General features: G+C 73.8%; 47 protein-coding genes (1 of these 47 running past the window's edge). 32 read left to right on the top strand and 15 right to left on the bottom strand.

Annotated elements, in window-relative coordinates:
* The 7 genes from tsaB to ACIBW6_RS05240 form a co-directional block, all read left to right on the top strand.
* Positions 1-154 carry the 3' portion of a tRNA (adenosine(37)-N6)-threonylcarbamoyltransferase complex dimerization subunit type 1 TsaB gene (tsaB, locus tag ACIBW6_RS05270; protein WP_399056861.1) on the top strand. The gene continues 512 nt to the left of window position 1, outside the view, so only the last 154 of its 666 coding nucleotides appear in the window; its start codon lies off the left edge, out of view; it ends in the stop codon at positions 152-154.
* Between the two features lie 23 nt (positions 155-177).
* The gene (gene rimI, locus ACIBW6_RS05265; protein ID WP_399057681.1) at positions 178-696 is read left to right on the top strand and encodes a ribosomal protein S18-alanine N-acetyltransferase; all 519 of its coding nucleotides are present in this window, start codon (positions 178-180) and stop codon (positions 694-696) included.
* A complete protein-coding gene (gene tsaD, locus ACIBW6_RS05260; RefSeq protein ID WP_399056859.1) occupies positions 689-1,786 on the top strand; it encodes a tRNA (adenosine(37)-N6)-threonylcarbamoyltransferase complex transferase subunit TsaD in 1,098 nt (365 codons plus the stop codon). The genes rimI and tsaD overlap by 8 nt, the downstream gene beginning before the upstream one ends.
* A complete protein-coding gene (locus ACIBW6_RS05255) occupies positions 1,783-2,040 on the top strand; it encodes a hypothetical protein (RefSeq protein ID WP_399056857.1) in 258 nt (85 codons plus the stop codon). Before tsaD ends, ACIBW6_RS05255 begins: the two co-directional genes overlap by 4 nt.
* Positions 2,041-2,140: 100 nt before the next feature.
* A complete protein-coding gene (locus tag ACIBW6_RS05250) occupies positions 2,141-3,133 on the top strand; it encodes an LCP family protein (RefSeq protein WP_399057679.1) in 993 nt (330 codons plus the stop codon).
* A gap of 136 nt (positions 3,134-3,269) precedes the next feature.
* Complete coding sequence (locus ACIBW6_RS05245) at positions 3,270-3,626, top strand: YciI family protein (RefSeq protein ID WP_399057677.1); 357 nt, start codon at positions 3,270-3,272, stop codon at positions 3,624-3,626.
* An 87-nt stretch (positions 3,627-3,713) separates the two neighbouring features.
* Complete coding sequence (locus tag ACIBW6_RS05240) at positions 3,714-5,036, top strand: RNA polymerase sigma factor (protein WP_399056855.1); 1,323 nt, start codon at positions 3,714-3,716, stop codon at positions 5,034-5,036.
* A gap of 21 nt (positions 5,037-5,057) precedes the next feature.
* On the opposite strand, the gene ACIBW6_RS05235 is transcribed toward ACIBW6_RS05240, so the two are convergent.
* A complete protein-coding gene (locus ACIBW6_RS05235; protein WP_399057675.1) occupies positions 5,058-6,257 on the bottom strand; it encodes a methyltransferase domain-containing protein in 1,200 nt (399 codons plus the stop codon).
* A gap of 766 nt (positions 6,258-7,023) precedes the next feature.
* Between ACIBW6_RS05235 and ACIBW6_RS05230 the strand changes: the two genes are divergently transcribed.
* The 3 genes from ACIBW6_RS05230 (at position 7,024) to groL (ending at position 10,075) form a co-directional block, all read left to right on the top strand.
* The gene (locus ACIBW6_RS05230) at positions 7,024-7,794 is read left to right on the top strand and encodes a polysaccharide deacetylase family protein (protein ID WP_399056853.1); all 771 of its coding nucleotides are present in this window, start codon (positions 7,024-7,026) and stop codon (positions 7,792-7,794) included.
* 213 nt (positions 7,795-8,007) lie between these two features.
* Positions 8,008-8,316: a co-chaperone GroES gene (gene groES, locus ACIBW6_RS05225; protein ID WP_016434667.1), complete on the top strand. Its 309-nt coding sequence runs from the start codon at positions 8,008-8,010 to the stop codon at positions 8,314-8,316.
* A 130-nt stretch (positions 8,317-8,446) separates the two neighbouring features.
* Positions 8,447-10,075 carry a chaperonin GroEL gene (gene groL / locus ACIBW6_RS05220; RefSeq protein WP_399056851.1) on the top strand — a complete coding sequence of 543 codons (1,629 nt, stop codon included), beginning with the start codon at positions 8,447-8,449 and terminating at the stop codon, positions 10,073-10,075.
* Between the two features lie 317 nt (positions 10,076-10,392).
* On the opposite strand, the gene ACIBW6_RS05215 is transcribed toward groL, so the two are convergent.
* A complete protein-coding gene (locus ACIBW6_RS05215) occupies positions 10,393-11,166 on the bottom strand; it encodes an SDR family NAD(P)-dependent oxidoreductase (RefSeq protein ID WP_399056848.1) in 774 nt (257 codons plus the stop codon).
* 63 nt (positions 11,167-11,229) lie between these two features.
* Positions 11,230-11,910: an MOSC domain-containing protein gene (locus tag ACIBW6_RS05210; protein ID WP_399056846.1), complete on the bottom strand. Its 681-nt coding sequence runs from the start codon at positions 11,908-11,910 to the stop codon at positions 11,230-11,232.
* Between the two features lie 82 nt (positions 11,911-11,992).
* Between ACIBW6_RS05210 and ACIBW6_RS05205 the strand changes: the two genes are divergently transcribed.
* The gene (locus ACIBW6_RS05205; RefSeq protein WP_399056844.1) at positions 11,993-12,889 is read left to right on the top strand and encodes a LysR family transcriptional regulator; all 897 of its coding nucleotides are present in this window, start codon (positions 11,993-11,995) and stop codon (positions 12,887-12,889) included.
* Between the two features lie 92 nt (positions 12,890-12,981).
* On the opposite strand, the gene ACIBW6_RS05200 is transcribed toward ACIBW6_RS05205, so the two are convergent.
* On the bottom strand, positions 12,982-13,320 hold the full coding sequence (locus tag ACIBW6_RS05200) for a WhiB family transcriptional regulator (protein WP_399056842.1): 339 nt from the start codon (positions 13,318-13,320) through the stop codon (positions 12,982-12,984).
* A gap of 390 nt (positions 13,321-13,710) precedes the next feature.
* On the opposite strand from ACIBW6_RS05200, the gene ACIBW6_RS05195 reads away from it, so the two are divergent.
* From ACIBW6_RS05195 to ACIBW6_RS05180, 4 genes are all read left to right on the top strand, one after another.
* Positions 13,711-14,322: a response regulator transcription factor gene (locus tag ACIBW6_RS05195; protein ID WP_003948568.1), complete on the top strand. Its 612-nt coding sequence runs from the start codon at positions 13,711-13,713 to the stop codon at positions 14,320-14,322.
* A 316-nt stretch (positions 14,323-14,638) separates the two neighbouring features.
* On the top strand, positions 14,639-15,226 hold the full coding sequence (locus tag ACIBW6_RS05190; protein WP_356495157.1) for a sigma-70 family RNA polymerase sigma factor: 588 nt from the start codon (positions 14,639-14,641) through the stop codon (positions 15,224-15,226).
* 128 nt (positions 15,227-15,354) lie between these two features.
* Positions 15,355-16,866 (top strand): IMP dehydrogenase, encoded by a 1,512-nt coding sequence (gene guaB / locus ACIBW6_RS05185; RefSeq protein ID WP_399056839.1) that lies wholly within the window; start codon positions 15,355-15,357, stop codon positions 16,864-16,866.
* Positions 16,867-16,969: 103 nt separating this feature from the next.
* The gene (locus tag ACIBW6_RS05180; RefSeq protein ID WP_399056836.1) at positions 16,970-18,103 is read left to right on the top strand and encodes a GuaB3 family IMP dehydrogenase-related protein; all 1,134 of its coding nucleotides are present in this window, start codon (positions 16,970-16,972) and stop codon (positions 18,101-18,103) included.
* 100 nt (positions 18,104-18,203) lie between these two features.
* Here ACIBW6_RS05180 and ACIBW6_RS05175 read toward each other — a convergent pair whose 3' ends face one another.
* Positions 18,204-18,776 (bottom strand): hypothetical protein, encoded by a 573-nt coding sequence (locus tag ACIBW6_RS05175; protein ID WP_399056834.1) that lies wholly within the window; start codon positions 18,774-18,776, stop codon positions 18,204-18,206.
* A 62-nt stretch (positions 18,777-18,838) separates the two neighbouring features.
* Positions 18,839-20,092 carry a nucleotide sugar dehydrogenase gene (locus tag ACIBW6_RS05170; protein ID WP_399056832.1) on the bottom strand — a complete coding sequence of 418 codons (1,254 nt, stop codon included), beginning with the start codon at positions 20,090-20,092 and terminating at the stop codon, positions 18,839-18,841.
* Between the two features lie 287 nt (positions 20,093-20,379).
* On the opposite strand from ACIBW6_RS05170, the gene ACIBW6_RS05165 reads away from it, so the two are divergent.
* From ACIBW6_RS05165 to ACIBW6_RS05130, 8 genes are all read left to right on the top strand, one after another.
* On the top strand, positions 20,380-22,095 hold the full coding sequence (locus ACIBW6_RS05165) for a glycerol-3-phosphate dehydrogenase/oxidase (protein WP_399056830.1): 1,716 nt from the start codon (positions 20,380-20,382) through the stop codon (positions 22,093-22,095).
* A 354-nt stretch (positions 22,096-22,449) separates the two neighbouring features.
* Entirely contained in the window at positions 22,450-24,477 is a 2,028-nt protein-coding gene (locus ACIBW6_RS05160; RefSeq protein ID WP_399056828.1) for a protein kinase, read from the top strand.
* A gap of 227 nt (positions 24,478-24,704) precedes the next feature.
* Positions 24,705-27,218 (top strand): protein kinase, encoded by a 2,514-nt coding sequence (locus ACIBW6_RS05155; protein ID WP_399056826.1) that lies wholly within the window; start codon positions 24,705-24,707, stop codon positions 27,216-27,218.
* A gap of 123 nt (positions 27,219-27,341) precedes the next feature.
* Positions 27,342-28,967, top strand: a complete 1,626-nt coding sequence (locus tag ACIBW6_RS05150; RefSeq protein WP_399057673.1) for a serine/threonine-protein kinase — start codon at positions 27,342-27,344, stop codon at positions 28,965-28,967.
* A 61-nt stretch (positions 28,968-29,028) separates the two neighbouring features.
* Positions 29,029-30,606 (top strand): serine/threonine-protein kinase, encoded by a 1,578-nt coding sequence (locus ACIBW6_RS05145; protein WP_399056824.1) that lies wholly within the window; start codon positions 29,029-29,031, stop codon positions 30,604-30,606.
* Positions 30,607-30,739: 133 nt separating this feature from the next.
* Positions 30,740-32,407, top strand: a complete 1,668-nt coding sequence (locus ACIBW6_RS05140; RefSeq protein ID WP_399056822.1) for a protein kinase — start codon at positions 30,740-30,742, stop codon at positions 32,405-32,407.
* 129 nt (positions 32,408-32,536) lie between these two features.
* Positions 32,537-34,198: a succinic semialdehyde dehydrogenase gene (locus ACIBW6_RS05135; protein ID WP_399056820.1), complete on the top strand. Its 1,662-nt coding sequence runs from the start codon at positions 32,537-32,539 to the stop codon at positions 34,196-34,198.
* 88 nt (positions 34,199-34,286) lie between these two features.
* Positions 34,287-36,089, top strand: a complete 1,803-nt coding sequence (locus ACIBW6_RS05130; RefSeq protein ID WP_399056818.1) for a GMC family oxidoreductase N-terminal domain-containing protein — start codon at positions 34,287-34,289, stop codon at positions 36,087-36,089.
* Positions 36,090-36,219: 130 nt separating this feature from the next.
* On the opposite strand, the gene ACIBW6_RS05125 is transcribed toward ACIBW6_RS05130, so the two are convergent.
* Complete coding sequence (locus ACIBW6_RS05125) at positions 36,220-37,332, bottom strand: hypothetical protein (protein WP_399056816.1); 1,113 nt, start codon at positions 37,330-37,332, stop codon at positions 36,220-36,222.
* Positions 37,333-38,223: 891 nt separating this feature from the next.
* Positions 38,224-38,529 (bottom strand): chorismate mutase, encoded by a 306-nt coding sequence (locus ACIBW6_RS05120; protein WP_399056814.1) that lies wholly within the window; start codon positions 38,527-38,529, stop codon positions 38,224-38,226.
* Between the two features lie 357 nt (positions 38,530-38,886).
* On the opposite strand from ACIBW6_RS05120, the gene guaA reads away from it, so the two are divergent.
* Positions 38,887-40,467: a glutamine-hydrolyzing GMP synthase gene (guaA, locus tag ACIBW6_RS05115; protein ID WP_399056812.1), complete on the top strand. Its 1,581-nt coding sequence runs from the start codon at positions 38,887-38,889 to the stop codon at positions 40,465-40,467.
* Positions 40,468-40,544: 77 nt separating this feature from the next.
* On the opposite strand, the gene ACIBW6_RS05110 is transcribed toward guaA, so the two are convergent.
* The gene (locus tag ACIBW6_RS05110; protein ID WP_399056810.1) at positions 40,545-41,024 is read right to left on the bottom strand and encodes a pyridoxamine 5'-phosphate oxidase family protein; all 480 of its coding nucleotides are present in this window, start codon (positions 41,022-41,024) and stop codon (positions 40,545-40,547) included.
* Between the two features lie 117 nt (positions 41,025-41,141).
* Between ACIBW6_RS05110 and ACIBW6_RS05105 the strand changes: the two genes are divergently transcribed.
* Positions 41,142-41,933 carry a class II aldolase/adducin family protein gene (locus ACIBW6_RS05105; protein WP_399056808.1) on the top strand — a complete coding sequence of 264 codons (792 nt, stop codon included), beginning with the start codon at positions 41,142-41,144 and terminating at the stop codon, positions 41,931-41,933.
* Between the two features lie 29 nt (positions 41,934-41,962).
* Here ACIBW6_RS05105 and ACIBW6_RS05100 read toward each other — a convergent pair whose 3' ends face one another.
* The gene (locus ACIBW6_RS05100) at positions 41,963-42,826 is read right to left on the bottom strand and encodes a DUF4429 domain-containing protein (protein WP_399056806.1); all 864 of its coding nucleotides are present in this window, start codon (positions 42,824-42,826) and stop codon (positions 41,963-41,965) included.
* 171 nt (positions 42,827-42,997) lie between these two features.
* Between ACIBW6_RS05100 and ACIBW6_RS05095 the strand changes: the two genes are divergently transcribed.
* Positions 42,998-44,269, top strand: a complete 1,272-nt coding sequence (locus tag ACIBW6_RS05095) for a hypothetical protein (RefSeq protein WP_399056804.1) — start codon at positions 42,998-43,000, stop codon at positions 44,267-44,269.
* Positions 44,270-44,371: 102 nt separating this feature from the next.
* Positions 44,372-44,938, top strand: coding sequence for a DoxX family protein (locus ACIBW6_RS05090; protein WP_399056802.1), 567 nt, complete (start codon positions 44,372-44,374; stop codon positions 44,936-44,938).
* A gap of 499 nt (positions 44,939-45,437) precedes the next feature.
* On the opposite strand, the gene ACIBW6_RS05085 is transcribed toward ACIBW6_RS05090, so the two are convergent.
* Positions 45,438-46,748: a PspC domain-containing protein gene (locus tag ACIBW6_RS05085; protein WP_399056800.1), complete on the bottom strand. Its 1,311-nt coding sequence runs from the start codon at positions 46,746-46,748 to the stop codon at positions 45,438-45,440.
* A 197-nt stretch (positions 46,749-46,945) separates the two neighbouring features.
* Between ACIBW6_RS05085 and ACIBW6_RS05080 the strand changes: the two genes are divergently transcribed.
* From ACIBW6_RS05080 to ACIBW6_RS05070, 3 genes are all read left to right on the top strand, one after another.
* A complete protein-coding gene (locus ACIBW6_RS05080; RefSeq protein ID WP_399056798.1) occupies positions 46,946-48,265 on the top strand; it encodes a PspC domain-containing protein in 1,320 nt (439 codons plus the stop codon).
* Positions 48,262-48,954, top strand: coding sequence for a LuxR C-terminal-related transcriptional regulator (locus ACIBW6_RS05075; protein WP_399056796.1), 693 nt, complete (start codon positions 48,262-48,264; stop codon positions 48,952-48,954). The genes ACIBW6_RS05080 and ACIBW6_RS05075 overlap by 4 nt, the downstream gene beginning before the upstream one ends.
* Positions 48,955-49,052: 98 nt before the next feature.
* Positions 49,053-50,453, top strand: coding sequence for a threonine/serine exporter ThrE family protein (locus ACIBW6_RS05070; protein ID WP_399056794.1), 1,401 nt, complete (start codon positions 49,053-49,055; stop codon positions 50,451-50,453).
* 180 nt (positions 50,454-50,633) lie between these two features.
* Here the strand turns inward: ACIBW6_RS05070 and galE are convergent, their stop codons facing one another.
* From galE to ACIBW6_RS05050, 4 genes are all read right to left on the bottom strand, one after another.
* Positions 50,634-51,629, bottom strand: a complete 996-nt coding sequence (gene galE, locus ACIBW6_RS05065; protein ID WP_399056792.1) for a UDP-glucose 4-epimerase GalE — start codon at positions 51,627-51,629, stop codon at positions 50,634-50,636.
* A 36-nt stretch (positions 51,630-51,665) separates the two neighbouring features.
* Positions 51,666-53,246 carry a glycosyltransferase family 2 protein gene (locus tag ACIBW6_RS05060; RefSeq protein ID WP_399057671.1) on the bottom strand — a complete coding sequence of 527 codons (1,581 nt, stop codon included), beginning with the start codon at positions 53,244-53,246 and terminating at the stop codon, positions 51,666-51,668.
* A 129-nt stretch (positions 53,247-53,375) separates the two neighbouring features.
* Positions 53,376-54,680 (bottom strand): glycosyltransferase 87 family protein, encoded by a 1,305-nt coding sequence (locus ACIBW6_RS05055; RefSeq protein WP_399057669.1) that lies wholly within the window; start codon positions 54,678-54,680, stop codon positions 53,376-53,378.
* 119 nt (positions 54,681-54,799) lie between these two features.
* Complete coding sequence (locus ACIBW6_RS05050; RefSeq protein ID WP_399056790.1) at positions 54,800-55,267, bottom strand: MarR family winged helix-turn-helix transcriptional regulator; 468 nt, start codon at positions 55,265-55,267, stop codon at positions 54,800-54,802.
* 132 nt (positions 55,268-55,399) lie between these two features.
* On the opposite strand from ACIBW6_RS05050, the gene ACIBW6_RS05045 reads away from it, so the two are divergent.
* Both ACIBW6_RS05045 and ACIBW6_RS05040 read left to right on the top strand, forming a co-directional pair.
* Entirely contained in the window at positions 55,400-55,813 is a 414-nt protein-coding gene (locus ACIBW6_RS05045; RefSeq protein WP_399056787.1) for an organic hydroperoxide resistance protein, read from the top strand.
* A gap of 101 nt (positions 55,814-55,914) precedes the next feature.
* Positions 55,915-57,671: hypothetical protein (locus ACIBW6_RS05040; RefSeq protein WP_399056785.1), on the top strand; the 1,757-nt coding region annotated here is incomplete at its 3' end.

The raw sequence follows: 57,671 nt of genomic DNA, 5'->3' as shown, positions 1-57,671 counted from the left end.
GCGCGGCCCGCAGCACGTCTCGGCCGCGGCGCTGGCCGCGCTCGCCGCCGAGAAGCTCGCGGCCGGCGAGGAGCTCCTTGAGCCGCGCCCCCTGTACCTGCGCCGCCCGGACGCCCAGGTGCCCAAGAACTACAAGGTGGTCACCCCCCAGTGACGACGAGCGCCGAACTGCGCGAGATGCGCTGGTGGGACATTGACGCCGTGCTCGCCCTGGAGAAGGACCTCTTCCCGGACGACGCCTGGTCGCGCGGGATGTTCTGGTCCGAGCTGGCCCACGCGCGCGGCGCCGGTTCGACGCGGCGCTACGTCGTGGCGTACGAGGGCGAGCGGCTCGTCGGCTACGGCGGGCTCGCCGCCTCCGGGACCTCCGCCGACGGCGGCCGCGCGGACGGCGCCGACGTGCAGACCATCGCCGTCGCCCGCGATCACTGGGGGACCGGTCTCGGCGCCCGGCTCCTCACCGAGCTGCTGCGGCACGCCACGGCCTTCGAGGCCGCCGAGGTGATGCTCGAAGTGCGCGTCGACAACACCCGGGCGCAGAAGCTGTACGAGCGCTTCGGCTTCGAACCGATCGGCTTCCGCCGCGGCTACTACCAGCCGGGGAACGTGGACGCCCTCGTGATGCGCCTGACCACCACCCGCGAACCCGTGACCGACACCCCCGGCACCGGAACTGAAGAGAAGAACCATGGCTGACGAACCCCTCGTCCTCGGCATCGAGACCTCCTGCGACGAGACCGGCGTCGGGATCGTCCGCGGCACCACCCTGCTCGCCGACGCCGTCGCCTCCAGCGTCGACGAGCACGCGCGCTTCGGCGGCGTCGTGCCCGAGGTCGCCTCCCGCGCCCACCTGGAGGCGATGGTCCCGACGATCCGGCGCGCCCTGAAGGACGCGGGGATCACCGCGAAGGACCTCGACGGGATCGCCGTCACCGCGGGCCCCGGCCTCGCGGGCGCCCTGCTCGTCGGGGTGAGCGCCGCGAAGGCCTACGCGTACGCGCTCGGCAAGCCGCTCTACGGCGTCAACCACCTGGCCTCGCACATCTGCGTCGACCAGCTGGAGCACGGCGCGCTGCCCGAGCCGACGATGGCGCTGCTGGTCTCCGGCGGCCACTCCTCGCTGCTGCTCTCCAGCGACATCACCTCCGACGTGCGCCCGCTCGGCGCGACCATCGACGACGCGGCGGGCGAGGCGTTCGACAAGATCGCCCGCGTGCTGAACCTCGGCTTCCCCGGCGGCCCCGTCATCGACCGGTACGCGAAGGAGGGCGACCCGGACGCGATCGCGTTCCCGCGCGGGCTGACCGGGCCGCGCGACGCGGCGTACGACTTCTCCTTCTCCGGGCTCAAGACCTCGGTGGCCCGCTGGATCGAGGCGAAGCGGGCGGCGGGGGAGGAGGTGCCGGTGCGCGACGTGTCGGCCTCCTTCCAGGAGGCGGTCGTCGACGTGCTGACCCGCAAGGCGGTGCGCGCCTGCAAGGACGAGGGCGTCGACCACCTCATGATCGGCGGCGGGGTGGCCGCCAACTCGCGGCTGCGGGCGCTGGCGCAGGAGCGCTGCGAGCGGGCCGGCATCCGGCTGCGCGTGCCGCGCCCCAAGCTGTGCACGGACAACGGTGCGATGGTCGCCGCGCTCGGCGCCGAGATGGTGGCGCGCAACCGGCGGCCCTCGTCCTGGGACCTGTCGGCGGACTCCTCGCTGCCGGTGACCGAGCCGCACGTGCCGGGCCACCACCACGACCACGATCACGTGCACGAGGTGAGCAAGGAGAACCTGTACTCGTGAGCGTCGCGCTGATGTGGGAGGCCCGGGCGGTCGACGGCCGCGGCGAGGAGCTGCTGGCCTGGGTGCGGGCGCAGGTCCTGGAGCGGGAGCCGGTGCGCCGCGAGACGCTGCGCGCCCCCCAGGACCGGGTCCTGGTGATCACCTGGTGGGACGCGGAGTACGACGCGCGGCTGCCCGAACTCCCGGAGCCGCCGGCCGGGTTGGTGACGCGCGCCGTGCACCGGTGGCGCTTCGAGGCGCTGGCTGAGAACTGACTGAGATTTCCGGGAATCGTCCGCCAAGTGGTTTACCGCTGTAATAAATCAGACTTACGTTCCCTGTGTGACTGAGCAGAAACGTTTCCGTACGCGTGCGGTGAGGGTGGTGGCGCTCGCCTTCGGCTGCGTTCTGGTGCTCGGCGGCGCCGGGGCCGGCTGGCTCTACTGGCACCTCGACCACAACATCCGCAGCGTCGACATCGACGGCGCGCTCGGCGACGACCGCCCGGCCCGCCCCGCGGCCACCGCGTCCCCCTCGGCGGTGCCGTCCGCGGCGCCGGTCGACACGGGCGTCCTCAACCTCCTCGTCCTGGGCAGCGACTCGCGGACCGGCAAGGAGAACAAGGCGCTCGGCGGCGGCGACAGCGGCGGGGCCCGCTCGGACACCGCGATGGTCGTGCACCTCGACGCGGGCCGCACCGGGGCGACCGTGGTCAGCATCCCGCGCGACACCCTCGTGGAACGCCCCGCCTGCCCGACGAGGTCCGGCGGCACGACCGCGGTCGCGTACGGGGTGATGTTCAACAGCGCCTACTCCGTGGGCGGCCCGGTCTGCGCGGTGAAGACCGTCGAGCACCTCACCGGGGTCCGGATGGACCACTACCTGGAGGTCGACTTCACCGGCTTCGCCGACATCGTGGACGCGCTCGGCGGCGTCGACGTCACCACGCCCGTCGCCATCGACGACGACCGCAGCCACCTGGACCTGACGGCCGGGGAGCACCACCTCGACGGCAAGCAGGCCCTCGCCTTCGCCCGCACCCGGTACGGCATCGGCGGCAGCGACCTGGACCGCATCAAGCTCCAGCAGCAGCTGGTGAAGGCGCTGCTGGACAAGGTGTCGACCGAGGGCCTGCTGACCGACCCGGCCCGGCTCTACCGCACGGCCGACGCGGCGACGAAGAGCCTCACCGCGGACACCGGCCTCGACTCCCTCACCGAACTGACCGGCCTGGCACGCAGCCTCGGCGGCCTGTCCGCGGACGCGGTCCGGACCGTCATGATGCCGGTCGTCCCGGCACCGTCCGACGGCAACCGGGTGGTACCGGACGAGCCGGAGGCGACACAGCTGTGGAAGTCGCTGCGCTGACCTGCGCGAATGCGGGGGCCGGAAATTCTTCGGGAAAAATCCGGGTGGGGTGTCGATCCCGGGGCTGTCCGTTCGACGCATGGGTGAGAGGCCGGGAACGAGATGCCGGTCCGTGACGAGAAAGCCGGAGACGATCATGCCCCGCTACCTGACGATGGTCCGTATCGACGAGACGAGCGCCCCCGCCGAGGGCCCCGGTGAGGAGCTGATGCAGCGCATGGGTGAGCTGATCGAGGAGATGACGAAGGCCGGCGTGCTGCTCGACACCGCGGGGCTCACCCCGTCCGCGCAGGGCAAGCGCGTGCACTACGAGAAGGGTGACATCAGCATCACCGACGGCCCCTTCACCGAGTCCAAGGAGGTCGTCGGCGGCTACGCGATCATCCAGGCCAAGGACGAGGCCGAGGCGCTGGAGTGGACCAAGCGGTTCCTGCGCGTCCACGGCGAGGAGTGGACCGTCACCTCCGAGGTCCGCGAGATCATGGCGGGCTGAGGCCCCGGCCCGGTCCAGGGTCTGTCCGGCGGATCAGGTCGCGTGAAGGTGGCGGTACCTGCTCGTGCCGGTGTCTGATGGTGGGCTGTGACTGAGCACCGCGCCACGGCCCACCCGGACGCCGCCGCCCGCGCCATCGAGACCGTCTTCCGCATCGAGGCCCCGCGCATCATCGCGGCCGTCACCCGGGTCGTGCGCGACGTCGGCATCGCGGAGGAACTGGCGCAGGACGCCCTGGTCACCGCCCTGGAGCAGTGGCCGCGGCAGGGCGTCCCGGACAGCCCGGGCGGCTGGCTCACCGCCGTCGCCCGGCGCCGCGCCGTCGACCTGGTGCGGCGCCGCGAGAACTACGCCCGCAAGCTCCAGGAGGTGGGCCGGGCCACGGAGTTCGCGTACGAGGAGCCGGCCGTCGCCGACCCGGACGACATCGACGACGACCTGCTGCGCCTCGTCTTCATGAGCTGCCACCCGGTCCTCTCCGCCGACGCCCGCGTCGCGCTCACGCTGCGGCTGCTCGGCGGCCTCACCACCGCCGAGACCGCCCGCGCGATGCTCACCCCCGAGCCGACGGTCGCCCAGCGCATCGTCCGCGCCAAGCGCACCCTCGCCACCCGCAACGTCGCCTTCGAGGTGCCGGCGGGCCCCGACCGGGAGGCCCGGCTCGGCTCGGTCCTCGAAGTCATCTACCTGGTCTTCAACGAGGGGTACGCGGCCACGGCGGGCGACGACTACCTGCGGCCCGGCCTGTGCGAGGACGCCCTGCGGCTCGCCCGCGTGCTCCAGTCCCTGATGCCCAAGGAGCCCGAGGTCCACGGCCTGGCCGCGCTGTTGGAGCTCCAGTACTCGCGGGTCGCCGCCCGCACCACCGCCGACGGCGCGCCAATCCTGCTGCGGGAGCAGAACCGGGCGCGCTGGAACCCCCTGCTGATCCGCCGCGGTTTCGCCGCGCTCACCCGCGCGGACGCGGTCGCGTCCGGACCGCCCGGGCCCTACGTCCTCCAGGCAGCGATCGCCGCGTGCCACGCCCGCGCCCACACCTACGCCGACACCAACTGGCGCCAGATCGCCACCCTGTACGGCCTCCTCGCGGCCCGGACGCCTTCTCCGGTCGTGGAGTTGAACCGCGCGGTGGCGGTGTCCATGGTGGACGGCCCCGCGGCGGCCCTCACCCTCGTCGACGCCCTCACCGGCGAACCGGCGCTGCGGGGCTACCACTTGCTGCCCAGCGTGCGGGGAGATCTGCTGGAGCGGCTCGGGCGGGCGGACGAGGCGCGGGCGGAGTTCGCGCGGGCGGCGTCGCTGGTGCGCAACGCGCGCGAGAGGGAGTTGCTGACGCGCCGCGCGCAGCCGGGGTCCGCCCCGTCGGCGGCCGAGGGGCTCGAAGCGGGGCCGGGCCCCTCCGGCGACTGAGGTCCGTGGGCGCCGGTGGCCTCAGCGCACGGGGGCGCCCAGCAGCATGGTCGGGGCTCCCGCGACCCGGGTCAGGAACACCGTCGCCGACTGCTTCCCGTACGGCTTCGGCATCACCTTGCGCCGCAGCTCCTCCGGTTCGACGGCCGAGCCCCGCTTCTTCACCGTCAGCACGCCGACCTCCCGCTCCCGCAGCAGGGCCTTCAACTTCTTGACGTTGAAGGGGAGTTGCCCGGTGATCTCGTACGCGGACGCGTAGGGGGCCGCCCGCGCCTCGTCGGCGGTGACGTACGCGATGGTCTCGTCGATCAGCCCGCCGCCGACCTGCGCGGCCACCTCGGCGACCAGGTGCGCCCGGATGACGGCGCCGTCCGGCTCGTACAGGTACCGCCCCACCGGCCGCACGGCCGGGTCCGGCAGCCCCCGCCCGACCAGCTCCCGCGGCCCCGGCAGCAGCGTGGCGCGCCTGCGGCCCGGCTCCGTGCCGAACCACAGGACGGCCTCCTTCACGTCCCCGCCGTCCGAGATCCACTCGGCCTCGGCCGCCGCCGGGATCGCCTCGTGCGGGATGCCGGGCGCGATCTTCAGCGCGGCGCGGGGCGCGGCGAGCGCGGCCGCGACGGCCCAGGACAGCGGCGGGGAGTAGGCCTCGGGGTCGAAGATGCGGCCGCGCTTGTCGGAGCGCCGGGCCGGGTCGACGAAGACGGCGTCGTACGCGGCCGTGTCCACCTCCGTCACGTCCGCCTCCCGCACCTCGATCAGGTCGCCGAGGCCGAGCGCGGCGGCGTTGGCCCGCGCGACCGAGCACGTCCCCGGGTCGCGGTCGACAGCGAGCACCCGGATGCCCGCGCGGGCCAGCGCGATCGCGTCGCCGCCGATGCCGCAGCACAGGTCGGCGACGGACCGGACGCCCAGGGCGCGCAGCGACTCGGCGCGGTGGGCGGCGACGCGGGTGCGGGTCGCCTGCTCGACCCCGTTCGCCGTGAAGTACATCCGGCCCGCGTCCTCGGCCCCGAACTTCGCCACGGCCCGCTGCCGCAGCCGGGCCTGCGCGAGCGCCGCCGAGACGAGCGCGGCCGGGTGGTCGCGGCGCAGCCGGGTGGCGAGCGCGAGTTCCTGGGCCGGGTCGTGGTCGCGCAACGCGCCGAGCAGGGTCTGCCCCTCCGGGGTGAGGAGGGCGTGGATGTCGGCGGGGGTGGACGGAGAGCTCACCCGGTCCATTGTGGGCCAGTCGGAGGACGGTACGCGCAGGGCGGCGGTGTCACCCCCCGACCACGCCCCTGAACTGCGAAGATCCGTCGCCATGCGCCGAGTAGGACAAGATGAGGAAACGGGCCCGAGGGTGATGCGGGGGCGGTCTGTGGCTCTGCGGATGACGCGGGGCGGGTCTGTGGCTCTACGGGTGAAGCGGGCCGCGTCCGGCGACGAGGCCGGGCCTGTCGCTGTCCCGCCCGAGCGGACATCCGCGTCCGATCCCCGGGCCGCGACGGCCGTCCTCCCGCCCGAGGGGGCAGCTGGGACCGTGCGCCAGGTCCGGTCCAGGGCGGGGGCAGCCGCGGCGGCGCCTTGGGTCGGGCCCCGGGCCGCGACGGTCGTCCTCCCGCCCGAGGGGGTAGCCGGGACCGTGCGCCAGGTCCGGTCCAGGGCGGGGGCAGCCGCGGCGGCGCCTTGGGTCGGGCCCCGGGCCACGGCGGTCGTCCTTCCGCCCGAGGGGGTAGCCGGGACCGTGCGCCAGGTCCGGTCCAGGGCGGGGGCAGCCGCGGCGGCGCCCTGGGTCGGGCCCCGGAGCGCGGCGGTCGTCCTTCCGCCCGAGGGGGTAGCCGGGACCGTGCGCCATGTCCGGTCCAGGGCGGGGGCAGCTGCGGCGGCGCCCTGGGCGGGTCCCCGGGCCACGGCGGTCGTCCTCCCGCCCGAGGGGGCAGCCGGGACCGCGCCCCTGGTCGGGCCCCGGTCGTGGCGACGGGCGGGCGGCGTCGGGCTGCGGCGCGTGGCCGCCTGCGTCGTGGCCGTCGCGCTGCTCGCCGGGTGCGCCCCTTCCGTCGACCCGCTCGCCCGCATGGGCAGGAAGGCGGCCCAGAAGGTCCGCCACGCACACCCCGGGGGCGGGGCGGCCGGCCAGGTCGCCGCGAGAGGCGCCGCCCCCGCCCCCGGCGCGCCGGCCGCACCGAGGGCCGCCCCCGCCCACCACGTCTTCCCCTCGCGCCCCCGTACCGCGCTCCCCCCGGTCGTGGACCGCGTCCCCACCCGGGACCGGGTCGTCTTCCTGGCCGTCGACGACGGCGCGGGCGCGGACCCCCGTTTCGCCCGCCTGGTCCGGGAGCTGCGCCTGCCCGTCTCGGTCTTCCTCACCCGCTCCGTCGCGGGCCCCGGCCGCGACCACCTCGGGGAGCTGCGCGCGCTGGGCGCCGGCATGCAGAACCGCACCCTGACGGGGCCGCTGCTGCCCGGCCTCGGCTACGTGGCCCAGCACGCCCAGATCTGCGGCCAGCAGGACCACCTGAAGGGCCGCTTCGGCGCGGCGCCACGCCTGCTGAGCCCGCCCTACGGCGCCTACGACGCGGACACGCTGCGCGCGGCGGGCGCCTGCGGCATCGACGCGATCGTCCTCACCCGCGCCCACGGCGACGGCGACCCCCTGCGCCCCGGCGACATCGTCCGCGTACCGGCGACGCCCTCGCTCACCAGGACGACCACCGCACTCCTGCACCGCATCCGGGCCCGGGGCCTCATGGTGGCCCGCCTGGAGAGCTACCTGTAGCCGGGTCAGAACCCGCCGAAAAGCACGCCGCGTCGCCGACGATTGGCACTCCGCTTGACCGAGTGCTAATCGCGGTCATAGTCTCGCTCCTGGCACTCACCACTGGAGAGTGCCAACAGCGACGGGCAGGTCCGGCACCTGCGACGACGGATCCACCTGGTCGCCACCTCAGACTGTTAACCCCGTGAGATCTCCGAAGGGGGAGACCGGATCGTGACGACCGCCAGCTCCAAGGTTGCCATCAAGCCGCTCGAGGACCGCATTGTGGTCCAGCCGCTCGACGCCGAGCAGACCACGGCCTCCGGCCTGGTCATTCCGGACACCGCGAAGGAGAAGCCCCAGGAGGGCGTCGTCCTCGCCGTGGGCCCGGGCCGCTTCGAGAACGGCGAGCGCCTGCCGCTCGACGTGAAGACCGGCGACATCGTGCTGTACAGCAAGTACGGCGGCACCGAGGTCAAGTACAACGGCGAGGAGTACCTCGTCCTCTCGGCCCGCGACGTTCTCGCGATCGTCGAGAAGTAAGCAGACCGAGCAGCAGCTTGCGCTGTGAATTGCGCCCCTGGCACCCGCGATCGTAAGAAGCCGGGGTCGGGGGCGCGGTTCGTGCACCCTGAAGTTTTTCCGTAGTTTTCGAGAGGGCTGAACCGCTCCCATGGCGAAGATCCTGAAGTTCGACGAGGACGCCCGTCGCGCCCTCGAGCGCGGCGTCAACAAGCTTGCCGACACGGTCAAGGTGACGATCGGCCCCAAGGGCCGCAACGTCGTCATCGACAAGAAGTTCGGCGCCCCCACCATCACCAACGACGGTGTGACCATCGCCCGCGAGGTCGAGGTCGAGGACCCGTACGAGAACCTCGGCGCGCAGCTCGTGAAGGAGGTGGCGACCAAGACCAACGACATCGCGGGTGACGGCACCACCACCGCCACCGTGCTGGCCCAGGCCCTGGTCAAGGAAGGCCTGCGCAACGTCGCCGCGGGCGCCTCCCCGGCCGCCCTGAAGAAGGGCATCGACGCCGCGGTGAAGGCCGTGTCCGAGGACCTCCTCGCGACCGCCCGCCCGATCGACTCGAAGTCCGACATCGCCGCCGTCGCCGGTCTGTCCGCGCAGGACAGCCAGGTCGGCGAGCTCATCGCCGAGGCGATGGACAAGGTCGGCAAGGACGGTGTCATCACCGTCGAGGAGTCCAACACCTTCGGCCTGGAGCTCGACTTCACCGAGGGCATGGCCTTCGACAAGGGCTACCTGTCCCCGTACTTCGTCACCGACCAGGAGCGTATGGAGGCCGTCCTCGACGACCCGTACATCCTGATCCACCAGGGCAAGATCGGGTCCATCCAGGACCTGCTCCCGCTCCTGGAGAAGGTCATCCAGGCCGGTGGCTCCAAGCCGCTGCTGATCATCGCCGAGGACGTCGAGGGCGAGGCCCTGTCGACCCTGGTCGTGAACAAGATCCGCGGCACGTTCAACGCCGTCGCGGTCAAGGCCCCCGGCTTCGGCGACCGCCGCAAGGCGATGCTCCAGGACATGGCCACCCTCACCGGTGCCACCGTCATCGCCGAGGAGGTCGGCCTCAAGCTCGACCAGGCCGGCCTGGACGTGCTGGGCTCCGCGCGCCGCGTGACCATCACCAAGGACGACACCACGATCGTCGACGGCGGCGGCAACAAGGCCGACGTCGACGGCCGCGTCAACCAGATCAAGGCCGAGATCGAGAACACGGACTCCGACTGGGACCGCGAGAAGCTCCAGGAGCGCCTCGCGAAGCTCGCCGGCGGCGTCTGCGTGATCAAGGTCGGTGCCGCGACCGAGGTCGAGCTCAAGGAGAAGAAGCACCGTCTGGAGGACGCCATCTCCGCGACCCGCGCCGCGGTCGAGGAGGGCATCGTCTCCGGTGGTGGCTCCGCGCTCGTCCACGCCGTGAAGGTGCTGGGCGACAGCCTGGGCAAGGAGGGCGACGAGGCCACCGGTGTCGCCGTCGTCCGCCGCGCCGCCGTCGAGCCGCTGCGCTGGATCGCGGAGAACGCGGGCCTTGAGGGCTACGTCATCGTCTCCAAGGTCGCCGAGCTCGAGAAGGGCTCCGGCTACAACGCCGCGACCGGTGAGTACGGGGACCTGGTCAAGGCCGGCGTCATCGACCCGGTCAAGGTCACGCGCTCCGCGCTGGAGAACGCGGCGTCGATCGCCTCGCTGCTCCTGACGACCGAGACGCTGGTCGTCGAGAAGCCGGCCGAGGAAGAGGCCGAGGCCGGTCACGGTCACGGTCACGGTCACTCGCACTGACCCGCTCCGCTGAAGTGACCTGAGGCCCGGCCCCCTGTGTTCTGGGGGGGCCGGGCCTTCTGGTTGCGCGGAGACGCGTCTGCCTGGTTCCGACCGTCGCCGGGCGCGCCACCGTCGTGGCTGGTCGCGCAGTTCCCCGCGCCCCTGAAGGGCCTGCGGCCTTCAGGCAAGGCTGCGCGCAGCGCATGCCTCCAGGGGCGCGGGGAACTGCGCGACCAGCCCCCACCGGGCCCGCACCCGAAAACGCATCAGGCCCCCGGGGACACACACCCGGGCCGCACCCCAAAACGCCGCCCAGCCGCACCCCGAGCAGCCAACTACTGCGGCCCGTACTTTCGCCCCGTCCGAGACGTGACCCCGCCGAGCAGGGACCGCGGCGTCACCTTGGCCACCCCCATCAGCGCCTTGTAGCGCGGATCCGGGATGGAGAGGGACTTGCCGCGGGAGAGATCCGTGAGCGCCGCCGCGACCAGCTTGTCGGCGTCCAGCCACATCCACTTCGGGATGTTGTCCGTGCCCATGTCGGCCCGCTGGTGGAACTCCGTACGGACGAAGCCGGGGCACAGCGCCATCAGCCGCACGCCGGAGCCCGCCAGGTCCTTCGCCACGCCCTGCGTGAACTGCACGACCCACGCCTTCGACGCCCCATAGGTGCCGCGCGGCACGAACGCCGCCACCGACGCCACGTTGATCACGCCGCCGCGCCCGCGCCCGCGCATCACCTCCGTCGCCGCCGACGTCAGCCGCAGCACCGCCTCGCAGTGCACCTTCAGCATGGTCAGCTCATCGGCGAGGGGGACTTCCAGATAGCGGCCCTTGTTGCCGAACCCGGCGTTGTTGACGAGCAGGTCGACCGCGGCCTTGCGGTCGCCGAGCCGCTTCTCGACGGCCGCGATCCCGGTGTCCGTGGCGAGGTCGGCGGTGAGCACCTCGGCCTCGATGCCGTGCCGGTCGTGCAGCTCGGTCGCCTGCTCCTGGAGCCGCTTCGTGTCGCGCGCGACGAGCACCAGGTTGTGGCCGTCGGCGGCGAGGCGCCGGGCGAACGCGGCGCCGATGCCCGCGGTGGATCCCGTGATCAGTGCCGTAGTCATGGACCAAGGTTAGTGACGCCCGGGTGGTGCTCGTGATCACCGGGGCGCCACTGACCAACACCTTCACACCGTGCGCGCGCCGCCGTACTTCTCCACGTACGTCCGTGCCACCCGCACCACCTCCGGGTGGAGCGCGTCCCCCGCGGCGAACACCCGCGGCAGCAGCTCGCGCTCGGTCATCAGGGCCCGGAACTCGAAGGCCACGGTCACCTCGTGCGCGGGCCGGTGCACGATCTCGATGGCGTCCCCCGCCCGGATCTCGCCCGGCTCGATCACCCGCAGGTACGCGCCCGGCCGCTGCTCCCGCGTGAACCGCTTGACCCAGCCCTTCTCACCCAGGTGCCCCTGGAAGGTCTGGCACGGGATGCGGCTGGCGCTGACCTCAAGAAGCAGGTCGGCGCCGATCCGCCAGCGCTCGCCGATCTTGGCCCCGGCGACGTCGACGCCCTCGGTGGTGAGGTTCTCCCCGAAGGTGCCGCTGGGCAGGGTCCGGCCGAGTGCCTGCTCCCAGGCGTCCAGGTCCTCCCGCGCGAACGCGTACACGGCCTGGTCGTCACCGCCGTGGTGCCGGGTGTCGCACACGGCGTCCCCCGCCAGCCCGCTCGCGCCGGTCCCCTTGGCTCCCGGCGCGGCCACCCGCACGGGCCCGGTGACCGGCTGCTTGTCGATGCCGGTGACGCCCTCGGGCTGGTCGGTGTAGTCGACGGCCCCGGGCCGGCCCAGATTGAGTGAGAGCAGCTTCATGACAGGGAACGCTACGGGACCCGTGACCAAAGCCGCCACGCATTAATCGGCGTTCACCCCAAGCACCGCTTATCCTTGAACCATGATCGAGGCCCGTCATCTCCGTGTCCTGCGCGCCGTGGCCGCCACCGGCTCCTTCTCGGCGGCCGCCCGCGAGCTGGGCTGCACCCAGCCCGCCGTCAGCCAGCAGATGAAGGCCCTGGAGTCCTCGGCCGGCACCCCGCTGCTGATCCGCACGGGCCGGGAGATGCGGCTGACCCAGGCCGGCGAGGCGCTCGTCCGGCACGCGTCGGGCATCCTCGCCGGGCTCACCGCCGCCGAGGAGGAGGTCGCCGCGATCGCGGGCCTGCGCGCCGGCCGCGTCCGCCTCGTCTCCTTCCCCAGCGGCAGCTCCACCCTGGTCCCGACGGCGCTGGCCGCCCTGCGCGCCGCGCACCCCGGCACCCGCGTCTCGCTGGTGGAGGCGGAGCCGCCGCGCTCGGTGGAGATGCTGCGCGAGGGCGACTGCGACGTGGCTCTCGCCTTCCGGTACGAGGGGGCCCACGCGGCGCAGGAGTGGGACGACCTGGTGGTCCGCCCGCTGCTCGCCGACCGGCTGGTGGGCCTGGTCCCCGAGGGCCACCCGCTGGCCGGGGCCGGCTCGGTGACCATCGACGCCTTCGCCGGCGACCCGTGGATCGCGGGCTGCCCGCGCTGCCGCCGCCAGCTCGTGGAGGTCTGCCGCACCGCCGGGTTCGCGCCGCGCATCGACTTCGCCACCGACGACTATCCGGCGGTGGTCGGTCTCGTCGGCGCGGGGCTCGGGGTCGCCGTCCTGCCCGAACTGGCCATCGAGTCCGTTCGCCCCAAGGGTGCACGCACAGTGACGGTCGAGCCCGCCGTGCGGCGCGAGATCGTCGCGCTCACGCTGCCCGATCTGGCCCAGGTCCCGGCGGTCGCAGCCACCCTCGACCAGCTGGCGACGGCCGCCGCCCGCTGAGCCCGCGGCCACCTCGGACCCGGCAGGGGCGTAGCCGCCCCCGGGCGCGCCCACGACCGGCTGCCGGGCCGCCCCTTCGCAGAAACGTTCCTTCAGTTGCCGGAGGCGGTGGCCGCGCCTCCTTCGGAACCCGCCGCCGCGGTGACGAGCCGGTGGCGGGCGCGCCCCATCAGCTCTTCGCGCTCGTCCTCGGTCAGCCCGCCCCAGACGCCGTACGGCTCGCGCACCTGGAGGGCGTGAGCAGCGCACTCGGCGCGGACCGGGCACCTCATGCAGACCTCTTTCGCCGAGTTCTCGCGCGCGCTGCGCGCCGCTCCCCGCTCGCCTTCCGGGTGGAAGAAGAGCGAGCTGTCGACCCCGCGGCACGCCGCGAGGAGCTGCCAGTCCCACAGATCGGCGTTCGGTCCGGGAAGGCGGGAGAAATCTGCCATTGCGTTGTCCCCTTGTAGCCGGTTGTGACGCGGACGCGGTGCCATGACCGTACATCTACGATCTAAGGAGATGAAAATATGACTCATCGCGAATCTAGCTACAGACACCAGCAAAAGGGAAGAAAAGCCACTAAATGGGGCATGGCTTGTGAGGAAAACCGGCAGGTGCGGGGCGGCGTCTGCCCTGTGTCCGGCTCCTCACGTAGAGTGCCGAACCAGGCCGTCCGACCCGTAACTCTTTCGAGTGACCGTCGTTGGAAGTGCGGAGGCGGTTGAAGGAACAAGCGCTCGGGCATCTGTCCGGTGGTTTGCGAGTGTCGACCGCACAGGTGACGATTCGTACAAAGCCTGGAGGCTCAAGGTGACGCGCATCAGCTGCGGAGGACGGTCATGACATCCGTCCTCGTCTGCGACGACTCCCCGCTTGCCCGAGAGGCGCTGCGCCGCGCGGTCGCGACCGTACCCGGCGTCGAGCGCGTGACGACCGCGGCCAACGGCGAGGAGGTCCTGCGCCGCTGGGGCGCCGACCGCTCGGACCTGATTCTGATGGACGTACGCATGCCCGGACTGGGCGGCGTCGAGACGGTCCGGCGGCTGCTCTCCGCCGACCCCGGTGCGCGCATCATCATGCTCACCGTGGCCGAGGACCTGGACGGCGTGGCCCTCGCCGTCGCCGCCGGCGCCCGCGGGTACCTGCACAAGGACGCGTCCCGCGCCGAGCTGCGGGCCACCGTGACGCAGGCGCTCGCCGACCCGACGTGGCGGCTCGCCCCGCGCCGGCTGCGCTCGGCCGAGATGGGCGCGGCGCCCACCCTCACCGCGCGCGAGATCCAGGTGCTGGAGGGCATGAGCCACGGCCGGTCGAACGCGGAGATCGGGCGCGAGCTCTTCCTCTCCGAGGACACCGTGAAGACGCACGCGCGGCGGCTGTTCAAGAAGCTCGGCGCCTCCGACCGGGCGCACGCGGTGGCCCTCGGCTTCCGCTGGGGCCTCGTGCGGTAGCGCTCCTCGCCGGGAGCGCCGGACGCCCGGTGGTGGCGTGCGGATTTCGTGGTGGCTCAGCGCGCCCCGCGGCGGAGCCGCCGACCGGACCGTCCCGCGCCCCCGGCGGGGCACGGCGGACGGCGCTCTCGCGTTTCGCGCGTGATGCCGCATCCTTGGAGGTGTGGAGTTCCTCGGGGACGGCGATTCGGGCGAGCAGGGTCAGCGAGAGGGGAGGGCGCAGGAGATGAGTTCCGGCGCACCTGCTCATAACGCTTCGGTGCACAACCAGGACCGCGGTGCCACGGACCGCGCGCAGGCAAGGCACCATGGTCCGATGCGCGACGACGAGGCACCGGCCCGGCAGGGGGTCATCGGTACGCTCGTCGGCCGCGCTGTCGACGGCGACCAGCAGGCCACGCACGACCTGCTCGCGCACGTCCATCCGCTGGCCATCCGCTACTGCCGCACCCGGCTCTCCCGGCTCCCGGGCGACGCGCGGCACTTCGTGGAGGACCTCGCCCAGGAAGTCTGTGTCGCGGTGCTGCTCGCGCTGCCGCGGTACAAGGACACCGGTCGCCCCTTCGAGGCCTTCGTCTTCGCCATCGCCGCGCACAAGGTCGCCGACCTGCAGCGGGCCGCGATGCGCGGCCCCGGCTCGACGGCCGTGCCCTCCGACGAGATGCCGGAGCGGCCGGACGACTCGCTCGGCCCCGAGGAGCGGGCGCTGCTCAGCAGCGACGCCGAATGGGCCAAGAAGCTCCTCGCGAACCTGCCGGACAACCAGCGGGAGCTGCTGCTCCTGCGGATCGCGGTGGGGCTCACCGCGGAGGAGACCGGACAGATGTTGGGCATGTCACCCGGCGCCGTGCGGGTCGCCCAGCACCGGGCGCTCAGCCGCCTGCGGGCCCTGGCGGAGCAGTAGCAGACCTTCCCGGTCGCATACGTGGAAACGTACGAAGTGGACCGATGATCTTGCTGGTGGAATGAGACACCCGTGGTTCCCGTTAGCATGGACATCCGCACCGATCAAGGCCATTTGGGGAAGGTGTCATGACTGCAAACGGCGGTCCCTCGACCGGGGTGCCCGACAAATTCGCGACACTCGGGCTGACCTACGACGACGTGCTGCTGCTGCCGGGCGCGTCGGAGGTGCTGCCGAACGCGGTCGACACCTCGTCCCGCATCTCCAGGAACGTCCGGGTGAACATCCCGCTGCTCTCCGCGGCGATGGACAAGGTCACCGAGGCCCGGATGGCGATCGCCATGGCCCGTCAGGGCGGCGTCGGCGTGCTGCACCGCAACCTCTCCATCGCGGACCAGGTGAACCAGGTCGACCTGGTGAAGCGGTCCGAGTCCGGCATGGTCACCGACCCGATCACCGTGCACCCGGACGCGACGCTCGCCGAGGCCGACGCGCTCTGCGCCAAGTTCCGCATCAGCGGCGTCCCGGTGACCGATCCGGCGGGCAAGCTGCTCGGCATCGTCACCAACCGCGACATGGCCTTCGAGAACGACCGCAGCCGTCAGGTCCGCGAGGTCATGACGCCGATGCCGCTCGTCACCGGCAAGGTCGGGATCAGCGGTGTGGACGCGATGGAGCTGCTGCGCCGCCACAAGATCGAGAAGCTGCCGCTGGTCGACGACGCCGGGGTGCTCAAGGGCCTCATCACCGTCAAGGACTTCAAGAAGGCCGAGCAGTACCCGAACGCGGCGAAGGACGCCGAGGGCCGGCTGCTCGTCGGCGCCGCCGTGGGCGCGAGCCCCGAGGCGCTGGAGCGGGCCCAGGCGCTCGCCGGGGCGGGCGTCGACTTCCTCATCGTCGACACCTCGCACGGCCACAACAGCAACGCGCTGAGCTGGATGGCGAAGATCAAGTCGAGCGTCGGCATCGACGTCATCGGCGGGAACGTGGCGACGCGGGACGGCGCGCAGGCCCTCATCGACGCCGGTGTCGACGGCGTCAAGGTCGGTGTCGGACCGGGCTCGATCTGCACCACGCGCGTGGTCGCCGGCATCGGCGTCCCGCAGGTCACCGCGATCTACGAGGCGGGGGTCGCGGCCCGCGCGGCCGGCGTCCCGGTCATCGGCGACGGCGGCCTGCAGTACTCCGGCGACATCGGCAAGGCGCTCGCCGCCGGCGCCGACACGGTGATGCTCGGCTCGCTCCTCGCGGGCTGCGAGGAGTCGCCGGGCGAGCTGATGTTCATCAACGGCAAGCAGTTCAAGTCGTACCGCGGCATGGGGTCGCTCGGTGCCATGCAGTCGCGCGGCCAGGGCCGCTCGTACTCCAAGGACCGCTACTTCCAGGCCGAGGTCTCCTCCGACGACAAGCTCGTGCCCGAGGGCATCGAGGGCCAGGTGCCCTACCGCGGCCCGCTCGCCAACGTGCTGCACCAGCTCGTCGGCGGCCTGCGCCAGACGATGGGGTACGTCGGCGCGGCGAGCATCGACGAGATGGAGACCAAGGGCCGCTTCGTGCGCATCACGTCCGCGGGGCTCAAGGAGAGCCACCCGCACGACATCCAGATGACGGTCGAGGCGCCGAACTACAGCCGTAAGTGACACCGACGCCTGGTGAGGGGCGGTCCCGCATTGCCGGGGCCGCCCCTCACCCGTGTGTCGGGGATACTGGACGGGCAGACCAAGAGGGAAAGGCCCACACAACGTGACTGAGATCGAGATCGGGCGCGGCAAGCGCGGCCGCCGCGCGTACGCCTTCGACGACATCGCCGTCGTACCGAGCCGGCGCACCCGCGACCCGAAGGAGGTCTCGATCGCCTGGCAGATCGACGCCTACCGCTTCGAGCTGCCCTTCCTGGCCGCGCCCATGGACTCCGTCGTCTCCCCGGCGACCGCGATCCGGATCGGTGAGCTGGGCGGCCTCGGCGTGCTCAACCTCGAAGGCCTGTGGACCCGGTACGAGGACCCGCAGCCGCTGCTCGACGAGATCGCCGGGCTGGACACCGACGACGCGACGAACGCCACCCGCCGCCTCCAGGAGATCTACGCGGCGCCGATCCAGGCCGAGCTGATCAAGCAGCGCATCAAGGAGGTGCGCGACTCCGGTGTGGTCACCGCCGCCGCGCTCTCCCCGCAGCGCACCGCCGAGTTCTCCAAGGCCGTGGTGGACGCGGGCGTCGACATCTTCGTGATCCGCGGGACCACGGTCTCCGCCGAGCACGTGTCGGGCGCCGCCGAGCCGCTCAACCTCAAGCAGTTCATCTACGAGCTCGACGTGCCGGTGATCGTCGGCGGCTGCGCCACGTACACGGCCGCGCTGCACCTGATGCGGACCGGCGCCGCGGGCGTCCTGGTCGGCTTCGGCGGCGGCGCCGCGCACACCACGCGCAACGTGCTGGGCATCCAGGTGCCGATGGCCACCGCCGTCGCCGACGTGGCCGCGGCCCGCCGCGACTACATGGACGAGTCCGGCGGCCGGTACGTGCACGTCATCGCCGACGGCGGCGTGGGCTGGTCCGGTGACCTGCCGAAGGCGATCGCGTGCGGCGCGGACGCCGTGATGATGGGTTCGCCGCTGGCCCGTGCGACGGACGCGCCCGGCCGCGGCCACCACTGGGGCATGGAGGCCGTGCACGAGGACGTGCCGCGCGGCAAGAAGGTCGACCTGGGCACCGTGGGCACCACCGAGGAGGTCCTCACCGGCCCCTCGTCCACGCCGGACGGGTCGATGAACATCTTCGGCGCGCTCAAGCGGGCCATGGCCACGACCGGCTACAGCGAGCTCAAGGAGTTCCAGCGGGTCGAGGTCACGGTGGCGGACTCGCAGCACCGGCGCTGACGCCGTGCCGTAGCAGGAGTAGCAGGAGTAGCAGGACATGAGTGGGGCCCCCGCCGGTTCGGCGGGGGCCCCACTCATGTGTGGTGCGTGGTGGTGCGGGTCAGGCGGCGGCGCGCTTGGCGGCGCCGAACGCGGCGAAGCCGCCGACCGCGAGGAAGAGCCACGTCTTGATGTCCGCCTCCTGCTTCCACGCCGCGTTGAGGTCGCGGAAGTGCTGGAAGAGGACGTCGAGGAAGGACATGTCGGCGTACTCGCCGATCGCCATCGCGTAGCCGGTGAGCTGGCCGAGGTACACGGCGGCGATCGCGAGGAGCGCGCAGACGGCCGGGAGCACCGGGTTGCGGCCGCCGAGCTTGCCCGCGGCGAAGCCGATGACGGCGCCGACCGCCACGGCCGCGTAGCCGATCTCGTGCTCGGTGGCCTTCATGACGGCGCCGTAGATCCAGGCCGTGACGAGAGCCAGGACGACGGCGGCGACGATGCCGAGGGCGGCCTTCCCGCCGCGTCCGCCCTGGGCGGGCAGCGGCGCGAAGCCGCCCGGCTGGGCCTGCTGCTGCGGGAACGGCGCGTACGGCTGCTGCGGGGCGCCGGGCTGCGGCGGCTGCTGCGCGTACGGGTTGCCGTCCTGCGGCTGTGACTGTGACTGTGGCTGTGGGTGCGGCGGCTGGGTCATGCGGTCCCCCCGAAGAGTGAGCATGGGCACGGGTGTGCCCAGAAAGCCCGCACAGTAGCAGTTCAGAGCCGGTGGGCGGCGCCCGCCGGAGTCGCACCCCTGGTGTCCAGGAGCAACTGCGCCTTGACCGCCAGGCCCTGGAGGTCGTACGTGCGGTGCTGCTGGAGCAGGATCGTCAGGTCGGCGCCGGCCGCGGCCTCGTAGAGGGAGTCGGCGCGCGGGACCGGGCGGTCCAGGATGTTCCAGGAGGGGACGTACGGGTCGTGGTAGCTGACGGCCGCGCCCAGGTGCATGAGGCGGGTGGCGATCTCCTGGGCGGGGGCGCCCTGCTGGTCGGCGAGGTCCGGCTTGTAGGTGATGCCGAGGAGCAGGACGCGGGCGCCGCGGGCGGACTTGCCGTGCTCGTTCAGGAGCGCGGCCGCGCGCTGGACGACGTAGGCCGGCATGTGGTCGTTGACCTGGCGGGCCAGCTCCACCATGCGCAGCGGGCGGGCCGGCAGGTGGCGGCCGGTGAGGTCCTGGGGGAGGGCGTGGCCGCCGACGCCGGGCCCGGGGCGGAAGGCCTGGAAGCCGAAGGGCTTGGTCTCGGCGCAGCGGATGACGTCCCAGAGGTCCACGTTCAGGTCGTGGCAGAGCACGGCCATCTCGTTGACCAGGGCGATGTTGACGTGGCGGTAGTTGGTCTCCAGGAGGTGGACCGTCTCCGCCTCGCGGGGGCCCCGGGCGCGGACGACCTTGTCGGTGAGGCGGCCGTAGAAGGTCGCCGCGGACTCGGTGCAGGCCGGGGTGTACCCCCCGATGACCTTGGGGGTGGCGGCGTAGGGGCGGCTGCGGTTGCCGGGGTCGACCCGGCCGGGGGCGTGGGCCAGGTGGAAGTCGCGGCCCGCACGCAGCCCCGAGCCCTCTTCGAGGAGGGGGAGCAACACGTTCTCCGTGGTGCCGGGCGGGACCGGCGACTCGATGATCACCGTGGTGTGCGGGCGCAGGTGGGCGGCGAGGGTGCGGACGGCCTCGGTGACGGGGCCGAGGGAGGGGGCGCCGTCGGCGCCGGGCGGGGTGGGGGCGCAGACGACGGCGGTCCGCACCCGGCCCAGTTCGGCGGGGTTGGCGGTGGGCCGGAAGCCGCCCGCCAGCATGCGGCGGACGTCGGCGGCGGTCAGGGCCGCGTCGTCGCCGTCGCCGGGGACGCGGCCCGCGGCGAGGTCGCGTGCGCGGTCCGGATCGTGGCCGACGGTGGCGATGCCTGCGGCGACGGCGGTCTGCGCGAGCGGCAGGCCGAGGTGGCCGAGGCCGATGACGGCGAGGTCTGCGGGCATGGTGCCGTCCTTCCCGGGAGGCGGACCGGCTTCTAGCCGGAGCGGGACGAGTGCGCAAGCCCGGTGGTCAGGTCGGGCGAGCGCACTGTCACACTAGGAGTAAATATGACCGATATGCGGTATTGCGCCGCGTTCGGTCGTGGAGTGTTGCCCGGGCGGTCGCGTAGTGGCTGGAACCGGTCAGGGAGTGAAGAATCGGGGCAAGTCGCACTTCGTGCCCTGCTTGCGCCCTGTGAGCCCGGGTACATCTGCCGGTGAGGCCGGCGCCACGACAGCGGGAGGCAGCAGTGAAGGCAGCGACACTGGGACCCGGGCAGCGCGCACAGGCCCTCGCGACGATGGCCGAGGGCGAACTGGACATCCTGGTCGTGGGCGCCGGGGTGGTGGGCGCCGGCACCGCACTCGACGCGGTGACCAGAGGCCTGTCCACCGGCCTCGTCGAGGCGCGGGACTGGGCGTCGGGCACGTCCAGCCGGTCCAGCAAGCTGATCCACGGCGGCCTGCGCTACCTGGAGATGCTGGACTTCGCCCTCGTCCGGGAGGCGCTGAAGGAGCGGGGGCTGCTCCTGGAGCGGCTCGCCCCGCACCTGGTGAAGCCGGTGCCGTTCCTCTACCCCTTGCAGCACAAGGGGTGGGAGCGGCTGTACGCGGGCTCGGGCGTCGCTCTGTACGACGCGATGTCCATGGCGCGCGGGCACGGGCGCGGGCTGCCCACGCACCGGCATCTGACCCGCCGCCACGCGCTGCGCGTCGCGCCCTGCCTGAAGAAGGACGCCCTGGTCGGCGCCTTGCAGTACTACGACGCGCAGATGGACGACGCCCGCTATGTCGCGACGCTGGTGCGCACCGCCGCCAAGTACGGGGCGAAGACCGCCAACCGGGCCCGCGTGACCGGGTTCCTGCGCGAGGGCGAGCGGGTCGTCGGCGCCCGCGTGCGGGACATCGACGGGGGCGCGGGGGGCGGCGAGTACGAGATCCGCGCCAAGCAGGTCGTCAACGCCACCGGCGTGTGGACCGACGACACGCAGGCCATGGTCGGCGAGCGCGGGCAGTTCCACGTCCGCGCCTCCAAGGGCATCCACCTCGTCGTGCCCAAGGACCGCATCAACTCGACGACCGGGCTGATCCTGCGCACCGAGAAGAGCGTGCTCTTCGTGATCCCGTGGGGACGGCACTGGATCGTCGGCACCACCGACACCGAGTGGGACCTCGACAAGGCCCACCCGGCGGCCTCCAGCGCCGACATCGACTACCTGCTGGAGCACGTGAACTCCGTGCTGGGCGTGCCCCTTACGCGCGACGACGTCCAGGGCGTCTACGCCGGGCTGCGCCCGCTGCTCGCCGGGGAGTCCGACGCCACCAGCAAGTTGTCGCGCGAGCACACCGTCGCCCACCCCGTGCCCGGGCTCGTCGTGGTGGCGGGCGGCAAGTACACGACGTACCGCGTCATGGCGAAGGACGCCGTCGACGAGGCCGTGCACGCGCTCGACCAGCGGGTCGCCGAGTGCGTCACCGAGGACGTGCCGCTGGTGGGCGCCGAGGGGTACCGGGCGCTGTGGAACGCGCGGGCGCGGATCGCCGCGCGCACCGGCCTGCACGTGGTGCGCATCGAGCATCTCCTCAACCGCTTCGGGGCGTTGGCGCAGGAGGTGCTCGAACTGATCGCCGCCGACACCGGTCTCGGAGCGCCGCTGACCGGCGCCGACGACTACCTGCGGGCGGAGGTCGTCTACGCGGCCTCGCACGAGGGCGCCCGCCACCTCGACGACGTGCTGACCCGGCGGACCCGCATCTCCATCGAGACGTTCGACCGCGGGACGCGGTGCGCGCGGGAGGTGGCCGAGTTGATGGCGCCGGTGCTGGGCTGGGACCAGGACCAGGTCGAGCGGGAGGTCACCCATTACGAGAAGCGGGTGGAGGCCGAGCGCGAGTCGCAGTTGCAGCCGGACGACCTCACGGCCGACGCGGCCCGGCTGGGAGCGCCCGACATCGCACCGTTGTGACGGTTCGCCAGGTGGCCGGATCGGGCCGCCGGGGGCGGGCGCCGGGCCGCTTCGCGCCCCGGTGACCAGGAGTGTCACCCCCAGGCCCTTGCTCTTGGTGACGAGCAGCGGAAGAGTGGGCCCCACAGAAGGATCAACGGGCGGCGCGGCCGCCCGGATCCAGACAGAGAAGAACCGCGGTCACAGGTATGACCGGGAGTGTCCGGAGTGCGGGCAGGACGGTCCCTTCGCCCACGCGGTCCGACTGACGGGACGTTCTGTGCGAACGGCGTCCCAGGGGCGACCCTGGGCGTCGGACGGTCCTCGCGTGAGGGACAATGAAGGCTCTGTCAGGGCGGGTTGCAGAGGGGACGCATGTCGGAGGCGGAGCGGGCGGGCGAGGCCCGTCAGGACAAGAGCGCTCGTCAGGACGCGTCCGTCAAGGACGCGCCGGACACCGGCGACGACCGGGACGGGCAGGGTCCCGCCGGTCGGGAGTCCGCTTCCGGCCGGGACGGGACCGGACGGCTGCTCGCCGGGCGGTACCGGCTCGGCGACGTGCTCGGCCGGGGCGGCATGGGCACCGTCTGGCGGGCCAAGGACGAGACGCTCGGACGGACCGTCGCGGTCAAGGAGCTGCGCTTCCCGTCGAGCATCGACGACGAGGAGAAGCGGCGCCTGATCACGCGCACCCTGCGCGAGGCGAAGGCGATCGCCCGGATCCGCAACAACGGCGCCGTCACCGTCTTCGACGTCGTCGACGAGGACGACCGCCCGTGGATCGTCATGGAACTCGTCGAGGGCAAGTCCCTCGCCGAGGCCGTGCGCGAGGACGGCGTGCTCACCCCGAGGCGCGCGGCCGAGGTCGGCCTCGCCATCCTCGACGTGCTGCGCTCCGCGCACCGCGAAGGCATCCTGCACCGCGACGTGAAGCCGTCGAACGTGCTGATCGCCGAGGACGGCCGGGTGGTCCTCACCGACTTCGGCATCGCCCAGGTCGAGGGCGACCCCTCCATCACCTCCACCGGCATGCTGGTCGGCGCGCCCTCCTACATCTCGCCCGAGCGGGCCCGCGGCCACAAACCGGGCCCCGCCGCCGACATGTGGTCGCTCGGCGGACTGCTGTACGCGGCCGTGGAAGGCGTGCCCCCGTACGACAAGGGGTCGGCGATCGCGACGCTGACCGCCGTGATGACCGAGCCGGTCGACCCGCCGAAGAACGCGGGCCCGCTGGAGCCGGTGATCTACGGGCTGCTCGCCAAGGACCCCGCGCAGCGGCTCGACGACGCCGGGGCACGGGCCCTGCTGAGCGATGTCGTGCACGCGCCCGTGGCGGAGCCGGTCGCCGAACCGGAGCCGGCCGACGCCACCAGGGTGGTGCCGCTGCCGCCGGTGCCGGGCCCCGACGAGGCGCAGGGCAAGGCCGGTTCGGCCGCGGGCGCCAGGAGCGAGGAGGCCGCGGAGAAGCTGCGCGGCGCCCTCAAGTCGGTGCGCAAGGCCGCCGTCGCCGCGACCACCGCCCGGGAGAAGCCCGCCGCGGCCACCACCGCGTCGGCGTCCGCCGCCGGGCGCATCCCGGCGCAGCCCGGCGGGCCGCCGCGCACCCCCGCCAGGGCCTCGATCACCGACGTCGTGCCGCGCCGCACGCTCGCGATCATCGCGGTGATCGTCGTGCTCGCCGTCATCGGCGTCGTCCTGGGCCTCACCCTGGGCGGCGACGACACCGGTGGTGACGCCAAGGGCGGCGACAAGGCCACCTCGGCCGGGGCCACCGGCTCCGGCGGCGACCAGGGTCAGGCCCAGGACGACGACAAGGACAACGGCAAAGAGGCGAACGGCCAGGACGACGGGAAGGGTTCGGGCGAGAGCGAGAACGAACCCGACGAGAACGAGCCGGACGAGAACGAGAGCAGCGGGAGCGGCTCCGGGCAGGGGGCCTCGCCCAGCAGCGACGCCGGTTCCGGCGCGGACTCCGACACCGCCACGTACAAGCACTCCCAGGGCTTCTCGATCGGTCTGCCCAAGGGGTGGAAGTACGCCTCGACCAGCGCGGCCGGGGCGCGCTTCACCGGGCCCGACGGGCAGAAGCTGCTGGTCGGCTGGACCGGGACGCCGAAGTCCGACCCGGTCCAGGACTGGCGCAACCAGGAGAACTACATGCGGCGGTCCCAGTACCACCGCATCCGGATAGAGGCGGTCGACTACCGCGGCTGGTCCACGGCCGACTGGGAGTTCACCTACGTCGACGGGGGCACCAAGTACCGCTCGATAGACCGGGGTTTCGTGGTCAACGGGTCGCTGGGGTACGGGCTGATGTACACGGCCAAGGACGCCGACTGGAGCGGTGCGGGGCGCGCGTCGACGTGGAAGACGTTCACGGAGTCCTTCAAACCCAAGGCGTGACCGGTCGTTCCGTCACTGTGCGTAGAGCCCGGCGGTCCCGCCGGGCGAGCTTGTCGGCAAAGCGTAAGAGTCCTGACCCTGGAGGCCCTTCGGCACGTATCGTGAGTGCCTGCGGACCGTACGCAGCCGTATCGGGAGGCGACGTGACGCGACAGTTCGTATAACTGGGCACGAAGCGAACGGAATTGACCGCAGCGCGGATCAGGAGCGCGGATCAGGGAGGCGTCGTGGACGAGTACGCGGGACGGGTGCTCGCCGACCGTTACCGTCTGCCCGTGCCGGCCGCCGACGCGTACGAGTTCGCGGAGACCCGCGCCTTCGACACGTACAGCGGGCAGGAAGTCCTGGTGCGGCAGGTGCCGTTGCCGGAGGTCGTCGAGGCCGAGGTGCTCGACGCGGACGGGCTGCCGGAGGGGTTCAGGCCCGGGGGGCCGGCCGTCCGGGGCTCCGCCGAGCCGGCCGTCGCGCGGGCCATCGAGGCCGCGCAGGCCGCGGCCCAGATACCCGACCACCCCCGGCTCGACCAGGTCTTCGACGTGTTCGCCGAGGGCGGCTCGCTGTGGGTCGTCAGCGAGGTCGTCGCGGCGCGGCCGCTGGCGGCGGTGCTGGCGCAGGCGCCGCTCAGCCCCTACCGGGCCGCGGAGGTCGCCTCCGACGTGCTCACCGCGCTGCGGGCGCTGCATGCGCACGGGTGGGTGCACCGGAACATCACCGCGCGGACCGTGCTGGTCTGTGACGACGGGCGGGTCGTGCTGACGGGGATGGCGGCGGGGGCCGCCGAGGAGGCCCTGTGCGGGTTCGATCCGCGGCCCGTCGCGGAGAGCGGGGCGGAGTCCGGGGGCGGGGCCGAGCCGGAGCCTGAGCCTGAGTTCGAGAGTGAGCCCGAGGCCGCTCTGCCTGAGGTGCAGCCCGATCCCGGGGACTTCCGGGCCGCCCGGGCCGGGGCCATCGCGGCGTATCGCGCGGGGGCGCGGGCCGCGGCGGGCGGGGAGGCCTGGCACGGGGCCGTGCCCCGGCCCGGGCGGGGTGACATCTCGCCCGAGGGCGGGGGGGTGCGGCCCGCGCGGTGGGACGAGCTCGTCGCCGCCGAGACCGAGGACACGGGGCTCCGCCCCGGACCCCGCTCCTCAAGCGCCGGAGGGGCTGGATCTGCGTCCGGTGGGGCTGAGTTCGCGCCCGGTGGGGCGGAGTTCGCGCCCGGTGGGGCTGAGTTCGCGCCCGGTGGGGCTGATGAGCGGTGGGGCGCCGACGCCGAGGACACGGGGCTCCGCCCCGGACCCCGCTCCTCAAGCGCCGGAGGGGCTGGGTCTGCGTCCGGTGGGGCTGAGTTCGCGCCGGGCGGGGCGGGGAGTGCGCCCAGTGGGGCTGGATACGCGCCCGGCGGAGCCGGGAGTGGGCTCGGGGGTGTGGCCGCTGAGCGGGCTCGGCAGGTGCGGATGACCGTGGTGGGGCCCGTCACCGAGCGGTGGGCGCCCGAGCAGGCCTACCCCGTGCAGGAGAGCTGGCAGCTGGCCCCGCCCGTGGGGCCCGCCACCGATCTGTGGGCGCTGGGCGCCCTGCTCTTTAGGGCCGTGCAGGGACACGCGCCGTACCCGGAGGAGTCCACCTCGGAGCTGGTCCAGATGGTGTGCGCGGAACCGCCCGCGTTCGCCGAGGAGTGCGGGCCGCTGCGGCCCGTCGTGGAGTCCCTGTTACGGCAGGACCCCACCGAGCGGCTCGACTTCGAGGAACTGCGGGGCTGGCTGCGGTCGTTGGTGCGGTCCGCGCCGGAGCCGGAGGCCGGGGCGAACGTCGTGCCCGCGCCCCCGTTCGACGCCACCCGGCTGCCGATCGTACGGCGCAGGGGCGAGCTCGTCCGGCGGCGCGCCCGGCACCGCCGCGGCCGGGCCGAGCGCGCCCCGAGGCCCGCGCGGGCCCCGAAGCCGCAGAAGGCACCGAAGCCGCAGAAGGTGCCCAGGGCCCAGCGCGTACCGAGGGCGGAGCAGACGGCCGCGCTGCGGGCCGAGCGCGTCGAGCGGGACGCCAGGGCCCCGCGGGCGCCGGGTGCGCGGCCCGGCCGGGCGCCCGGTTCGCTCGGGCGGCGGCTGCTGATCCTGGTGCTGGCCGGACTCGTCGGCGCGGTGGCGTACGCGATGGTGTTCATGCCGAAGGACGAGGCCGGGTCCGGGACGAAGGAGAACGCGAACTCGGTGGGCGGCGCACCCGAGCGCACCCCGCCCAGGCCGTCCGCAACGCCGGACGGCAAGAACAGCTCCGGCCCGTCCAGCACCCAGCCGCAGTCCGACGTCGCCGCGGGCTTCACCCTGCGCAAGGACCCCGAGGGCTTCGAGGTCGCCGTCGCGCGCGGCTGGCAGCGGCAGGGGAAGAACGGGCGGGGCCAGGTCCGGTACACGCACGGCGACTTCGAGCTGCTCCTGGTCCCCGGCCGCGACTCCACGTCGGCGTACGGCGACGACCCGATGAAGTACCAGCGCGAGCACGAGCGGGAGTTGCAGCCGTTCCGCGACTCCACCTGGGCCACGTCCAGCGGCATGAAGACCATCGACGTCGGCGGGCGGCCCATGGCGGAGGGGCAGTTCACCTGGGAGGGCTCCGACGGGCACGAGGTCTTCGTACGCAATCTGGCCATGGTCGTCGGCGGCAGGTTCCACGTCGTCCAGGTGCTCGGTCCTGAGGCCGAGCGCGACGAGGTGACGCGGCTGTACGACCAGGCCTCGGCTACCTACCAGTACGGCGGCTGAACCGGGAAATACCGGACGCGACGCGCGTCACAGTGCTGTCTCCATGGCACCCCGCCTGTTCCTTGAGCGGCGCCCGCTCCCTAGTGTGGCCCTGTCAAGACCATGGGTGGGAACGTGAATCAGATGCAGGGCCAGCTCCTCGCGAACCGCTACCGGCTCGGTGAATCGATCGGCCGCGGCGGCATGGGCCGCGTGTGGAGCGCCCATGACGAAGTGCTGCACCGGGCGGTCGCCGTCAAGGAACTGACGGCGGCTCAGTGGGTCGCCGAGGCCGACCGCGCCATCCTGCTCGCACGGACCCAGACGGAGGCGCGGGCCGCCGCGCGCATCAACCACCCCGCCGTCGTCACCGTGCACGACGTGCTGGAGCACGACGACCGGCCGTGGATCGTCATGGAGCTGGTGGACGGGCCTTCCCTGGCCGACGCCGTCAAGGAGCACGGCCGGATCGTGCCCGCCGAGGCGGCGCGGATCGGGCTGTGGACGCTGCGGGCCCTGCGCGCGGCGCACCGGGCCGGCGTACTGCACCGCGACGTGAAGCCGGGCAACGTGCTGCTCGCCAAGGACGGCCGCGTCAAGCTCACCGACTTCGGGATCGCCCAGGTCGAGGGCGACTCCACCATCACACGGACCGGCGAGATCGTGGGCTCCGTCGACTATCTCGCCCCGGAGCGGGTGAGCGGGTCCGAGCCGGGCCCCGCCTCCGACCTGTGGGCGCTGGGCGCCACCCTGTACACGGCCGTCGAGGGTGTCTCTCCCTTCCGGCGCACCTCCCCGATCAGCACGATGCAGGCCGTCATCGAGGACGAGCCCGAGGTCCCCGAGTACGCGGGGGCGATGGGGCCCGTCATCAGCGCGCTGCTGCGCAAGGACCCGGCCGACCGGCCCACCGCGGACGAGGCCGAGCTGATGCTCGCCGAGGCCGCGGAGGGGCGGCGGGCCGGCGCGGCGCAGGCCTACGTGCCGACGCGGGTGGAGCAGGCGCCGGACCCGCGGCCGGTGACCGCGCCCACCGTGACGCCGCCCGCGCCCCCGGCGCCCGCCACGCCCGGCGCGGCCGCACCGGGGCGGCGCTGGCCGCGGGTGCTGCTCGCCGCCGTCGCCGCGCTGGCGATCGCGGGTGGCGGGGTCGCCGGGGCGACGTACTACGCCGATCACCGCGACGGCGGCGGGAATTCGGCTCATCAGGACGCCGGCGGGCAGGGCGGCGCCGACGGGCAGCAGGACGGCAAGGACGCCACGTCGGGGCAGGGCGGCCAGTCCGGTGAGGACGGCAAGGGCACCGTGTCCGGGGCGATACCCGACGACTGGGAGCGGGTCCAGGACGTCGAGGGGTTCAGCCTGATGCTGCCGCCGGGCTGGAAGCGGCAGGCGAACGGGGAGCAGATCGACTACACGCCGGACGGCGGCCAGACCTTCGTACGGATCGCCGTCGACACGTCGCCCGACTGGCCCGACTCGTACCAGCACCAGCTCGACCTGGAGAAGAACCTTCAGGCCAAGCTGCCCGACTACCGGCGCGTGGCGCTCGACTCCAACACCTACCGGGACCGGCCCGGATCGCTCTGGGAGTTCACCTGGACGGCCGGGACCCAGGACGCGACGTCCGGCGCGCGGCACGCCATCGAGGAGACGTACCGGGAGACCGACGGTACGGAGTACGTCCTGTACCTCTCCGTGCCGGAGGCCGACTGGGACGGGGCCCGTGAGCAGTTCGACGCGATCCTGCGGGGATGGCAGCCCGCTTAACCGTCGTTGCTGACCGGAACGGTACAGTCCCCGCCCGCATGTGTGCGGCATGATGGGGCGCATGGGGACCGAGGGGGACAACGTCCGTGTGATCGGGGGGCGTTACCGGCTGGAGGCCAGGATCGGTCGGGGCGGCATGGGGGTCGTCTGGCGGTCCACCGACACGTTGCTCGCGCGACAGGTCGCCGTGAAGGAACTCGCCGTCGACGAGTCGCTCTCCGAGGCGCAGGCGCACGAACAGCGGGAGCGGATGCTGCGGGAGGCCCGCGCCGTGGCCCAGCTGCGCCACCCGAACATCATCGTGGTGCACGACGTCGTCCAGCACGACGGCCGCCCGTACATCGTCATGGACCTGGTGAACGGCGGCTCGCTCGCCGACCGGATCGCCCGGCACGGGCCCGTCGACGCCCTGCACGCCGCGCGGATCGGGCTCGCCCTGCTCGGCGCGTTACGCGTCGCCCACGCCGCCGGGGTGCTGCACCGCGACCTCAAGCCCGCGAACGTCCTGCTGGAGTCGGGCACCGCCCGGATCGTGCTCACCGACTTCGGGATCGCCCAGGTCGAAGGGGCCACCACGCTGACCGAGACCGGCGGGTTCGTCGGCTCGCCCGAGTACACCGCGCCGGAGCGGATGGCCGGGGACCGGTCGGGCACCGGGGCCGACCTGTGGTCGCTCGGCGCGCTGCTGTGCGCCGCCCTCTCCGGTGAGTCCCCTTTCCGGCGCGACTCGATGGGCGGCATCCTGCACGCCGTCGTCTACGAGGAGTTCCGGCCGCCCGCCGAGGCCGCGCCGCTGCTCCCGGTGATCCAGGGTCTGCTGGAGCGGGAGCCCGCCCGGCGGATGGGGCTCGACGAGGCCGAGCGGCTGCTGCGCGCGTACGTGGCCACGGGCGCGACCCCGCAGGCGGCGCCGCCCCGCATGGTGGTCGTCGCCGGGACGGACGTGGTCGTGGTGCACCGCCGCCGGGTCCCGACGCGGGTGCTCCTCGTGGCCGCCGCCTTCCTCGCCGCGGTCGCCGGGGCCGGTGTGGCCGCGGCCGCGCTCCTCGCCGACCGGGACGACAACGCGTCGCAGGGGCCGCCGAGTTCGACGTCCGTGCCGACGCGTACCGGGACGGCGTCCGGGTCGCCCACCCCGACCGTGACCGTCACCCGGGAGGAGACCAGGACGGCGACGCCGCGGCCCACGGCGCCGCCCGGGTACCGGACCGTCCGGGACCCGCAGGGGTTCACCGTCGCCGTGCCGCAGGGATTCTCCCGCTCGGTCGACGGGGAGCGGGTGCTGTACATGTCGCCGCGGCGCACCTTCCGGATCGGCGTGCGTACCGCGGGCCCGCTCTCCGGCGGCCCCGCCGCCGAGCAGCGCAGGGCGGCCGCGGACGGGCCGCGCTCCGACCCGGGCTACCGGGACGGCAAGGTCACCGACACCTCGCACGACGCGCACGACGCGGCGCTGTGGGAGTTCACCCGGGACGGGTTCAGCGCCGCCGAGGGGCCCCGGCGCACCATGGACCTGTGCTGGGAGGAGGGCGGCCGGGCCTATCACGTGTGGGTGTCGGCGCCGGTCGGCAGGATCGACGAGGCCCGCGGGTACTTCGACGCCGCCGTCGACACGTTCGTCCCTTCTGCGGGCAATTGATGGAGAACTGACGGGGATTGCCGAGGGATCGCCGCCGGATCACGGGGGGATTGCCGGCGGGCTGGGCACCGGGGCGGTCACAACTCCGTGACCGTGGTGGAAGCGGGGGCGCCCGCGCGGTAGGGATGGACCCATGAGTGACAACGGGGGCCCCTCCTACGGTCCGGACGAACCCACCAGCTTCGGTCTCCAGCCACCGCGGCCGGCGCCTGTGCACGTGCCGCACGAGGGGAACCCGTACGCGGAGGCGCCGCCGCCGCAGCCGGCGTACCAGCGACCCGCCCCACCCGTCCCCGCGCAGCCGGACCCCGGTGCCGGGCGGCTCGTGGCCGGGCGGTACCGCCTGCTGGGCAAGGTGGGCCACGGCGGGATGGGGACCGTGTGGCGGGCCAAGGACGAGACGGTGGACCGCGAGGTCGCCGTCAAGGAGCCCCGGGTCCCGGACCACCTGCCGGACCGGGAGCGGGCCACCGTCTTCGAGCGGATGCGGCGCGAGGCGCGGGCCGCGGCCCGGCTCGACCACCCCGCGGTGGTGACCGTGCACGACGTCGCCGTCGAGGACGGCCGGCCGTGGATCGTCATGGAGTTCGTGCAGGGCCGCTCGCTGGGCGCCGTGCTCCAGGAGGGCACGCTCGGCGCGCGCGAGGCCGCCCGCGTCGGCCTGGAGGTGCTGGGCGCCCTGGAGGCCGCGCACGCCGCCGGCATCCTGCACCGGGACGTGAAACCGGACAACGTCATGCTGGGCCGGTACGACCGTGTGGTCCTCACCGACTTCGGCATCGCCCAGATCGAGGGCGAGACCAGCCTGACGGACACCGGCGGCTTCATCGGCTCGCCGGAGTTCATCGCGCCGGAGCGGGTGCTGGGCCAGCGCCCCGGACCCGCCAGTGACCTGTGGTCGCTGGGCGTCGTGCTGTACGCGGCCACGGAGGGCGTCTCGCCGTTCCGCCGCAGCAACACCCCGGCCACCTTGCAGTCCGTGCTGAACGCGACCCCGGCCGCGCCCGCCGCCGCGCGGGGCCCGCTGGCCGACGTCATCGACGGGCTGCTGCAGAAGGACCCCGCGCGGCGGCCGGACGCGGCCCGGGTCCGCGCCCTCCTCCAGCGGGCCGCCGAACCGCCTGCCCCGCAGCCCACCCAGGTCGTGCGGAGCGGCCCCGCGCGGGGCGGGCTCCGGCTCGGCCGCACGGCCCTGATCGGCATCGGGGCGGCCCTCGTGGCCCTGGCCGCGACCGCGTACGTGGTGGTCGCCGACCCGTTCGCCGGGCCGCTGCCGGACGGCTGGACACAGCGCGAGGAGAAGGCGCTCGGCGTGCGCCTCGCCGTGCCGCGGGACTACCAGACCGGGCGGCCCACCGAGACCGACACGGACAAGGACTGGGTGACGTACACCGACTGGAGCGGCAGCATCCGGGTCGCGGTGAACGTGTCGCGCAAGAAGGACGACGCGCTCCACGCGATCAAGGGCTCCGCCCGCGCCCAGATGTACGACGACGACACCAAGTTCAAGGAGAGCGGCGACTCGAACCTGGACATGCCCGAGGGGGCGAGGACCGCGCCGGACGCCAACGCCGAGTTCCAGGGGCAGGACGCCGCGCGCAACACCGTCGCCTACAAGACGGACGACACCGAGAACCCCCGGCCGCGCGAGATCCGGTTCTTCTACTACAAGAACAAGGCGGGGGACATGTACCGGGTGTCGGTGGGCTATCCCGGCGCGGGCGACTTCACCGCGCGCGGCCGCGCGGTCGCCGGGGACGTCCTCGCCCACCTCGACATTGCCGAGAAATCGGCAAGCTAGCCGGTGGGGGCGGCAAAGCCCCTGATCAGCGGCTTTGCTGCCAGCGATCACTGGCGCGATGTGTGTAGCCGGTGAAAGCCCGTTACCGATGGGTACCGAAAGCGTCGGCTTCGGCATACGCTCCCCACCATGACGGAGTCGCAGGCCACCCCCGAGTACGCAGCCGACGCAGCGGGCCCCGAGACCGCGTCCCCCGCGGCGAGGGCCGGCACCAACCCCCTGGCCGCCGCCCCCGCGGGCGCGCGCACGGCCGCCGACGTGGTCACGCCCGAGCTGGTGGCCCAGCTCGTGCGGGGCGTGGTCGGCTCGGGGCGGACGGCGAACCACACGCCGTTCACCGGCGAGAAGCTGGCTGAGCTGCCCGAGTCGACGCCCGAGGACGTGGCGACCGCCTTCGAGCGGGCCCGCGCCGCCCAGGAGGTGTGGGCGCGGACACCGGTGCGCCGGCGCGCCGCGGTGCTGCTGCGCTTCCACGACCTGGTCCTGGAGCGCCAGGCCGAGGTGCTCGACCTGATCCAGCTGGAGACGGGCAAGGCGCGGCTGCACGCCCACGAGGAGGTGCAGGCCGTCGCTGTCGCCGCCCGCCACTACGGCCGCAAGGCCCCCGCGTATCTGAGGCCCAGGCGGCACACCGGCGCCGTCCCCACCCTCACCAAGGTGACCGAGCTGCGCCAGCCGCGCGGTGTCGTCGGCCAGATCGCGCCCTGGAACTACCCCCTCGAACTCTCCGTCGGCGACGCGCTGCCCGCCTTCGTCGCGGGCAACGCCGTGGTCATGAAGCCCGACACGGAGACCTGCCTGACCGCGCTGTGGGCCCGCGACCTCCTCGTCGAGGCCGGGCTGCCCGCCGAGGTCTTCCAGGTGGTCCTCGGTGAAGGCCCGGTCGTGGGGCCCGAGTTGGTGCGCCACGCCGACTACGTCTCCTTCACCGGCTCCACCCGCACCGGCCGCGAGGTCGCGCAGGGCGCCGCCGCCCGGCTGATCGGCGTCTCGCTCGAACTCGGCGGCAAGAACGCGATGCTGGTGCTGAAGGACGCCGACGTGGACAAGGCGGCGGCCGGCGCGGTGCGGGCCTGCTTCTCCTCCGCGGGTCAACTGTGCATCTCCATCGAGCGGTTGTACGTCCATGACGCCCTGGCCGACGCCTTCCTGGAGCGGTTCGCCGCCCGCACCCGCGCGATGCGGCTCGGCACCTCGCTCGCGTACGGCGCCGACATGGGCTCGCTCGTGGGCGAGCGGCAGCTGGAGACGGTGACCCGGCACGTCGAGGAGGCCGTCGCCAAGGGCGCCACGGTCGTCGCGGGCGGCGTGGCCCGCCCGGACATCGGCCCGTACTTCTTCGAGCCGACCATCCTGGACGGCGTCCAGGCGCCGATGGCGGTCTGCACCGAGGAGACCTTCGGCCCGGTCGTCTCCGTCTACCGCTTCACGGACGAGGACGAGGTCATCGCGCAGGCCAACGCGACGCCGTACGGGCTGAACGCCTCGGTCTGGACGAAGGACGCCAAGCGCGGCCACGCGGTCGCGGCCCGCCTGCGCACCGGCACCGTGAACATCAACGAGGGGTACGCGCCCGCGTACGGCAGCGTCCAGGCGCCCATGGGCGGCATGAAGGACTCCGGGCTCGGCCGCCGCCACGGCAGCGAGGGCCTGCTGAAGTACACCGAGGCGCAGACCGTCGCTCACCAGCGGGTGATGCCGATGGCGCCGTCCTTCGGCATGGACGACGAGAGCTACGCGAAGTTCATGACCCGCAGCCTGAGCGTCATGAAGAAGCTCCGGTTGCGCTGAGGGCGCGAGACCGTACCGACAGGTGGCTCCGCCGCGTGGGCGCCACCGGCCACACGAAACCCGCACTCGCATCCAAGGAGAACCGGCAATGGCGCTGGAGGAACACGACGGCCCCGGGTACGACTACGACGTGCTGGTCATCGGCTCGGGCTTCGGCGGATCCGTGTCCGCCCTGCGCCTCACCGAGAAGGGGTACCGGGTCGGCGTCCTGGAGGCGGGCCGCAGGTTCGCGCCCGGCACGCTCCCGAAGAACTCCTGGGACGTGAAGAACTACCTGTGGGCCCCGAAGCTCGGCATGTACGGCATCCAGCGCATCCACCTGCTCGGCAACGTGATGGTGCTGGCCGGCGCGGGCGTCGGCGGCGGCTCGCTCAACTACGCCAACACCCTCTACGTCCCGCCGAAGCCCTTCTTCGAGGACCCGCAGTGGAAGGAGATCACGGACTGGGAGGAGGAGCTGAAGCCCTACTACGACCAGGCGCGGCGGATGCTCGGGGTGCGGCTCAACCCGACGATGACCCCGGCCGACGTGCACCTGAAGGCGGCCGCCCAGGCCATGGGCATCGGTGACACCTTCCATCTGGCGCCGGTCGGCGTCTTCTTCGGCGACGGCGAGGACGCCGACGGGTCGGTGAAGGCGCGCCCCGGCCAGCAGGTCCCCGACCCGTACTTCGGCGGGGCGGGCCCCGCCCGCAAGGCGTGCCAGGAGTGCGGCGAGTGCATGACGGGCTGCCGGCACGGCGCGAAGAACACCCTCAACGAGAACTACCTGTACCTCGCCGAGAAGGCGGGCGCGGTCGTCCACCCGATGACGACCGTGGTGTCGGTGACCGACGACTCGCAGGGCGGCTACGCGGTCGCGACGCTGCCCACCGACGACCGCAAGAAGTCGGCGGGCCGCGTCTTCACGGCCCGCAAGGTCGTCGTCGCGGCGGGCACCTACGGCACGCAGACGCTGCTGCACCGCATGAAGTCCAGCGGTCAACTGCCGTATATATCGTCCCGGTTGGGCGAGCTGACCCGGACCAACTCCGAGGCGCTGGTCGGCGCGCAGACCTCCGAGCGGCGCTACCGCAAGCGGCACGGCACGAAGGTCGACTTCACCCGGGGCGTGGCGATCACCTCCTCCGTCCACCCGGACGCGAACACGCACATCGAGCCGGTCCGCTACGGCAAGGGCTCGAACGCGATGGGCAGCCTCTCCATCCTCCAGGTGCCCTACGCGGAGAAGTCCTCACGGGTGGCGGGCTGGCTGGTGAACGCGGTCAAGCACCCCACCCTGATGGCGCGTTCGCTCTCCAACCGCCGCTGGTCGGAGCGGACCATCATCGGCCTGGTCATGCAGTCCCTGGACAACTCGCTGACCACGTACCTGAAGCCGGACGGCGTCGGCAAGGGCCTGCTCACCGCGGGGCAGGGCCACGGCGCGCCCAACCCGAAGCAGATCGAGGCGGCCTCGCGGGGCGCCGCCGCCATCGCCGCCGAGATCAACGGCTTCGCCGGGTCGAACGTCGGCGAGCTGATGGGCACCCCGCTGACCGCCCACTTCCTCGGCGGCTGCCCCATCGGCGACAGCGCGCGCACCGGTGTCATCGACCCCTACCACCGGGTCTACGGCCACCCCGGGATCTCCGTCGTGGACGGCGCCGCGGTCTCCGCCAACCTCGGCGTGAACCCGTCCCTGACGATCACGGCGCAGGCCGAGCGCGCGATGTCGTACTGGCCGAACAAGGGCGAGGCCGACCCGCGTCCGGCGTCCGGCGCCGCCTACGTCCGGCTCGCGCCCGTCGAGCCGAAGAACCCGGTGGTCCCGCCGGAGGCGTTCGGCGCGCTGAAGCTGCCGTTCCTGGGCATGCCGACGGTGCCCGCCCAGAAGCAGGACCGGCGGTAGCGAGCCGCACCGGTCCCGCGACCGAACACGAAGGACCCGTACGCGAAGGACCCGGACGCGACGAACGACCCGAACGCGAAGGACCCGCACCCCCCTCCGAGTGCGGGTCCTTCGCGTACGGGCGAGGTGCTTACGCCTCGTCGCCCGCCGCGCGGCGGCGCACGGAGTAGACGACGCCGGCGCCGGCCAGGACGGCGAGGCCGCCGACGACACCGACGGTCGGCAGCATCGAGCTGGAACCGGTCTCGGCCAGCGTGCCCGCGAGCGGGGTGCTGCTGGACTGCGGGGCCGGGGTGTTGCCCGGGCGCGGCGCGCTGGTGGCCGGCGCGACCGTGCCGGGCTTCGCGTCCGCCGCGAGGATCTCGAAGCGGTACTCCTCGTCCTCGGGGACGCTGAAGCCGCAGAGGCCGTCGGTGTTCACGCTGGTGGCGAAGGCCACCGAACCGCCGATCCCGGTGGGCGCCTTCGCGTCGACCTTGATCCGCAGGGCGATGTCCGCGTGCTTGCCCGGCGCGATGGCGCCCGCGTCACCGAAGGACAGGGCGTCCCGGGCGTAGACCCCGGTGTCGAGGTCGTGCCAGCCGGAGGCGTCGGAGTACTGCACGCGCAGGTACTTGGTGATCTCCGTGGTGTCCGCGTCGTAGGCGTACGCGAACGCGTAGAGGTCAGCGGTGACCGACTCGAAGGCCGTCTCCGTCTTGTTCGAGACGCGGAAGGTGAAGCCGTGCCAGCCGGAGCCCGCGACGATCTTCGACGGCAGGCCGCGCAGCTCGGCGAGGGTGCCGGGGCTGTCGTCGTAGTCGGCGCACTCCTCGTCGCCGGCCTCGTCGCCCGGCTCGTCACCGGGCTGCTCCGTCTCGTCCTTCCCGCCCTCGTCGTCGCCCGGGTCCGTGTCGCCGGGGGGTGTGGCGGTGTCGTCGGTGCCCGGCGTCTCGGTGTCCGGCGCGCCCGGGTCCGTGTCGCCAGGGGCGGTGTCGCCGGGGTCGGTGTCACCCGGGTCGGTGTCGCCCGTGTCCGGCGCCTGCGGGTCCGTCCCCTCGCCGTCGCCCGCCGGGTCCCCGGTCTCGGCCGTGCCCTCCTCGGGCGTGGCGGGGGAGGCGGAATCCGTGGCCGCCGGGTCGCTCTCGGCGGACGCACTGCTGGCGGGCGTCTCCACGGCGAACGCGGCCGGTGCTGAGAGCAGCGCGATCGGCGCCAGGGCGGCCGTCGCGGCCGCCGTCACCAGTGCGCGGCGAAGCTTCATAGGGACCTCGTTCGGTACGAAGGGACGGCCCCGCCGTGACGGACGCGGACGTGGCCGTTGTTCAGCACGTGTGACCTTCCGCGCCCGGTAATGGTTGTCCCAAAACTCACACGGTCTTTATGTGAACTGGATCACTACTCGACAGCGGTGGGCCGCGACGGACTGGTAAAAGCCGCAGCTCCAGGCTTTGGTGACGCCCGCCGCGGAGCCGGGGGCGAAGCCGCTCGGCGCGGCGCAGTTGGGGCAGGCCGTGGTCACCGCGGCGGACCTGAAGGCGCCCTGGGCGAGGCCCCCGCCCTGGGCGACGAGTCCGTCTCCTACGGGATGACCGGGATGACCGGGAAGACCGGCGAAGGCCGCGGGCGCCGGGGAGCAGTCGTAGGTATGCGGTAGCCGCAGGTGCGCGCGAAGGGCCCCGCAGGACGGATCTGCGGGGCCCTTCGCCCTTCGGCTCCGACGTCAGGGCAGCGTCGGTGCCTGCGGAGCGGCGCCGGGGGGAGTGCGCCGCGAGTCTGGGGGCCGACGCACGGACGGAGCCGGGGACGGGACGCGCGGGTGTGGGGGGCGTCCCGCGCGGCGTGCTCGTCGTGGTCGGTGGTGCGGTTCGTTCTTCGGTACTGAGTGGGAGCAGGAGGCCGGCCGGCCCCGGGCGTCCCCGGGACCGACCGTTCTCTTGGGTGACCGGGCTGCTGTCCCCTGCCGTCCGGTCACTGCACTGGAGTGAGGTCCCACGACGTACGGCATGACCGTGACGTCTCATCCCTCCAGCAAAGCCACGCGTGGTTCGATCGGCCCGCCCCTGGCTGGCACGGACATGGAGACCAACGAAGCCCGCCGCGTCCGGGTCACGCGCCGTACGGGTGAGTGCGGAACCGAACTGGGATGCGGGGTTCAGACGCGGCCTCGGCACAGCTCCAGGAGGGTCATGGCGAGGGACGTGCCGGGCTTGCCGAGGGCGTCCCGGAAGTGGGCGAGGACCTCCAGCTCGCGGGAGAGGTGCACCCGCCGCCCGCCCGCGGCGAGCCGCGCCTCCTGGACGACGGCGGAGACGGCCGTGCGTTCCTGGACGAGGCCGATGATCCGGTCGTCGAGGGCGTCGATGCGGGCGCGGGCGTCGGAGATCACCTCGGCGGTGCCGGGACCGGCGGCGGTGGCAGTGGCGGCGGCGGGCCGGGTGGTCGGGGTGGGGGTGGTCATGGCGGGGGCTCCGGTTTCCGGTGTCGGGCGGAGCCCCGGGCCGGCAGGGCCCGGACACGACAGACGCCCCGGGCCTTGTCGGCCCGGGGCGCCTGTGGAAGTCGCTTGTCAGTGGCTCAAGCAGCACGACCATGGCACCCGGCGGGCCGGCTGCCATAGGTAAAGACGAAGGTCGTCTGCGAGAACATGCGGCCGACTATAGCGCGCTTCTTCCGAGTCCCTCCGGCGGTTTCCCTCAAGCCCCTCCGGCGATTGAGGAGCGGGGTCCGGGGCGGAGCCCCGCGTCCTCAAGGGCAGCTGGGCCGAACCGGTAGAATCACAAGTACGACCCCCCGCTACGCCGCCGGAAGGCAACCCGTGTCATCAGCGACTTCCGCTGCCGCCGCCCCCGACACCGTCCTGGTCGTCGACTTCGGTGCGCAGTACGCCCAGCTCATCGCCCGCCGTGTCCGTGAGGCCCGGGTCTACAGCGAGATCGTGCCGAGCACCATGCCGGTCGCGGAGATGCTCGCGAAGAACCCGGCGGGAATCATCCTCTCCGGCGGCCCCTCGTCGGTCTACGCGGAGGGCGCCCCGCGCCTGGACCGCGAACTCTTCGAGGCCGGCGTCCCCGTCTTCGGCATGTGCTACGGCTTCCAGCTGATGGCGACGGTCCTCGGCGGCACCGTCGACGACAACGGCGCCCGCGAGTACGGCCGCACCCCGCTCGCCGTCTCCAAGACCGACTCGACGCTCTTCGAGGGCACCCCCGCCGAGCAGCCCGTGTGGATGTCGCACGGCGACGCCTGCTCGGCCGCGCCCGAGGGCTTCACCGTGACGGCGTCCACGGACGTCGTGCCGGTCGCCGCCTTCGAGAACGACGAGAAGAAGCTGTACGGGGTCCAGTACCACCCCGAGGTCATGCACTCCACCCACGGCCAGCAGGTCCTGGAGCACTTCCTGTACCGGGGCGCGGGCATCAAGCCCACCTGGACGACGGGGAACGTGATCGAGGAGCAGGTCGCCGCGATCCGCGAGCAGGTCGGCGACAAGCGCGCCATCTGCGGCCTGTCCGGCGGCGTCGACTCCGCGGTCGCCGCGGCCCTCGTCCAGAAGGCCGTCGGCTCCCAGCTGACCTGCGTCTACGTCGACCACGGCCTGATGCGCAAGGGCGAGACCGAGCAGGTCGAGAAGGACTTCGTCGCCGCGACCGGGGCGAACCTGAAGGTCGTCGACGCGAGCGAGCGGTTCCTGAAGGCGCTCGCCGGGGTCTCCGACCCCGAGCAGAAGCGGAAGATCATCGGCCGCGAGTTCATCCGGGTCTTCGAGCAGGCGCAGCTGGAGATCCTCCAGGAGGACGGCCCCGAGGTCGCCTTCCTCGTGCAGGGCACCCTCTACCCGGACGTCGTCGAGTCCGGCGGTGGCACCGGCACCGCCAACATCAAGTCCCACCACAACGTGGGCGGGCTCCCCGACGACATCGAGTTCGAGCTCGTCGAGCCGCTGCGCCAGCTGTTCAAGGACGAGGTCCGCGCGGTCGGCGCCGAGCTGGGTCTGCCGGACGAGATCGTCCAGCGTCAGCCGTTCCCCGGCCCGGGCCTCGGCATCCGGATCGTCGGCGACGTCACCAAGGAGCGCCTGGACCTGCTCCGGGAAGCCGACGCGATCGCCCGCGAGGAGCTGACCGCGGCCGGACTCGACCGCGAGATCTGGCAGTGCCCGGTCGTGCTGCTCGCCGACGTCCGCTCGGTCGGCGTCCAGGGCGACGGCCGCACCTACGGCCACCCGATCGTGCTGCGCCCGGTCTCCTCCGAGGACGCCATGACGGCGGACTGGACGCGGATGCCCTACGAGGTGCTCGCGAAGATCTCGACGCGGATCACGAACGAGGTCAAGGACGTCAACCGCGTCGTCCTCGACGTGACGAGCAAGCCCCCGGGCACCATCGAGTGGGAGTAGTCCCCACCCGCCGTACGTGACCGAGGGCGCCGCTCACCGCAGGGTGGGCGGCGCCTTCGCGTCCGGTGCCGCCCGGTTCACCTGCGCCGAAGCGTGCGCACGGGCGCGCCCGGCCGCCACACCTGGGCCACCAAGTACGTGTCGTCCTGGACGGACGTGCGGGTGACCTCGGTCAGCTCGGTGCGGAAGAGGTGGAAGCCGGCCGGGTCCGGGACCGCCACCCGGCCGGTGTAGCGGGCGATCACCGCGGGGTCCTCGACGAGCAGGGCGCGGCCGCTGACGCGGACGTCGCCGCCGCCCATCGTGGTGCCCTCGCCCGGATTGGCCTGGAGCGCGAACCGCGCATCGCGCAGGAGGTCGCGGGCCTTGAGCGAGCCCGGCATCATGCCGAGCCACAGCTCGCCGTCGAGGAACCGCACTTCGAGCCCCGAGGTGCGGGGCGAGCCGTCCGCGCGCAGCGTCGCCAGGACGTGGTGCGTGTGCAGGGCGAAGCGGTCCTCGACGGTCCTGGCGAGCTCCGGCTCGGCGGTGGTGAAGGCGGCCCAGTTCGACGTCATGCGCCGAGTCTGCCCCCGATACCCGACACCTTCCGTCCGGATTCGCGGGCGGTCCGCCGCACTCTCTTCACAGCGGGGGCCTGTCGTCCTGGCGGGCGCGGAGGTACCTTCCGCTCCATGTCGACGCAGAACCCCGCCCCCGTCCCCGCCGACCAGCTGCACTTCGCCATGCCGCCGGTGCACTCGACCGCGGCCGACGAGCGGCGGTACCGCAAGGAGCGGCTCGCGGGGGCGCTGCGCGTCTTCGGGCGGCTCGGGTACGAGGACGGGGTGTCGGGGCACATCACCGCGCGGGACCCGGAGTTCGAGGACTGTTACTGGGTCAACCCGTTCGGGATGCCCTTCCGGCACATCACCGTCAGCGATCTCGTCCTGGCCAACGGCGAGGGACAGGTCGTCGAGGGCCGCCACCACGTCAACCAGGCCGCGTTCACCGTCCACGCCGAGGTGCACCGGGCCCGGCCCGAGCTGGTCGCGGTGGCGCACTGCCACTCCACGTACGGGCGGGCGGTGGCCGCGCTCGGCGAGCTGGTCGAGCCGATCACCCAGGAGGCCTGCGCCTTCTACGAGGACCACGTGCTGCTCGACGAGTACACGGGGGTCTCCGTCGACGCCGGGGAGGGCAAGCGGATCGCTGTCGCGCTCGGCGCGTACAAGGCGCTGGTGCTGCGCAACCACGGGCTGCTGACCGTCGGGGACTCGGTGGACGCGGCGGCCTGGTGGTTCATCGCCCTGGAACGCTGCTGCCAGGTGCAGCTCGCGGCGCGGTCGGCCGGGCGGCCCGTCCTCATCGACCGGCGCCAGGCCGTGGCGACCCGCGACCGCACGGGCGGCGACCTCGTCGCATGGATCAACTACCAGTCCCTGTGGCAGGACATCACGCGCAGCGAACCGGAGCTGCTGGACTAGACCGTGTCCGGCGTAGCGCGGCGCGCGGCTCACCGGAAGTCGCGCAGCACGACCCGCTTGACGCGCGTGAACTCGGCGTCCGTGAGCACCCCGTGCCGGTGCAGCTCGCCCACCTCCCGTAATCGGCGCAGCAGTACGTCGTGGTCGAAGGGCGACGGGACCGGCCGCGCGGGCCGGTCGCGGGGCGCCGAGGGGTGCGGCAGGCGGGCCGTGACGGCCGCCGCGACCAGGGCGGTCAGCAGGTCCTTGCGGGCGTTGCCCCACAGGTCGAGCGCGTACGGGTCCTTCTCGGGCGGCAGCCTCGCGTAGGCCGGGTCCTTCAGGACGAACCGCAGCACGCCGTCCTCGTAACCGGAGTTGGGCACCCAGTCCACGCCCGCGAGGGCGTCCAGGGCGATGACCCGCGGGCCCGTCGCCCGCTTCAGCCGGTCCGAGGTCTCGCTCCAGTCGATCCGGACCCGGCTGCCGTCGAAGGAGACCACGCCGTCGCTGGAGCGCACCGAGACCGGCACCGCGGGGCCCGGGACGAGGTAGGAGTCGGCGGGCCCGTCCGGGAGCTGCTCCAGGAGCAGTGCCTGCCGGATCTCCTCGGCGACGTACTCCGCGACGCCCGAGCGGTCCGCGTCCACCGCGAGCCGGAAGGGGTCCGCGGTCTCCGGCAGGCGGCCGCCGGTGGCCTGTAACAACGGGTCGGCGGCCTCGCGCAGGGTGAGGCGGAGCCGGCCGCGCCTGCGCTCGGGCTCGTAGGCCACCCCGGAGACGGCCGCGAGCGGCACGCTGATCTGGCCGTACGTCTGCCGCAGCAGGGCCACGCTGCGGTGCAGGCCCGGGGTGATGCGGACGGTGGTCCCGTCGAAGGCCCAGGTTCCGTCCCGCTGGATGATCTCGGCCATACGGAAATTCTCGCAGCGGCGTCAACACGACGGTCAACGCCGGCGCGGGCCGTTCACCCCGCAGGACCCGACCCGTGCGCCGGAGCGTGCGCCGTGTGCGGCACAATTCCCTTTCGATGCAGCGAAGTTGACCGGACCGGTGGCACAGAGGCTGAGGGTGGGGGCGTCGCGGTGGCGATGCAGGAAGCGCGACACGGGCAGGGCACGCACGAGGGCGGCTGCACCTGCGGCAGCTGTCCGCACGGCGCGCGGGAGGGGCACCGCAGGGCCGTGGCCGCGTTCCTCGCCCAGCGGGACGGGCTGGCCGCAGGGAACGGCCTGCCGGCCGCCGTCGCCCACTCGGCCGGCGCCTCCCGCCAGTGGATCTCCGACGAACTGACGCAGTCGGCCCGGGCGGTGGCCGACCGGGGCCGGGAGGAGGGCGCGGCCTGGCGCGCGGGCCTGTGGCCGCGGACCCTGGCCGTGGTGTGGGGCGGCGTCGGCGTGCTGCTGCTCGTCCAGGCGCTCACCGCGGTCGGCGCGGGCTGGGGCGCCGCGCGCACGGCGGGCCTGGTCGCGGCGGTCGTCACGGCCGGACTGCTCAGCGGCGCCGCGGCCCTGCACCGGGCGCGCGGCGGCGTCCTCGCCCCGGTGACCGGCGAGGACAACCGGCTGTCGACCTCGCGCGCGGTCGCCGGCGGCTTCGTCGTGTTCGCCTTCTACGCGGTGCTGGTCCTCGCCGGTGAACTGGCCGCGGCGGCCGGGCCCGGCGCCCGCGACGACCTCATCGACGACCTCGGTCTCGCGCGCGGTGCGGGCCTGCTGACGGTCATCGCCGCGGTGTGCGGCGTCGCGGTCCTGGTCCGCCGGGTGGTCGGCCTGCGGGTGCTCGGCCAGCGGCTGCAGAAGGTGCCCGCGGCCCGGCCGCGCGCCGCCGACCTGCTCACCGACGACTCCGGGCGCGGCAGCTTCACCGACACGCAGTACGTCGCCGTGTGCGCGGCCGCGCTCGTGTGGGCCGCGACCCGGCTCGCCCGCCGCCCGGAGCAGCTGCCCGATCTGCCGTGGGGGCTGGTCGTCCTGGTGGCGGTGTCCGCGGCGACGTACCTGTGCGGCAAGTACGCGGAGGGCGGGCGGCCCGTCGTCCTGTCGGTGGTGCGGGCCCGGGAGGCCGGGGACCTGGACGCGCCGATCCGGACCGGCGACGACATCGAGATCCGCGGCGCCGGGTTCGTGCCGCCCGGCGCGGGCACGGCGGACCAGCTGGCCCGGGTCACCGTGCGGATCGGCACCGTCCACGTGCACGTGCCGCTCGTCCCGGTGCCGGGCGGTTTCACCAACCCGGCGGACGCGCTGCTGACCGTGCCGGTGCCGGTGGATGTAGAGCCGGGGCGGGTGGAGGTGCAGGTGGTGACGGCGGCCGGGGTGGAGACGAATCGCTGCGTGGTCGACGTCGTCGACTGAGGGCCGGGTTTCCGGCCGGGCGGGGTGGTCGGTGAGCCCGGGCGGCGCCTCGTACGTATGGTCGGGTAGAGGCCTCAGGCGCGAGAGACGGGCGGACCAGTCATGGCGCACGGTATGCGGACGGATGCGGGGGGCGGGTACGGCGACGGGTACGGGCGCGGGGGGCACGGGCGCGGGGGTGGGTACGGCGGTGGCCCTGGCGGTGGTGGTCGGCGTGCCGCCCTTGAGCGGTACGCCCTGGTGCCGCTGCGCGTCTTTCTCGGCGTCACCTTCATCTACGCGGGGCTCGACAAGCTCACCGACAGCGCGTTCTTCCACGCGAGCGGGGCCGGGTCCATCGGGGAGCAGATGCGGGGCGTACGGGACGTCGCCGCGATCCCGGCCCTGGTCGACCTGGCGCTGAAGTCCCCGGCGGGGTTCGGCTACGCGATCGCCTTCGGCGAGTTGGCGGTGGGGGTCGGTACGTTGCTGGGGGTGTGGGGGCGGGTGGCGGCGCTCGGGGGTGCGGTGATCTCGCTGAGCCTGTGGCTCACGGTCAGCTGGGCGGCCACGCCGTACTACCTGGGTAATGACCTGGCTTATCTGATGGCGTGGGTGCCGTTGGTGGTGGGTGGGGCGGGGGTCTGGTCGGTGGATGTCTGGCTGGCGCGGCGGCGGGGGCGGGGGTGAGCGGGGCTCGGACCTTGAGATCCGGCTGCACGTCCGGTGGGGGCTGGTCGCGCAGTTCCCCGCGCCCCTAAAAAGACTTTGTCTGCGGCTCCGGTGGGGCTTCTCGCGCAGTTCCCCGCGCCCCTGAAGGCATGCGGCTTCGCCGCTGCCTCAGGGGCCCGATGAGATGGCGCACGCAGTGCGCATCTCAGGGGCGCGGGGAACTGCGCGAGAAGCCCCACCGGCCGGATTGCCGAAGTACTGCCCAGGGGCGGGGCCCTGGACGACCGGGGCCGCGTCGAGGTCCGGCAGGGACTATCGTGCCCGGCGCTGAGCCGAACCGCGGCGGACGCGGACGACCTGGGTCACCGCGCCGACGAGCACCGCAAGCCCCAACCCCCCGCACACCACCGGCACCCCCACGAACCACGCCACATCCCACGCACCCCCCGCCTCACCGAAATACACCACCGCCGTCACGATCAGCACGAGCCCCGCGATCAACCGCCCGGGAGAGAAGTCACGCCGCACGGGTCACCTCCGCCTGTCCGAGACCGACCTCGACGTGCAGTTCCAGCACCCCGCCCCCGGGCGTCCGCCCGCCCGGCGGCTCCAGCGTCACCGTCTTCTCGACGTCCGGCCGCACATCCACGTCGTTCGACTCGTCCCCGGGCACCTGGATGTCCCCGACGCCGACCTCGGCACGCAGCTTCACCGTGCCCCCGGCCGGCAGCACGATCTTCGCCTGGCCGGCGCCGACCTCCACGTGCGTGGTGACCGTCGAGCCCCTCGGCACGTCCACCGCCGACAGGTCCAGCGTGCCGACCCCCGAGCCGAGTTCGTAGTGCGGCCGCACCGCCGCCACGCTCGCCGGAGTCCAGTCCGTGCGGACCCACTCGGTGCCGATGGAGGCGGGCAGCGCGGCGGAGGCGACCAGCAGCCCGGCCGTGATCACCGCCAGCACGATCGACCCCACCCCGGTCCGCCCGCGGAACGCGCTGACCGCGATGCCCAGGCCGAGGACGCCGAGCGCGCAGGCGAGCCCGGTCTGCAGGCTGTCGCCGAACGTGCGGGACTCCCAGGACGCCCCGGTGGCCGCGGCCCCCGCGACGAGCGCCGCCAGGAACGTGAGGCCGCCGATGTTCCGCGGCCCGCGCGGCCGCGCCGCCGCGCCGGAGCGCCGGGCGCCGGCCCCGCTCCGGGCGGCCCGCGCGGGACCCGCGTCCTCGCTGCCCGCGGGCCCCCAGAAGTACCCGGTGCCGCCGACGTACGTACCGTCCTTGACGATCGGGTCCCGCCACCACGACGGCGCCGGGGAGACGGGCGGCGCCTGTGCCTCGGGCGGGGCGTCGGCGGCGGCCTGCGCGGTGACGGGCGCGGGGTCGGCGGTGCGGCGCGCCCGCGACCAGTAGCCGGTGCCCGCGAGCAGCAGGGCGAGGACGGCGGCGAAGGTGAGCGCCCCGCCGTTGTTCAGCATCGACAGGAAGACGCCGCAGCCGACCAGCGCGGTGACGATGGCGGCGAGCCCGGGGCCGTCGACCCGGCCGGTCAGGAGCTTGCGGAAGTCGTTCTCGTCCTCGTCGTCGTAGGGCACGAACAGCCAGGCGAAGCCGTAGAAGATGAGGCCGATGCCGCCGGTCACGGCGAGGACGGACAGCCCGATCCGGAAGATCACCGGGTCCATGTCGCAGTGCCGGCCGAGGCCCGCGCAGACCCCGCCCAGCGCCTTGTGCCGCCGGTCGCGGGTCAGGCGGCGCGGCGGGGCGGGCGGCTCCGGCTCGGGCGCCGTGGCCACGGATCGTTCCGTGTCGTGCGGGACATGCTCCGTCATACGTTCATGGTGACCGGCCCGGGCCCGCCGCGGGAGCCGGGGCGACCCTGGCCGCACCCTGAGATCACCCCTGAGGCGACCCCGGACCCGCCCGGCGCGCGCCACGGCCCCGGTCCGGGCCCCACCCCCAGGATCAGGGGCGTCTCCGGGACCGACCCTGATGCCGGGGCCGGGCCGGGCGTGTGACGATCGGTGGCATGCAGGAAGCAGCGACCGCCCCTCGCGCCGGAACCGAGGAAGCCCGGGACCCGCGGCCGCCGCGCAAGCTGTACCGCAGCAGCGACGGACGCTGGCTCGGCGGTGTCGCGCGGGGTCTCGCCGGCCACCTCGGGCTGCCGGTCGTCTGGGTGCGGCTGGTCTTCGCCGGACTGTTCATGGCGGACGGCCTCGGGGCCCTGCTCTATGCCGCGTTCTGGTTCTTCGTGCCGCTGGGCGTCGGCGGCGTCGGCCCCGACCGGCCGACCGTGCTCACCACCGAGACGGCCCCCGACGGGCGCCGCCGGCTGGTCGCGCGCCGCCCCGACAAGGGGCAGATCCTCGCGCTGCTGCTCATGGTCGTCGTCGCGATGATCTTCGTGCAGAACGTGAACCTCACCGGTAACACCAAGGCGTACCTGGTCCCCACGGTCCTGGTCGGCGCGGGCGTCGCGCTCGTGTGGCGCCAGGCGGACAACGCGCGCCGGGCCCGCTGGGCCGAGGTCGGCCGCCGCAAGCGCACCCTGAACCTGGCCCGGGCCGCCGCGGGCGTCGTCCTCGTCGGCGCGGGCGTCACCGGCATCTTCGTCACGCAGGGCGCCACCGAGCACCTCGGCTCGATCCTCCAGGCGGCGCTCGCGGTCCTCGTCGGCATCGCGCTGCTCGCCGGCCCCTACCTGATCCGGATGACGCAGGACCTCTCCGAGGAGCGCCTGATGCGCATCCGCGCCCAGGAGCGGGCGGAGGTCGCGGCCCATGTCCACGACTCGGTCCTGCACACCCTCACCCTGATCCAGCGCAACGCGGAGAGCCCGGCCGAGGTCCGCAGGCTGGCCCGCGCCCAGGAGCGCGACCTGCGGGCCTGGCTCTACAAACCGGCCGCCGCCGAGAACCCGCAGGAGCCCGAGACGGTCGCCGAGGCGGTCAAGCGCCACGCGGCGGAGGTCGAGGACAAGCACGGGGTCCCGCTGGAGGTCGTGGTGGTGGGGGACTGCCCGCTCGACGACGGTCTGCGGGCACAGATGCAGGCCGCGAGGGAAGCGATGGTGAACGCGGCCAAGTACGGTGGCGAGGGCGGGGCGGTCCAGGTCTTCGCGGAAGTCGAAGGCGGGGAAGGAGCGGCGGGCGGCGAGGTGTTCGTCTCCGTACGGGACCGGGGGCCCGGCTTCGACCTCGACTCCGTCCCGGCCGACCGCATGGGCGTAAGAGAATCGATCATCGGCCGGATGGAGCGCAACGGCGGCACGGCCCGGCTGCGGGCCGTGCCGGACGGCGGCACGGAGGTCGAACTGACCATGAAGAGGGCGGAGAGGACGTCATGACGGAACCGATCGAGGAGACCGGCCCGGGGCGGCACGTGCGGGTGGTCCTGGTCGACGACCACCGCATGTTCCGCACCGGTGTCCAGGCGGAGATCGGCCGCACGGAGACGACGGGCGTCGAGGTGGTCGGCGAGGCCGCCGACGTCGACCAGGCGGTCACGGTCATCGCGGCGACCCGCCCCGAGGTCGTCCTGCTCGACGTGCACCTCCCCGGCGGCGGCGGGGTCGAGGTGCTGCGCCGCAGCGCCGCGATGATGGCGGACGCGCAGCACCCGGTCCGCTTCCTCGCGCTGTCCGTGTCGGACGCGGCGGAGGACGTCATCGGCGTGATCCGCGGCGGGGCGCGCGGCTACGTCACCAAGACGATCACCGGCACGGACCTGGTGGAATCCGTCTTCCGCGTGCAGGAGGGCGACGCCGTCTTCTCGCCGCGCCTGGCCGGCTTCGTCCTGGACGCCTTCGCGTCCACCGACGCGCCTCCGGTCGACGAGGACCTCGACCGCCTCACGCAGCGCGAACGGGAGGTGCTGCGGCTGATCGCGCGGGGGTACGCCTACAAGGAGATCGCCAAGCAGCTCTTCATCTCGGTGAAGACGGTCGAGTCCCACGTCTCGGCGGTGCTGCGCAAGCTCCAGCTCTCCAACCGCCACGAACTGACCCGCTGGGCGACGGCCCGCCGCCTGGTCTGACGCACCGTCGCGCCCCCCGGGCGGGGTGCGCGGCCTGGTTCTGGGCGGCCCGGAGTTACTGGTCCGTATGGGCGATATGTCCATTACGCTCCATCTGTATGCCTGTGAGGAACCGCACCGCCGCTCCCCGTCCTGACCCCTGGCTCGTCCGGGCCCTGCCGCGGCTGCGCGGTCTGGAGCCCATCAGTAGCTACGGGTATGCCGGGGAGCTGCTGCACGACGACGGGCGCGCGGACGTGCAGGCGTACGGGGCGCGCGTCGTCGATCTGTCGGTGCGGGTCGGGGAGGCGTTCCTGTCCTACGGGGCCTCCGCCGAGGAAGCCGTCGCGGGAATGCTCGTCACCGCCGAGACGTACGGGCTGAGTTACTGCGAGCCCGGGGTCACGCTGGGGGCGGTCTCCCTGTCGGCGTACGCGCCGGGCGAGTTGACGCCGCTCCACGCGACCCGCCTGATCCGCAAGCACGCCACCGACTTCCGGGCCCTCGGGCGCCTGCACGCCCTGGTCGACCGGATCAGCGGGCACGGCCTGTCGCTGGAGCAGGCCCGCGCCGACGCCTGGCGACTCCTCGACGCGCCCGCGCCCGCGGGGAGCCGGCGGTGGGCGCGGTGGCGGGTGCCGGTGCAGACCGGGCTCGTGGCGGCGGGCGGCGGGCCCGTCTTCGGCGGCGGTCCGGTCACCTCGCTGTGCTCGTTCGTCGCCGGGGTGCTCGGTTCGCTGCTGAGCGGATGGCTCGGGCGCAACGGTGTCCCCGCCTTCTACCGGTACGCCGTCGCCTCGATGCCGGCCGCGATGACGGCCCTCCTGGTCAGCCGGTTCGCGCCGCCCTCCGCCGTGCAGGCCGTCGTGGTGGCCGGGGTGCTCGGGCTGCTGCCCACCGTGACCTTCGTCAGCGCCGTGCAGGACGCGCTCGCCGGTCACTATCTGACGGCCGTCGGGCGGCTCTTCGACGCGCTGCTCGTCTTCGCCGCCGTCGTCGCCGGGGTGGTCGCCGTGCTCGGCGCCGGGCGGCTCGTCGGGCTCGGCGTGCCGATCGTGCCGTCCGTGCGCCGCTCCGAGCACTTCGGCGCGCCGGGCGTGGGCGCCGTCGTCTTCGCGGTGGCGGTGGCGGTGGCGGCGCGGGCCCGGACGCCCGGGCGGGACTGGCTGCCCGCGGCGGCGCTCGGGCTCGGCGGGTTCGTGGTGTCGGTGGAGTTCGAGGTGCTGGGGTTGTCCTCGCTGCTCGGTACGGGGCTTGTGGCGGCGGTGGTCGGCGGCGCCGGGCACCTCGTGGCGCGGCGGCGCCGGGAGTCGGCGTTGCCGCTGGTCGTGCCGGGGATCGCGCCGCTGCTGCCGGGCGGGGCGCTTTACGCTGCGCTGGGGGCGTTGGCTGCGGGGCGGACGACCGTCGGGGTCGGGGGGATGGTCAATGTGGCGGCGGTGACGCTGGCGCTTGCGGTGGGGGTGGGGTTGGCGGGGGAGGTGGGGCAGCTCGTGCGGAGGGTTCGGGCGGGGGGCTGAATTCGTGGCGGGCCTGCCCGGGCTCGGGTCACGGGGCTCTGCCCCGGACCCCGCTCCTCAATCGCCGGAGGGGCTTGAATGGCGGGGTTGAGTTGGTGGCGGGCCTGCCGGGCCCCGGGTCACGGGGCTCCGCCCCGGACCCCGCTCCTCAAGCGCCGGAGGGGCTGGGATTGGCGGAGGTCAGCTGGTTGCGGGCGTCGGCGTGCGGGTCCAGCCCGCCCACGCCGATGTGATCATGTCGCGTACGTCCCGACGCGCCGTCCACCCCAGCTCCTTCTCGATCCGCGTCGCGGACGCCACCACGCGCGCCGGGTCTCCGGGGCGGCGGGGCGTCGTGCGGGGCGCGCGGTCGTGGCCCGTCACCTCGGTGATGAGGGTGATGAGTTCGCGGACCGAGACGCCCTCGCCGCGGCCGATGTTGAGGGTGAGGTCCGTGCCGGGGGCCGCGTCGGCCAGCCGGTGCGCCGCCGCCACATGGGCCTCGGCCAGGTCGGCGACGTGAATGTAGTCGCGCACGCAGGTGCCGTCCGGCGTCGGATAGTCGTCGCCGAAGATGCGCGGCTCCTCACCCGCCGTCAGCCGCTCGAAGACCATCGGGACGATGTTGAGGACCCCGGTGTCGGCGAGGTCGGGGGCGGCCGCCCCGGCCACGTTGAAGTAGCGCAGGGACGCCGTCGCCATGCCGGTGGCGCGGCCCGTCGCCCGGACCAGCCACTCGCCCGCCAGCTTCGTCTCGCCGTACGGGCTCATCGGCACGCAGGGCGTCTCCTCCGTGACGAGGTCGACGTCGGGCGTGCCGTAGACCGCCGCGGAGGAGGAGAAGACGAAGGAGCGCAGGCCGGCCGCGGTGACCGCGCCGAGCAGGACCCGCAGGCCCTCCACGTTCTGGTGGTAGTAGTGCAGCGGCCGCCCCACCGACTCGGCGACCTGCTTCTTCGCCGCCAGGTGGATCACCCCGGTGACCGCGTGCTCGGCGAGCGTCCGGTCCAGGAGCGCCCGGTCCAGGATCGAGCCGGTGACCAGGGGGACGTCGGACGGTACGCGCGCGGCCAGGCCGGTGGACAAGTCGTCGTAGACGACGGCGCGTTCGCCCGCCGCCCGCAGCGCCCGCACCACGTGGGCGCCGATGTAGCCGGCCCCGCCGGTGATCAGCCAGGTCGTCTCGGTGGTGGTCATGTGGTCGCACACCCCTCGTGGCCGGAGAACGGGAACTCAGTGGAACAGCCGGGCCGCCCGGCGCCGCAGCACCGAGACCACCCCGCGTGGCCCGGCCGCCGTGCGCAGGGCGAGGGCCCCGGAGTGGGTGGCGTAGGGCTGGGCGAGCAGCACCCCGTGGCGGCGGCTCGGTACGGCGACCCGGCGCAGCAGGCCCGGCCGGCGGACGGCGTGCGGCGTGGCGTCGCGGTGGCTGCCGTCGGCGAAGTGCAGGCGCAGCCGGATGTCGCAGGTGCCGGGGCGGCCGAGCGCCGACAGGTCGAGTACGGCCGTCGCCACCCAGCTGGCGTCCTCGGGGCCGCCGTCGGAGAGCGCCGTGAACGTCGCCGCGCGCCGTTGCAGGACCGAGCCGTGGCGCCGGTCCACCAGCTCGACGTCGACCGTGCGCGGGCCCGCGTCGGCCACCCGCCCGTACAGCTCGCGCAGTTGCAGCGTGAGCCGGGTCCCCCGGGCGCGGGGACGCAGTTCGCCGTCGACGGTCACCGGCAGCTTCTGGACCGGGCGGTGCAGCAGGTGCTCCAGGGAGACCTGGGGGAGGTCGGGCGCCCAGACGGGCGTGCCGTCGGGGGCGCGCGCGTACGGGGGCAGCAGCCGGGCCGGGCGGGCGGCGAGCTCCTTGACGCGGGGCAGGTCGCGGGGGGCCGGGGAGGCGAGGACGAGGCGGCCGACGACCCGGCCGGGCGCCGGGGCCGCGTCGAGGTCGGCGGTGTCGAAGGTCTCCAGGTAGGCGCGGGTGCGGGTCCACCACTCGGCGCGGTAGCCGGGGGAGCGCAGGTCGAGTTCGCGCGCGTACATCCGCAGGGAGTGGTCGAGGAAGGCGGTGCGGGCGGCCCGGGCGAGTCGTTTGTGCGAGGCGTCCAGGAGGAGCGCGACGGACTGGCGGTGGGCGTCGAGGCGGGCCTGCCAGTTGTCGATGCCGGCCCGGTCGAGCGAGAGGGAGAGCTTCTGGGCCGCGCGGCGCACGTGCCACACGTAGACCCGGTCGGGGATCAGCGCCATGCGCGGCGAGGCGGCGAGCACGCGCGCCGTGAACACGAAGTCCTCGTAGACGAACCGGCCGTCGGGGAAGCGGACGGCGTGCTCGCGCAGGAAGTCCGTGCGGTACAGCTTGTTGACGCACAGGGTGTCGGTCACCAGGCGCGGGCGCCGCTCGGGGCGGGCGACGACGGCGGCCTTCGCGTACAGCTCGGGCTGCCAGGGCACCTCGCGCCCGGAGGGGAGTTCGCGCCGCACGCACAGCCCCGCGGCGACCTGCGCGCCGTGCCGTCCCGCCGCGCCGAGCAGCGCGTCGACCGCGCCCGGCGGCAGCACGTCGTCGCTGTCGAGGAACATCACGTACGCGGACGTGGCGCGGTCGATCCCGTCGTTGCGGGGCGTGCCGCAGCCGCCGCTGTTGGTCGCGCGGTGCACCACGCGCAGCCGGGGCTCCCGCTCGGCGAGCGCGTCGAGCAGGGCGCCGCTGCCGTCGGTGGAGCAGTCGTCGACGGCGATCACCTCGCGCACGGCGGGCCCCTGGTCGAGCGCCGAGCGCACCGCGTCGCCGACGTGGGCGGCGTCGTCGTACCCGATGACGACCACGGTGACGCCCGGGTCCGGGGGGCCCGGGTGGTGCGCGGGAGGTTCGGGGCGCTCGGGGTGCTCGGGGTTCGCGGAGTTCACGGGGTGAATTGTAGGGCTTTAGGCTAATTGTCCAATTAGGCGAGCGGATCAACCGGTTGTCGGAGTGGCGGCCGGGCGCTTCCCGCGGGGCTCCGCGGAGAGGTCCGCGCGAAGGCTCGCCCGGAGGTCGGCCCGGGGGTTTGGCACCGTCGCCTTCCACAGGCGGCGGAAGGAGAGCAGCGCCGCGCCGAGCAGCAGCGCGTTGCGCACCACCATCACCGCCACGCCCGCCCACGTCCCGGCCATCACGTCCGCGTACAGCACCGGGTACGCCAGGGCGCTCACCCCCGCCGCCGCGAGGATCAGCAGCGCGACCGGGCGCTGGGTGGTGTGCCGGGAGGTGAGGCAGACCGCGGCCAGGCCGAGCAGCCAGACCAGGTACTGGGGGCTGATCACCCGGCTGGTGACGGTGAACGTCAGGACGGCGCAGAGCGCGGCGTCGTACGGTGTCGCCGCCGTGTGGTGCCTGGCCCGCAGCCGCCACCACAGCAGGATGACGAAGGCCGCCGCGGTCAGCGCGACCGCGGCCGCCGCGACGGTCCCGACGTGCGGTCCGACGAACTCCATCGCGCCGTACCGGTAGCGCACCCGGCCCGGCCAGCCGGCGTGGCGGGCCAGCCCGAGGGCCGTGCCGCCGAGCGACTCGATCTGCACCCCGCGCCCGCCCTGTCCGCTCAGGAACGACAGCGGCGAGCGGAACGCCACCGCCAGGACCAGCAGCATCGCGGCCGCGGCGGCGAGCGCCGCGCCCCACGCCTGCCGCGCCGTACGCCCCCGCTCGACGCCGAGCAGGGTGAGCGCGGGCCAGACCTTCACCAGAGCGCCGAGCGCCGCGAGGGTCCCGGCGACGCGGGGGGAGCGGCCCATGCAGAGCAGGGCCAGGACGGCGAGGGCGGTGACCTCGACGTCGTAGCGGGCGAGCGGGATGTGGAGCAGCAGGGGCAGGCCCGCGGTCCACAGCCAGGCGCCCGCGGGCTCGCGGCCGCCACGCGCCAGGGCGTACCCGACCAGCGCGTCCGTGGCGAGCGTGAGCGTGACGAACGCCTGGAAGTAGGTGAGGCCCGGGAGCAGCCCCGGCGCGAGGAGCAGCGGACCCGCGCCCGGCGGGTACTGCCACAGCGGGTCGCCGGCGGGGAAGCTGCCCTGGGCGAGAGTGGTGCCCCAGCGCGCGTACAGCTCGTGGACCTCGCGGGCGACGCCGCCGACCCCGAGGGGGTGCGCCGCCTCCTGGACGAGCAGCAGGAGCATCGCGGCGCGGGTGAGCAGCCAGCAGGCGGGGAGGGCGAGGCGCGCCGGGAGGGTGCGGGCGGCGGGGGACGGATCGAGGACGGCGGGGTGGTCTCGCGAGTCGATTGTCACGATGTGGGAGCGTATGTCCCATGTTGACGCTACGCGGTGACCCGGGGCCGCGTTGTCGCTGCGCGGTGACCCAGGGGTGCGTTGCTGTCGCTAGCGTTGTTGTCGCTAAGCGGTCACCCGAGGGTCGCCGCGTCCAGTGCCGCCGTCAGCCGGTTCAGGCGCTCGCGCAGGTCCTCGATCTCCGCGAGGTCGAAGCCGGTCGCCCGCGCGATGCTGCGCGGCACCTCGGCCGCCCGCTCCTTGAGCGCGGCGCCCGCCTCGGTCGGCGTCACCAGCACCGAGCGCTCGTCCCGCGCGCTGCGCTCGCGCCGCACGAGCCCGCTCGCCTCCAGCCGCTTGAGCAGGGGCGAGAGCGTCCCGGAGTCGAGGCGCAGGCGCTCGCCGAGGCGCTTGACCGGCAGTCCGCCGCCGGCCGGCTCCTCCCACAGGGCCAGCATGACCAGGTACTGCGGGTAGGTGAGGCCCAGGTCCTTGAGGAGGACGCGGTAGAGGCCCCCGAAGGCGCGCGTGGCCGCGTTCAGCGAGAAGCAGATCTGCCGGTCGAGCCGGAGGAGGTCCTCGGCGGGACGGGTGCGGGTCATGGCTCCAGGGTAGCCGACGGCGTCATTCAGTTGTGCGCAACTGAATTGCGTGCTCTACTTGTCTCCGTCGTCATCCGCGGCCGGTGCGGCAACCAGCGCCGGGCGCGGACCGTTCTCGCGAAGGAGCCCCTCATGGACGCCCTGTACACCGCCGTCGCCACCGCCACCCACGGCCGCGACGGGCGCACCGTCTCCTCCGACGGCGTCATCGACCTCCAGCTCGGCATCCCCACGACCATGGGCGGCAACGGCCAGGGCTCCAACCCGGAGCAGCTCTTCGCCGCCGGGTACGCGGCCTGCTTCGGCAGCGCGCTCGGGCTCGTCGGCCGCGCCGCCAAGGTGGACGTCGCCGACGCGGCCGTCACCGCGGAGGTCTCCATCGGCAAGGAGGGCGAGGGCTTCGGCCTCGCGGTCGTGCTCCGCGTCGAGCTGCCGGACTCCGTCGACGAGGAGACCGGCCGCAAGCTGGTCGAGCAGGCGCACCAGGTCTGCCCGTACTCGAACGCGACCCGCGGCAACATCGACGTCGACCTCGTCATCGAGTAGCGGGCGCGGCGCGGGGCCGCGGGTCGCCCGGGTGGGCCCCCGCGTCACCCGGGTGGGTCAGCGGCGAGTGACCCCGGGGGCCCGTGGGGGTTGGGCACTCAATGAAGATCCTGACCCGCCCCCCTGCCCCGTCCCGCCCGGCCGTCCCCGGCGCCCGCCGCCCCGGCGCGCCGCCCGGCGGACCGGCCCGCCGCTGGGCCCTGCCGCTCGCGGTCCTGGGCGGAACCGCCCTCGTCGCCGTCCGCGCCGCCGCGCTCGGCCAGTGGATCGTCGACGACGCGGCGGTCACCTTCGCCTACGTCCGCAGCGTCGGGGAGGGGCTCGGCCCGGTCCAGCAGGCCGGCGCCCCGCCCGTCGAGGGGTACTCGAACCCGGCCTGGCTCGCCCTGCTGCTCGCCGGGCGCGTCCTCGGCCTCTTCGACCACGGCGCCTGGTTCGGGGTGAGCGACCTCGCCCTGTTCCCCAAGGCCCTCGCCCTCGCCTGCGTCGCCGGGACGCTGGCCTGCGTCGGGGCGGCGGCGCGGGTGGCGCTGCCCGCGCGCGCCTGGCCCGTCGTGCTCGGCACGGGCGCGCTGCTCGCCGCGAACGAGTCCTACGTCGTCTGGTGCTTCTCCGGCCTGGAGAACTCCCTGTACGGGCTGCTCGCCGCGGCCCTCGCCCTCCTCCTCGTCCGCGCCGTGCCCGGCCGGGACCCCGGCGGGCCCGGCCTCGCCTGCGGCGCCGCCTGCCTCGCGCTGCTGGCGGCGCTGACCCGCCCCGACGGCGCCGTGCTCGCCGCCGCCCACCCCCTCGCGATGCTGCTGCTGCGCGGGCGGAGCGCCCTGCGGACGGCGCTGCTCAGCTGCGGGGTGTTCGCCGCCGGGTACGGCGCCTTCTTGCTGTGGCGCCACGCCGAGTTCGGGCGCTGGGTGCCCAACACCGCCGTCGCCAAGTCCCAGCGGCCGCCCGGCCTGGCCGAGGTGGCGAAGGCGGGCGAGCTGCTCGGCTATGCGGGGTGGGCGCTGGTCCTGGTCTGCGTGGCCTGCGCCGGTCTCGCCCTGGGGCGGCCCGGGCCCGTGCGCCGGGTGCTCGCCGCGCTCTGCGTGCCGCTCGTCCTCACCCTGCTCGCGTACGGCGCGCTGGCCCGGGACTGGATGCCGTTGTACCGGTTCGCCACCCCGGTGTGGGTGCTCGGCTCGGCCGTCGCCGCGCTCGCCGTCACCGCCGTGGCGGGCGAGGCGCGGCCCCGGGCCCGGGCGCTGCTCGGCTGCGCGCTCGCGGGCGGCCTCGCGCTCTCCCTCGCCGGGCAGCAGGCGCGCGGCGCCGGGTTCCGGCACGAGCCGACCCTTTCCATGTGCTGGGTCGCCGACCGCTACGGCCGCACCTTCGACGCCTACGCCGACCGGCTCGGCCTGCGCCCCGGGGCCACCGTCGCCCTGCCCGACCTGGGCGGCACGCTGCTCACCAGCCGGCTGCGGGTCGTGGACGTGGCGGGCCTGACCGACCGCCGCGTCGCCGACGCGTACGCGGCCCACGACAGGGGCGCCCTGGTGCGCTACGTGCTGGACGAGGTCCGCCCCGAGCTGGTCCATACGCAGGGCGCCTGGCCAGCGAAGTCCGGCCTCACCGGCGCGCGCCTCGCCGCCGCCGGGTACGTGCCGCTGTACCGGGAGGGGAACGGCGGCGACTACGTCCTGGCCGCCGCCGTGCCGGGCGGCGCCCGCCGCGTCGACGCGGTCCGCGCGTGGGCGAAGCCGCGCCTGGACCGGATGAACCACGCGAAGCGGCACGAGCGCGGCCACCTCGGCGACTGCGGCCCCCGCCTGCTCCCACCCCACCCCGCACCCCCGGCCGCCGCGCCGGCCCCGCCCCCGCACGC

Source organism: Streptomyces sp. NPDC049813, assembly GCF_044465085.1.
Taxonomy (GTDB): Bacteria; Actinomycetota; Actinomycetes; order Streptomycetales; family Streptomycetaceae; genus Streptomyces.
The sequence above is the reverse complement of the archived record's forward strand: the minus strand, read 5'-3'. Positions and strand labels throughout refer to the sequence as shown.

Bases quoted from the DNA above. Each gene is read 5' to 3' on its own strand.
- rimI (WP_399057681.1), top strand. From the start codon at position 178: ATGCGCTGGTGGGACATTGACGCCGTGCTCGCCCTGGAGAAGGACCTC.
- tsaD (WP_399056859.1), top strand. From the start codon at position 689: ATGGCTGACGAACCCCTCGTCCTCGGCATCGAGACCTCCTGCGACGAG.
- ACIBW6_RS05245 (WP_399057677.1), top strand. From the start codon at position 3,270: ATGCCCCGCTACCTGACGATGGTCCGTATCGACGAGACGAGCGCCCCC.
- ACIBW6_RS05235 (WP_399057675.1), bottom strand. From the start codon at position 6,257: ATGGACCGGGTGAGCTCTCCGTCCACCCCCGCCGACATCCACGCCCTC.
- groL (WP_399056851.1), top strand. From the start codon at position 8,447: ATGGCGAAGATCCTGAAGTTCGACGAGGACGCCCGTCGCGCCCTCGAG.
- ACIBW6_RS05215 (WP_399056848.1), bottom strand. From the start codon at position 11,166: ATGACTACGGCACTGATCACGGGATCCACCGCGGGCATCGGCGCCGCG.
- ACIBW6_RS05210 (WP_399056846.1), bottom strand. From the start codon at position 11,910: ATGAAGCTGCTCTCACTCAATCTGGGCCGGCCCGGGGCCGTCGACTAC.
- ACIBW6_RS05205 (WP_399056844.1), top strand. From the start codon at position 11,993: ATGATCGAGGCCCGTCATCTCCGTGTCCTGCGCGCCGTGGCCGCCACC.
- ACIBW6_RS05200 (WP_399056842.1), bottom strand. From the start codon at position 13,320: ATGGCAGATTTCTCCCGCCTTCCCGGACCGAACGCCGATCTGTGGGAC.
- ACIBW6_RS05195 (WP_003948568.1), top strand. From the start codon at position 13,711: ATGACATCCGTCCTCGTCTGCGACGACTCCCCGCTTGCCCGAGAGGCG.
- ACIBW6_RS05190 (WP_356495157.1), top strand. From the start codon at position 14,639: ATGCGCGACGACGAGGCACCGGCCCGGCAGGGGGTCATCGGTACGCTC.
- guaB (WP_399056839.1), top strand. From the start codon at position 15,355: ATGACTGCAAACGGCGGTCCCTCGACCGGGGTGCCCGACAAATTCGCG.
- ACIBW6_RS05175 (WP_399056834.1), bottom strand. From the start codon at position 18,776: ATGACCCAGCCGCCGCACCCACAGCCACAGTCACAGTCACAGCCGCAG.
- ACIBW6_RS05170 (WP_399056832.1), bottom strand. From the start codon at position 20,092: ATGCCCGCAGACCTCGCCGTCATCGGCCTCGGCCACCTCGGCCTGCCG.
- ACIBW6_RS05160 (WP_399056828.1), top strand. From the start codon at position 22,450: ATGTCGGAGGCGGAGCGGGCGGGCGAGGCCCGTCAGGACAAGAGCGCT.
- ACIBW6_RS05150 (WP_399057673.1), top strand. From the start codon at position 27,342: ATGCAGGGCCAGCTCCTCGCGAACCGCTACCGGCTCGGTGAATCGATC.
- ACIBW6_RS05145 (WP_399056824.1), top strand. From the start codon at position 29,029: ATGGGGACCGAGGGGGACAACGTCCGTGTGATCGGGGGGCGTTACCGG.
- ACIBW6_RS05140 (WP_399056822.1), top strand. From the start codon at position 30,740: ATGAGTGACAACGGGGGCCCCTCCTACGGTCCGGACGAACCCACCAGC.
- ACIBW6_RS05135 (WP_399056820.1), top strand. From the start codon at position 32,537: ATGACGGAGTCGCAGGCCACCCCCGAGTACGCAGCCGACGCAGCGGGC.
- ACIBW6_RS05130 (WP_399056818.1), top strand. From the start codon at position 34,287: ATGGCGCTGGAGGAACACGACGGCCCCGGGTACGACTACGACGTGCTG.
- ACIBW6_RS05125 (WP_399056816.1), bottom strand. From the start codon at position 37,332: ATGAAGCTTCGCCGCGCACTGGTGACGGCGGCCGCGACGGCCGCCCTG.
- ACIBW6_RS05120 (WP_399056814.1), bottom strand. From the start codon at position 38,529: ATGACCACCCCCACCCCGACCACCCGGCCCGCCGCCGCCACTGCCACC.
- ACIBW6_RS05110 (WP_399056810.1), bottom strand. From the start codon at position 41,024: ATGACGTCGAACTGGGCCGCCTTCACCACCGCCGAGCCGGAGCTCGCC.
- ACIBW6_RS05105 (WP_399056808.1), top strand. From the start codon at position 41,142: ATGTCGACGCAGAACCCCGCCCCCGTCCCCGCCGACCAGCTGCACTTC.
- ACIBW6_RS05100 (WP_399056806.1), bottom strand. From the start codon at position 42,826: ATGGCCGAGATCATCCAGCGGGACGGAACCTGGGCCTTCGACGGGACC.
- ACIBW6_RS05090 (WP_399056802.1), top strand. From the start codon at position 44,372: ATGGCGCACGGTATGCGGACGGATGCGGGGGGCGGGTACGGCGACGGG.
- ACIBW6_RS05085 (WP_399056800.1), bottom strand. From the start codon at position 46,748: ATGACGGAGCATGTCCCGCACGACACGGAACGATCCGTGGCCACGGCG.
- ACIBW6_RS05080 (WP_399056798.1), top strand. From the start codon at position 46,946: ATGCAGGAAGCAGCGACCGCCCCTCGCGCCGGAACCGAGGAAGCCCGG.
- ACIBW6_RS05075 (WP_399056796.1), top strand. From the start codon at position 48,262: ATGACGGAACCGATCGAGGAGACCGGCCCGGGGCGGCACGTGCGGGTG.
- ACIBW6_RS05070 (WP_399056794.1), top strand. From the start codon at position 49,053: ATGCCTGTGAGGAACCGCACCGCCGCTCCCCGTCCTGACCCCTGGCTC.
- galE (WP_399056792.1), bottom strand. From the start codon at position 51,629: ATGACCACCACCGAGACGACCTGGCTGATCACCGGCGGGGCCGGCTAC.
- ACIBW6_RS05050 (WP_399056790.1), bottom strand. From the start codon at position 55,267: ATGACCCGCACCCGTCCCGCCGAGGACCTCCTCCGGCTCGACCGGCAG.
- ACIBW6_RS05045 (WP_399056787.1), top strand. From the start codon at position 55,400: ATGGACGCCCTGTACACCGCCGTCGCCACCGCCACCCACGGCCGCGAC.